At 70.7% G+C, this 57,671-nt stretch carries 44 protein-coding genes, 2 tRNA genes, 1 pseudogene and 1 riboswitch (1 of these 48 running past the window's edge); of the genes and pseudogenes, 16 read left to right on the top strand and 31 right to left on the bottom strand.

What is annotated here, in order from left to right:
• Positions 1–379, bottom strand: the beginning of a protein-coding gene (locus tag ACIO9J_RS28325) for a SpoIIE family protein phosphatase (RefSeq protein WP_402005365.1). The gene continues 1,295 nt to the left of window position 1, outside the view; only the first 379 of its 1,674 coding nucleotides appear in the window; the start codon lies at positions 377–379; the stop codon falls past the left edge of the window.
• A 166-nt stretch (positions 380–545) separates the two neighbouring features.
• Positions 546–1,940 carry an NAD(P)/FAD-dependent oxidoreductase gene (locus tag ACIO9J_RS28320; RefSeq protein WP_402005362.1) on the bottom strand — a complete coding sequence of 465 codons (1,395 nt, stop codon included), beginning with the start codon at positions 1,938–1,940 and terminating at the stop codon, positions 546–548.
• Positions 1,941–2,313: 373 nt separating this feature from the next.
• Between ACIO9J_RS28320 and ACIO9J_RS28315 the strand changes: the two genes are divergently transcribed.
• Together ACIO9J_RS28315 and ACIO9J_RS28310 are read left to right on the top strand one after the other, a co-directional pair.
• The gene (locus ACIO9J_RS28315; protein WP_402005359.1) at positions 2,314–3,090 is read left to right on the top strand and encodes a TetR/AcrR family transcriptional regulator; all 777 of its coding nucleotides are present in this window, start codon (positions 2,314–2,316) and stop codon (positions 3,088–3,090) included.
• 220 nt (positions 3,091–3,310) lie between these two features.
• Entirely contained in the window at positions 3,311–5,347 is a 2,037-nt protein-coding gene (locus ACIO9J_RS28310; RefSeq protein WP_402005356.1) for a sigma-70 family RNA polymerase sigma factor, read from the top strand.
• 82 nt (positions 5,348–5,429) lie between these two features.
• Here the strand turns inward: ACIO9J_RS28310 and ACIO9J_RS28305 are convergent, their stop codons facing one another.
• Together ACIO9J_RS28305 and ACIO9J_RS28300 are read right to left on the bottom strand one after the other, a co-directional pair.
• Complete coding sequence (locus ACIO9J_RS28305) at positions 5,430–8,810, bottom strand: AfsR/SARP family transcriptional regulator (RefSeq protein ID WP_402005353.1); 3,381 nt, start codon at positions 8,808–8,810, stop codon at positions 5,430–5,432.
• A gap of 114 nt (positions 8,811–8,924) precedes the next feature.
• Positions 8,925–11,012 (bottom strand): asparagine synthase-related protein, encoded by a 2,088-nt coding sequence (locus ACIO9J_RS28300; protein ID WP_402005350.1) that lies wholly within the window; start codon positions 11,010–11,012, stop codon positions 8,925–8,927.
• A 776-nt stretch (positions 11,013–11,788) separates the two neighbouring features.
• Here ACIO9J_RS28300 and ACIO9J_RS28295 point away from each other — a divergent pair.
• The 4 genes from ACIO9J_RS28295 to ACIO9J_RS28280 all read left to right on the top strand — a co-directional run bounded on the left by ACIO9J_RS28295 (position 11,789) and on the right by ACIO9J_RS28280 (position 17,108).
• On the top strand, positions 11,789–13,225 hold the full coding sequence (locus tag ACIO9J_RS28295; protein WP_402005347.1) for an MFS transporter: 1,437 nt from the start codon (positions 11,789–11,791) through the stop codon (positions 13,223–13,225).
• A gap of 238 nt (positions 13,226–13,463) precedes the next feature.
• The gene (lhgO, locus tag ACIO9J_RS28290) at positions 13,464–14,678 is read left to right on the top strand and encodes an L-2-hydroxyglutarate oxidase (protein WP_402005344.1); all 1,215 of its coding nucleotides are present in this window, start codon (positions 13,464–13,466) and stop codon (positions 14,676–14,678) included.
• Between the two features lie 179 nt (positions 14,679–14,857).
• Positions 14,858–15,697, top strand: a complete 840-nt coding sequence (trmB, locus tag ACIO9J_RS28285) for a tRNA (guanosine(46)-N7)-methyltransferase TrmB (RefSeq protein WP_402005341.1) — start codon at positions 14,858–14,860, stop codon at positions 15,695–15,697.
• A 43-nt stretch (positions 15,698–15,740) separates the two neighbouring features.
• On the top strand, positions 15,741–17,108 hold the full coding sequence (locus ACIO9J_RS28280; protein ID WP_402005338.1) for a PrsW family intramembrane metalloprotease: 1,368 nt from the start codon (positions 15,741–15,743) through the stop codon (positions 17,106–17,108).
• A 27-nt stretch (positions 17,109–17,135) separates the two neighbouring features.
• On the opposite strand, the gene ACIO9J_RS28275 is transcribed toward ACIO9J_RS28280, so the two are convergent.
• The 9 genes from ACIO9J_RS28275 to ACIO9J_RS28235 all read right to left on the bottom strand — a co-directional run bounded on the left by ACIO9J_RS28275 (position 17,136) and on the right by ACIO9J_RS28235 (position 27,031).
• Positions 17,136–18,080 (bottom strand): aldo/keto reductase, encoded by a 945-nt coding sequence (locus ACIO9J_RS28275; protein WP_402005336.1) that lies wholly within the window; start codon positions 18,078–18,080, stop codon positions 17,136–17,138.
• Between the two features lie 153 nt (positions 18,081–18,233).
• Positions 18,234–19,313, bottom strand: a complete 1,080-nt coding sequence (locus tag ACIO9J_RS28270; RefSeq protein WP_402005333.1) for a M23 family metallopeptidase — start codon at positions 19,311–19,313, stop codon at positions 18,234–18,236.
• An 11-nt stretch (positions 19,314–19,324) separates the two neighbouring features.
• Positions 19,325–19,472, bottom strand: a riboswitch (cyclic di-AMP (ydaO/yuaA leader).
• A 221-nt stretch (positions 19,473–19,693) separates the two neighbouring features.
• Positions 19,694–20,938 carry a PP2C family protein-serine/threonine phosphatase gene (locus ACIO9J_RS28265; RefSeq protein WP_402005330.1) on the bottom strand — a complete coding sequence of 415 codons (1,245 nt, stop codon included), beginning with the start codon at positions 20,936–20,938 and terminating at the stop codon, positions 19,694–19,696.
• 76 nt (positions 20,939–21,014) lie between these two features.
• A complete protein-coding gene (locus tag ACIO9J_RS28260) occupies positions 21,015–22,253 on the bottom strand; it encodes an MFS transporter (protein ID WP_402005327.1) in 1,239 nt (412 codons plus the stop codon).
• On the bottom strand, positions 22,250–23,308 hold the full coding sequence (locus ACIO9J_RS28255) for a PLP-dependent cysteine synthase family protein (RefSeq protein WP_402005324.1): 1,059 nt from the start codon (positions 23,306–23,308) through the stop codon (positions 22,250–22,252). The genes ACIO9J_RS28260 and ACIO9J_RS28255 overlap by 4 nt, the downstream gene beginning before the upstream one ends.
• Positions 23,309–23,372: 64 nt before the next feature.
• Positions 23,373–23,762: a hypothetical protein gene (locus tag ACIO9J_RS28250; RefSeq protein WP_402005322.1), complete on the bottom strand. Its 390-nt coding sequence runs from the start codon at positions 23,760–23,762 to the stop codon at positions 23,373–23,375.
• Between the two features lie 115 nt (positions 23,763–23,877).
• Positions 23,878–23,951 (bottom strand) — tRNA-Met (locus ACIO9J_RS28245).
• An 81-nt stretch (positions 23,952–24,032) separates the two neighbouring features.
• Positions 24,033–25,265, bottom strand: a complete 1,233-nt coding sequence (locus tag ACIO9J_RS28240; protein ID WP_402005319.1) for an alginate lyase family protein — start codon at positions 25,263–25,265, stop codon at positions 24,033–24,035.
• A 233-nt stretch (positions 25,266–25,498) separates the two neighbouring features.
• Positions 25,499–27,031 carry an MFS transporter gene (locus ACIO9J_RS28235; RefSeq protein ID WP_402005316.1) on the bottom strand — a complete coding sequence of 511 codons (1,533 nt, stop codon included), beginning with the start codon at positions 27,029–27,031 and terminating at the stop codon, positions 25,499–25,501.
• Between the two features lie 166 nt (positions 27,032–27,197).
• Here ACIO9J_RS28235 and ACIO9J_RS28230 point away from each other — a divergent pair, with 166 nt between their 5' ends.
• Positions 27,198–27,902 carry a hypothetical protein gene (locus ACIO9J_RS28230; protein ID WP_402005313.1) on the top strand — a complete coding sequence of 235 codons (705 nt, stop codon included), beginning with the start codon at positions 27,198–27,200 and terminating at the stop codon, positions 27,900–27,902.
• Between the two features lie 95 nt (positions 27,903–27,997).
• Here ACIO9J_RS28230 and ACIO9J_RS28225 read toward each other — a convergent pair whose 3' ends face one another.
• The gene (locus ACIO9J_RS28225; protein WP_402005310.1) at positions 27,998–28,738 is read right to left on the bottom strand and encodes an ANTAR domain-containing protein; all 741 of its coding nucleotides are present in this window, start codon (positions 28,736–28,738) and stop codon (positions 27,998–28,000) included.
• Positions 28,739–29,038: 300 nt separating this feature from the next.
• Between ACIO9J_RS28225 and ACIO9J_RS28220 the strand changes: the two genes are divergently transcribed.
• Positions 29,039–29,836, top strand: a complete 798-nt coding sequence (locus tag ACIO9J_RS28220; RefSeq protein WP_402005307.1) for a GAF and ANTAR domain-containing protein — start codon at positions 29,039–29,041, stop codon at positions 29,834–29,836.
• Between the two features lie 310 nt (positions 29,837–30,146).
• On the opposite strand, the gene ACIO9J_RS28215 is transcribed toward ACIO9J_RS28220, so the two are convergent.
• Entirely contained in the window at positions 30,147–30,875 is a 729-nt protein-coding gene (locus ACIO9J_RS28215) for a hypothetical protein (protein ID WP_402005304.1), read from the bottom strand.
• A 350-nt stretch (positions 30,876–31,225) separates the two neighbouring features.
• Between ACIO9J_RS28215 and ACIO9J_RS28210 the strand changes: the two genes are divergently transcribed.
• Positions 31,226–31,930 carry a PaeR7I family type II restriction endonuclease gene (locus tag ACIO9J_RS28210; RefSeq protein ID WP_402005301.1) on the top strand — a complete coding sequence of 235 codons (705 nt, stop codon included), beginning with the start codon at positions 31,226–31,228 and terminating at the stop codon, positions 31,928–31,930.
• Positions 31,931–32,013: 83 nt separating this feature from the next.
• On the opposite strand, the gene ACIO9J_RS28205 is transcribed toward ACIO9J_RS28210, so the two are convergent.
• A complete protein-coding gene (locus ACIO9J_RS28205; RefSeq protein ID WP_402005298.1) occupies positions 32,014–32,739 on the bottom strand; it encodes a PaeR7I family type II restriction endonuclease in 726 nt (241 codons plus the stop codon).
• 12 nt (positions 32,740–32,751) lie between these two features.
• Positions 32,752–34,428, bottom strand: coding sequence for an Eco57I restriction-modification methylase domain-containing protein (locus ACIO9J_RS28200; protein WP_402005295.1), 1,677 nt, complete (start codon positions 34,426–34,428; stop codon positions 32,752–32,754).
• 284 nt (positions 34,429–34,712) lie between these two features.
• Here ACIO9J_RS28200 and ACIO9J_RS28195 point away from each other — a divergent pair, with 284 nt between their 5' ends.
• Positions 34,713–36,188 (top strand): helix-turn-helix domain-containing protein, encoded by a 1,476-nt coding sequence (locus tag ACIO9J_RS28195; RefSeq protein WP_402005292.1) that lies wholly within the window; start codon positions 34,713–34,715, stop codon positions 36,186–36,188.
• A 65-nt stretch (positions 36,189–36,253) separates the two neighbouring features.
• Here the strand turns inward: ACIO9J_RS28195 and ACIO9J_RS28190 are convergent, their stop codons facing one another.
• From ACIO9J_RS28190 to ACIO9J_RS28170, 5 genes are read right to left on the bottom strand one after another with little or no spacing between them, the layout of a single operon-like run.
• Positions 36,254–36,772, bottom strand: coding sequence for an AAA family ATPase (locus tag ACIO9J_RS28190; protein ID WP_402005289.1), 519 nt, complete (start codon positions 36,770–36,772; stop codon positions 36,254–36,256).
• Positions 36,773–36,810: 38 nt separating this feature from the next.
• The gene (locus ACIO9J_RS28185) at positions 36,811–37,686 is read right to left on the bottom strand and encodes a glycosyltransferase family 2 protein (RefSeq protein WP_402005287.1); all 876 of its coding nucleotides are present in this window, start codon (positions 37,684–37,686) and stop codon (positions 36,811–36,813) included.
• A complete protein-coding gene (locus ACIO9J_RS28180; protein ID WP_402005284.1) occupies positions 37,680–38,915 on the bottom strand; it encodes a hypothetical protein in 1,236 nt (411 codons plus the stop codon). Before ACIO9J_RS28180 ends, ACIO9J_RS28185 begins: the two co-directional genes overlap by 7 nt.
• A complete protein-coding gene (locus tag ACIO9J_RS28175; RefSeq protein ID WP_402005281.1) occupies positions 38,912–39,616 on the bottom strand; it encodes a hypothetical protein in 705 nt (234 codons plus the stop codon). Before ACIO9J_RS28175 ends, ACIO9J_RS28180 begins: the two co-directional genes overlap by 4 nt.
• Positions 39,613–40,770, bottom strand: coding sequence for a glycosyltransferase family 1 protein (locus ACIO9J_RS28170; RefSeq protein ID WP_402005278.1), 1,158 nt, complete (start codon positions 40,768–40,770; stop codon positions 39,613–39,615). Before ACIO9J_RS28170 ends, ACIO9J_RS28175 begins: the two co-directional genes overlap by 4 nt.
• Positions 40,771–40,916: 146 nt before the next feature.
• Here ACIO9J_RS28170 and ACIO9J_RS28165 point away from each other — a divergent pair, with 146 nt between their 5' ends.
• Both ACIO9J_RS28165 and ACIO9J_RS28160 read left to right on the top strand, forming a co-directional pair.
• Positions 40,917–41,891 carry a multiprotein-bridging factor 1 family protein gene (locus ACIO9J_RS28165; protein ID WP_402005275.1) on the top strand — a complete coding sequence of 325 codons (975 nt, stop codon included), beginning with the start codon at positions 40,917–40,919 and terminating at the stop codon, positions 41,889–41,891.
• The gene (locus ACIO9J_RS28160; RefSeq protein WP_402005272.1) at positions 41,891–42,457 is read left to right on the top strand and encodes a peptide deformylase; all 567 of its coding nucleotides are present in this window, start codon (positions 41,891–41,893) and stop codon (positions 42,455–42,457) included. The genes ACIO9J_RS28165 and ACIO9J_RS28160 overlap by 1 nt, the downstream gene beginning before the upstream one ends.
• Before the next feature lie 15 nt (positions 42,458–42,472).
• Here ACIO9J_RS28160 and ACIO9J_RS28155 read toward each other — a convergent pair whose 3' ends face one another.
• The 5 genes from ACIO9J_RS28155 to ACIO9J_RS28135 form a co-directional block, all read right to left on the bottom strand.
• Entirely contained in the window at positions 42,473–44,149 is a 1,677-nt protein-coding gene (locus ACIO9J_RS28155; protein WP_402005269.1) for a relaxase/mobilization nuclease domain-containing protein, read from the bottom strand.
• Complete coding sequence (gene mobC, locus ACIO9J_RS28150) at positions 44,146–44,796, bottom strand: plasmid mobilization relaxosome protein MobC (RefSeq protein WP_402005266.1); 651 nt, start codon at positions 44,794–44,796, stop codon at positions 44,146–44,148. The genes ACIO9J_RS28155 and mobC overlap by 4 nt, the downstream gene beginning before the upstream one ends.
• Positions 44,797–44,913: 117 nt before the next feature.
• A complete protein-coding gene (locus tag ACIO9J_RS28145) occupies positions 44,914–45,870 on the bottom strand; it encodes a DUF2637 domain-containing protein (RefSeq protein ID WP_402005263.1) in 957 nt (318 codons plus the stop codon).
• A 351-nt stretch (positions 45,871–46,221) separates the two neighbouring features.
• Complete coding sequence (locus ACIO9J_RS28140) at positions 46,222–47,682, bottom strand: DnaB-like helicase N-terminal domain-containing protein (RefSeq protein ID WP_402005260.1); 1,461 nt, start codon at positions 47,680–47,682, stop codon at positions 46,222–46,224.
• Positions 47,683–48,025: 343 nt separating this feature from the next.
• A complete protein-coding gene (locus ACIO9J_RS28135; protein ID WP_402005446.1) occupies positions 48,026–48,256 on the bottom strand; it encodes a hypothetical protein in 231 nt (76 codons plus the stop codon).
• 93 nt (positions 48,257–48,349) lie between these two features.
• Here ACIO9J_RS28135 and ACIO9J_RS28130 point away from each other — a divergent pair, with 93 nt between their 5' ends.
• From ACIO9J_RS28130 to ACIO9J_RS28115, 4 genes are all read left to right on the top strand, one after another.
• A complete protein-coding gene (locus tag ACIO9J_RS28130; protein WP_402005257.1) occupies positions 48,350–49,039 on the top strand; it encodes a helix-turn-helix domain-containing protein in 690 nt (229 codons plus the stop codon).
• Positions 49,036–50,637: a tyrosine recombinase XerC gene (gene xerC / locus ACIO9J_RS28125; protein ID WP_402005254.1), complete on the top strand. Its 1,602-nt coding sequence runs from the start codon at positions 49,036–49,038 to the stop codon at positions 50,635–50,637. The genes ACIO9J_RS28130 and xerC overlap by 4 nt, the downstream gene beginning before the upstream one ends.
• 497 nt (positions 50,638–51,134) lie before the next feature.
• Entirely contained in the window at positions 51,135–52,055 is a 921-nt protein-coding gene (locus ACIO9J_RS28120; RefSeq protein ID WP_402005251.1) for a hypothetical protein, read from the top strand.
• Positions 52,006–52,221, top strand: a complete 216-nt coding sequence (locus ACIO9J_RS28115; protein WP_402005249.1) for a hypothetical protein — start codon at positions 52,006–52,008, stop codon at positions 52,219–52,221. Before ACIO9J_RS28120 ends, ACIO9J_RS28115 begins: the two co-directional genes overlap by 50 nt.
• 34 nt (positions 52,222–52,255) lie before the next feature.
• Here ACIO9J_RS28115 and ACIO9J_RS28110 read toward each other — a convergent pair.
• The 4 genes and pseudogenes from ACIO9J_RS28110 to ACIO9J_RS28095 form a co-directional block, all read right to left on the bottom strand.
• Positions 52,256–52,328, bottom strand: a tRNA-Lys gene (locus tag ACIO9J_RS28110).
• Between the two features lie 76 nt (positions 52,329–52,404).
• Entirely contained in the window at positions 52,405–53,961 is a 1,557-nt protein-coding gene (locus ACIO9J_RS28105; protein ID WP_402005246.1) for an amino acid permease, read from the bottom strand.
• A gap of 105 nt (positions 53,962–54,066) precedes the next feature.
• On the bottom strand, positions 54,067–57,144 hold the full coding sequence (locus ACIO9J_RS28100; protein WP_402005243.1) for an FG-GAP-like repeat-containing protein: 3,078 nt from the start codon (positions 57,142–57,144) through the stop codon (positions 54,067–54,069).
• 225 nt (positions 57,145–57,369) lie between these two features.
• Positions 57,370–57,671: pseudogene (locus ACIO9J_RS28095) on the bottom strand (RNA helicase); the annotation flags it as partial.

The following is a 57,671-nucleotide window of genomic DNA, read 5'->3' as shown; positions in this document are numbered from 1 at the left end:
GCGGCTTGGAGCTGCGCAGCACCTGGTCCAGGAGCGGCAGCAGGCCCAGTTCGTCGAGCTCGGGCAGCGCGGCGCGCGCGGGCTCGCCGACGGGGCGGGGGCCGAAGGCGGCGACGTACGCGTCGTTGACGTACGCGATGCGGTGGTCGGCGCCGTGCACGAGGGCGACGAGGGCCGGGATGTGGTCGAGGACCTCGCGTACGGGCAGTTCGTCGATCTCGCCGACGGGCAGCGGGCCCGGTCCGTGGCCGGGCCGCTCGGCGCGGGCGGCGGGGACGGAGCTCTCGCCCCGCGGTGCCGGGGAGGTCCCCTGTTCGGTCCGCGCTGCTGCGCGGCGCTGCGTTCCGGGGAGCCGGGCGCTCCAGCGCGTGAAGTTCACTGCGGTAGGCCTCGTGGTGTCGCTTCTGGATCGGAAACACAGCATGTCGAGGGGCGTACGGCCCCGGTGTCGGCCTGACGGCCCGCCCATGGTCACACGAACAGTCTGGCCGACCGGACTGACATCCGTCAGACGCCGGTCCTGTGCGGGCAGTTCCTGCCTCCGGTCAGGAGGACTCCTTCGGGCGCTTGCCCCCGGCCGCGAGTTCGAACTCCGCACGGGGGTGCTCGAGCGACCCCAGGGAGACGATCTCGCGTTTGAACAGGCCGGACAGGATCCATTCGGCGAGTACACGGGACTTGCGGTTGATGGTCGGCACTCTGCTCAAGTGGTAGACGCGGTGCATGAACCAGGCAGGGTAGCCCTTCAGCTTGCGTCCGTAGACGTGTGCGACGCCTTTGTGCAGTCCCAATGACGCCACGGAGCCGACGTATTTGTGCGTGTACTCCTGGAGGGGCTGCTCGCGCACGGCCGCGGTGATGTTGTCGCCGAGGGCCTTGGCCTGGCGTACCGCGTGCTGGGCGTTGGGCGCGCACTCCTTGCCGGGTTCGCCGGCGGTGACGTCGGGGACGGCGGCCGCGTCGCCCGCGCCCCACGCGTGCGTGGTGCCCTCGACGGTCAGCTGTGCGGTGCACTTGAGGCGGCCGCGTTCGTTCAGCGGCAGTCCGGACGCGGCGAGCACGGGGTGCGGTTTGACGCCCGCGGTCCAGACGACGGTCCTGGTGGGGAAGCGCGCGCCGTCGCTGAGCACCGCGACGCGGTCCTCGCACGAGTCAAGGCGGGTCTCCAGGCGTACGTCGATATTGCGCCGTCGCAGCTCGCGCACGGTGTACTTGCCCATCTCCGCGCCGACCTCGGGCAGGATCCGGTCCGACGCCTCGACGAGGATCCACTTCATGTCGTCGGCCTTGACGTTGTGGTAGTACCGCGCGGCGTAGCGCGCCATGTCCTCCAGCTCGCCGAGCGCCTCGACGCCCGCGTAGCCGCCGCCCACGAAGACGAAGGTCAGGGCCGCGTCGCGGACTCCGGGGTCGCGGGTCGACGAGGCGATGTCCATCTGCTCGATGACGTGGTTGCGCAGCCCGATGGCCTCTTCGACGGTCTTGAAACCGATGGCGTACTCGGCGAGTCCCGGCACCGGCAGGGTGCGGGCGATGGAGCCGGGCGCCATGACGATCTCGTCGTAGGTCATGTCGACGGGGCCCGCGCCCTCCTCCTCGGTGGCGAGCGTGGTGAAGGTCGCGGTGCGCTTGGCGTGGTCGACCGAGCGGACCTCGCCGATGACGATGCGGCACTTGTCGAGGACACGGCGCAGCGGGACGACGACGTGGCGCGGCGAGATGGATCCCGCGGCCGCCTCGGGCAGGAACGGCTGATAGGTCATGTACGGATCGGGCGTGATCATGACGATCTCGACCTCACCCCGCTTGAGCTCCGGCTTCAGCTTCCGCTGGAGGCGCAGCGCGGTGTACATGCCGACGTAGCCGCCGCCGACGACGAGAACGCGCACAGGGTCCGGGGATGCGGGGGTCGTCCCCCGGGAGATCGCAGCCTTCACCATCCCATGACGCACCCGGCTCCCGAGTTTGTCCACAGGCCCGGCAATTTGTGTGACCGGAGGCGGCGCGCGGCGGGCGGTCGCCTGCCCGCCGAGGCTCGTGAAAGGTATGCAGGTCAGCGGGTGGGGAGGGGGTACCGGGGTGGGGTGCGATACGGCCTGAAAAGGTGCGTACTCCGATCGGGGGGCGCCCCGTGCGGAACCCGCCTCTTCTGAATTGACTCTGGCTCAACTATGTTCGTGTGACGTCGGGGTGTCGGGGGATGCGCTCGTCGGGCCGAGAATCCAGGCTCGCGGAAGGGCTCGCTCCTCACACTCCGGTTGCCAATGGCGGGGAGTGTCTCCGGGGGGAGACGTCATTACCGGGGGAACGTGTATGCACATTCAGGAGACCCACTGGACTTCCGCTGCCGCATCGGCATCAGCCGTCGGCCCGAGCGGGAACGGACGTGACATGGGGGAAGGAGCGCGCACGACGCCACTGCGTGTCGACGCACAGCGCAATCTCGAACATGTACTTCGGGCGGCACGCGAGGTCTTCGGCGAGCTGGGTTACGGCGCGCCGATGGAAGACGTCGCGCGTCGCGCGCGGGTCGGCGTCGGCACGGTGTACCGACGCTTCCCGAGCAAGGACGTGCTGGTCCGGCGCATAGCCGAGGAGGAGACCTCCCGGCTGACGGACCAGGCGCGTGCGGCGCTCGGGCAGGAGGACGAGCCGTGGTCGGCGCTCTCGCGCTTCCTGCGGACGTCCGTGGCATCGGGTGCGGGCCGGCTGCTGCCGCCGCAGGTGCTGCGGGTGGGCGTCGAGGAGGGCGCCCCGCAGGAGGACGAGGCGCGGGTGCCGCAGCAGCGGCAGTCGGTCACGGACTCTCCCGAGCTGCGTCTGATCGAACAGCGCCAGGCGCCCGTCGAGGAGTCGACGGTCGCGCTCGCGGGTGACGACGCGGGGGCGGCGACGCTGCTCGACGTCGTCGGAAGGCTCGTGGACCGGGCCCGTGCCGCGGGTGAGCTGCGTCCGGACGTGACGGTGTCGGACGTGCTCCTCGTGATAGCGACGGCGGCGCCCTCGCTGCCGGACGCGGCGCAGCAGGCGGCGGCCTCTTCGCGGCTGCTCGACATCCTGCTCGAAGGGCTGCGTTCGCGGCCCGTGTAGCCGGATCGGTTCGCCTGGGCACCCATTCCATCCGGTGGAGGCTCAACTCCGGTGACAGAAGCGGTTGTTGAGCCTTCCCCGAATGGGTGAACGGTAGTGCTCGAATACGGGAAGTCGCCCCGGACGGGTGGTTGCCCGTCATCGCTGTCGGCCTGAGCGCGGCCGTGTGGCACTCTTTCCCGGTGGTCGGGTCTGAGTGTGCAACCGGGGGCGTTCCGCGATGAGTGTTGACGGTCGGGACGAGCCGTCCGCAGGTTTCGGCGAGGAGGCCCCCGCCGCGAGCGGAGGCACGGAGACCGGCGGGCTGCCCTCCCGGCAGGTGCCGAGCCAGGGCGGTCCCGGCGGCGGCACCGCGCATCCGGCCGGTGCCGGTGCCCCCGCGGACGTCACGGACCCGATGACCGGTGCCACGGAACCGACGTCCGGTGCCACCGACCCGGCGTCCGACGCCGGGGACCCGCTGTCCGGTGCCGATCCCAGCGTGCCCTCGCAGCGTGCGGGCGGCGCGGGCGCGATGCCGCCCGGGGCTGGTGAAACGCCTCTTCCCGACGCCGATCTGATCGCCGGCATGCGCGCGGGCGACGACTCCGCGTACGAGGAGCTGTACCGCAGGCACGCCGAGGCCGTCCGCCGGTACGCCCGCACCTGCTGCCGTGACGCGCACACCGCCGACGACCTCACCGCCGAAGTGTTCGCCCGCATGTTGCAGGCGGTGCGCGGCGGCAGCGGTCCCGAGCACGCCGTGCGCGCCTATCTGCTGACCACGGTCAGGCGGGTGGCGGCAGGGTGGACCAAGTCGGCCAAGCGCGAGCAACTCGTCGACGACTTCGCGGTGTTCGCCGCCCAGGCGGCCCGTGGCGCCGAGGTCTCCGACGACGACACGCTCGACCTGGGCGCGGACGTCCGCGCGATGCACGAGGCCGAGCAGTCCATGGCCATGCAGGCCTTCCGGAGCCTGCCGGAGCGCTGGCAGGCCGTGCTGTGGCACACGGAGATCGAGGACGAGTCGCCCAGCGAGGTCGCCACGCTCTTCGGCCTGGACGCGAACGGCACGCGGGTGCTCGCGAGCCGTGCCCGCGAGGGCCTCAAGCAGGCCTACCTCCAGGCGCACGTGAGCGCCACGCTGACCGAGAGCGAGGAGTGCGCGCGCTACGCGGACCGGCTCGGCGCCTACGCCCGCGGCGGCCTGCGTACCCGGGCCGAGCGCGGGCTGCGCAAGCACCTGGAGGAGTGCGCCAAGTGCCGCCTCGCGGCGGGCCAGATCAAGGAAGTCGCCAACGGCATCCCGGGGGTCGTGCCGATCGCGGTCATCGGCTGGTTCGGCGCCGCCGGGTACGCGAAGGTGGCCGCGCTCATCGGCGGCGGCACGGTGGGGGCCGGTGCCGCGGGAGCCGCGGGAGCGGCCGCCGCGGGCGGCTCGTCGTCCGGAGGTGCCGCGAGCGGTGGTGCCGCCGCCTCCGAGGGGCTCGGTGCCCCGGCGAAGGCGGGCATCGCGGCGAGTGTCGTGGTGGCGGCCGGGGTCGCCGCGGCGATCGCCCTGACCGGCGGTGGCGGCAAGCCCAAGGCGGACCCGCCGCCGAAGGCCAAGGAGCCCGCGGTCTCCGAGTCGATCGTGCCGCAGAAGCCGCCGCCCCCGAAGCCGAAGCCCAAGCCGACCCCGCCGCCGCCCGCGCCCAAGCCGACCCCGAAGCCCACCCCCACGCCGAAGCCGAAGCCTCCCGCGAAGGAGAAGCCCAAGCCGAAGCCGCCGCCCCCGCCGAAGCCGAAGCCCACCCCGACCCCGCCGCCGAAGCCCACCCCTTCGCCGACCCCGCCGCCCGCGCCGAAGATCTACCAGTGGAACGAGCTGCAGTACGGCGCGATGGGCGACGGCACCAAGCCCGAGATGCGGATCGGCGAGAGCAGCTGGGTGTGGCAGCGCTGGGGTCTTTCGATCGCGGACAAGAACTACGGGCACGGGGTGACCGTGCACGGGGAGTCCTCCGTCACGATCGACCTGAACCGCAGCTGCTCGACGTACGACGCGGTCGTCGGTGTCGACGACATGACGATGGGCCTGGGCGAGGTGCGCTTCTCCGTGTACGCGGACGGGGCGCGGCTGTGGCAGTCGCCGCTGGTCAAGGGCGGCGACCCCGCGCTGCCCGTGCAGGTGAACCTGACCGGGCGCAAGACGGTCAGGCTCGTCGTCGAGCCGCACACGCCGTTCTCCTCGGTGGCGCTCGCGGACTGGGCGCAGTCCCGGCTGCGCTGCACCTGACCCGCTGCTCGCGGGGTCGTCGTCCGCGGGGCCCGTGTCAGCCCGGCCGGTCCCTGCCGGGCCGCTGTCCGCCGGACCGGTGTCAGCCCGCGGCCGCGAGCAGTTCCGCGCGGACGTCCTCGGTGGTGAGCTCGGCGCCCGCGGTGGCCTGCGTCTCGTACCGCCCGGGGCCGAGCGTGGCGCGGGCCGCCGTCTCGATCTCCTTCGCGTCGGAAGCGACCTTGGCGGGGCGGCGGTAGCCGGCCCGCAGCCGGGTGGCGACGGCCAGCACGCGGGCGGCGCGCGCGTGGTCGTCGAGCTCGCTCAGGAGTCGGGCCGCGGTGTCCACCAGGGACGCCACGATCACCTCGGAGCACTGCGCTTCCACGGCCTCCCGCAGGGCGTCCGCCAGGATCGGCAGGCCCGCTTCGGGGCCTTCGCTCAGGGCGACCACCTGGGCTTCGAGGCCACTGATGCCCGCGGCGAACTGTGGCGGCGGGGTGCCGAGCGCGGACTCGCGGCGCGCTTCGTCGCAGAGCTCGCGGGCGAGCGTGGGGTCGCCCTCGTCGAGCGCCATCATCGCCCGCAGCAGCCGCACGAAGGCGCGGGAGTCCGCCACCCCGTAGCGATCGGCCTCGGCGGTCGCCTCGTCGAGCATCTTCGACGCCATGGCGGAGCTGCCCTCGTTGTAGGTGAGTTCGGCGAGCCGGGCCATCAGGAAGGACGTCTCCGCATAGGCACCCACTTCGTAGGCGAGCCGCAGGGCCTCCTCGAAGGCGACGCGGGCCTCCTCGTAGTGGCTGCGGGCCATCGCGGCCTCGCCCGTCGCGCTGCTGACCTGCGCGCGCAGCCAGCGGTCGCCGGCCCGGCGGCTCAGCGACCTGAGCTCTTCGAGGTCCTCGTCGACGCCCAGGAGGTTGCCCGGGGTGTCGACCGCCATGTGCGTACGGAACATCAGGACGACGCTGAGCTCCCAGTCCCCGCCGTACCGACGGCAGTTGGTGATCGAACGGCTCAGGGCCGGGCGCGCGTCCTTGGGCAGGCCGCCGGTGAAGAAGATGGTGAACGGCCAGATCAGACCGGGGAACCGGGCGGACTCGGGCCCCTCCCTGTCGAAGGCGCGGCGCACCTGTCGCACGTACTCCAGCCGCTCCTCGCCCTCCACGAGGAGCGAGCCCGACGTCCTGGACTCCTCCACCAGGAAGAGGTGCAGGAGCCGCGCCTCCATCCACGGCCAGTAGAGCGGATCGCCCTCGGGCAGGGCGGTGACCCGCGGGGCGAGGCGCAGGATGCGGTCCAGCCAGTCGGAGCCCTCCCTGCGGTAGTTGCGCAGCCACCAGAACCAGGCGGTGTTCAGGGCCACCTGGATCGCCTCGCCCGCGGCCCCGGCGTCCAGGGCGCGCTGGAGGGCCGCCCGGATGTTGTCGAGCTCGGTCTCCAGGCGCTGGATCCACGGCAGTTGGGCCGCGGAGCGGAGCAGGGCCTCGGCGCGGGCGACGAGCCCGCCGAAGTACGCGCGGTGGCGGGCCTGCGCGGCGGCGAGCAGCTCGGGGGCCTCGGCTGCGCGCTCGCTCGCGTACTCGTGGATGGTCTCCAGCATGCGGTACCGCATGCCGCCGTCCTCGGCCTCGTCGCCGGGGGTCGCGACGATCAGGGACTTGTCGACGAGCGCGCCGATCAGGTCGGTGGCCGGGCCCGTGCAGACCTCTTCGGCGGCCTCCAGGTCCCAGCCGCCGGCGAAGACGGACACCTCGCGCAGCACCGTGCGCTCGGCCTCGCCGAGCAGGTCCCAGGACCAGTCGACGACGGCGCGCAGGGTCTGCTGGCGGGGCAGCACCGTGCGGCTGCCGCTGGTGAGGAGGCGGAAGCGGTCGTCGAGGCGGTCGGCGATCTGGCGCGGGGTGAGCAACCGCAGCCGGGCGGCGGCCAGTTCGATGGCCAGCGGCAGACCGTCCAGACGGCGGCAGATCTCGGCGACGGCCTCGGCGTCCTGCGCGAGGTCGAATCCGGGCCGCACCGCGGCGGCCCGCTCGGTGAACAGCCGGTGCGCGGGGTCGGGCGGGAGCGGCTCGACGGGGCGCACGGACTCGCCCGGCACGCCCAGGGGTTCGCGGCTGGTGGCCACGACGGTGAGATCCGGGCAGCGGGTGAGCAGGGTCTCGGCGAGCTCGGCGGCGGCGTCGATCACATGTTCACAGTTGTCAAGGATCAGGAGCAGGCTGCGCGGGGCGCAGTACTCGACGAGCAGGGCGACCGGGTCGTCCTGCGGGGCGGTCAGTTCGCTGGTCATCAGCACGGTCTCGCGCAGACCGAGCGCGCTGACGACAGCGCCGGGCACCGCCTCGGGGTGGTCGAGCGGGGCGAGCTCGACCATCCAGGCCTTCGGATGCCCGGCGGCGGCTTCCTCGGCGAGGCGGGTCTTGCCGGAGCCGCCCGGTCCGGTGAGGGTGACGAGGCGGGCCCTGTGCATGTCCGAACGGATGGCGTCGAGTTCGGGTTCCCGGCCGACGAAGGACGTCAAGCGGGTGCGGATGTTCCCGTTCCACGCGGGCCGTTCGGGGCGCTCGGAACGCTCGGAGCGCTCGGAACGCCTGGGCTCGCGCGACGGCTCCGATGACTCCGATGACTCGGACAGTGGCGTGAGTTGTGACGACTGGGTCGGCTGGGACGACTGCGACGACTGCGACGACTGGGCCGGCTGGGCCGGCTGGGTCCGCTGCGACGACTCCGCCTGCCGAGACCGCCCAACACCCTCCCCCTCCGGAAACCGCAGCAACTCACCGTGCAGCACCCGCAGTTCAGGACCAGGATCCGCGCCGAGCCCGTCCGCGAGCGTGCGGCGGACGTCCTCGTAGGCGGCGAGCGCGTCGGCGCCGCGGCCCGCGTCGCGCAGGGCGCGGATCAGGAGGGCGTGCAGCGGCTCGTCGTACGGATGGACGGTGGTGAGCTCGCGCAGCTCCGGTACGACGTCGGGGGCGTGCCCGAGCAGCAGGTCCGCCTCGATCCGCGCGCGGACGGCTTCCGCGCGCCGGGCCTCGGGCCGGGTGGCCGCGGAGCGGTCGGGCAGATCGGCGAGCGCGGGGCCCCGCCACAGGGCGAGGCCCTCGCGCAGGATGCGGGCGGCGGGCTCGGGCTCCCCGCGGTCGAGCACGGCCCTGCCCTCGCGCGCGAGGCGCTCGAAACGGTGCAGGTCGACGGCGTCGGGCGGGACGGCGAGCCGGTAGCCACCCGGGTCCGACGCGACGGCGTCCCTGCCGAGGGCCCGGCGCAACCTGCCGACCAGGGCCTGGAGAGCGGCGGGGGCGTCGGCCGGCGGGTCGTCCGCGTCGGCCCAGACCTCGTCGATGAGCGCGTCCACGGCGGTCGTCCGGCCGGCCCGCAGCGCGAGGGCGGCCAGCAGGGCGCGCAACCGCGGCCCGCCCACCGACAGGGGCGTTCCGTGTTCGTCGTACGCCTCGGTGGCGCCCAGGATTCCGTACCGCACCGGCCCATTCTCCCTGGCGCGGCGCCGAAGGGCGCGGGGTTTCGGTTCGACCGGGTGGCGCGGGGTCTCCTCCGCGCGGCCTGCGCCCGGCTCCTAACGCTCGGCGCCCGGCTCCTAGCGCCCGGCCCCTAGCGCCCCTCTCTGCGGAACCACGGTCCCCGTAGGGACTGCCCGTTGTCGTGCTGGAGTCCCCGTCCAGCACGTTCCTCTTCGCGACAGGAGACGGCGCAGCCACAGTTCCGTGGAGACGAGGTCGGCGAGGCCGTCCAGGGGCAGGGGTTCGCCCTCGGCCGCCGAGCGCAGCGCCTTGCGGACGACCCGGGCCTCGACCAGGCCCGCCTGCGCCAGGAGCGGGGTGTCGAAGAGGGCGATCAGGTCGTCCACCGCCACGCGCAGGCCGGTGCGGGCCGCCGCCGCGTTCGACGCGTGGGACGGGGCGCCCCAGCCGGGCGGCAGGTCGGCGACGCCCGCGCCTTCCAGGACCGTGCGCAGGATCGCGGCGCGGGCCCCCGGCTGGACGCGCAGCGCCTCGGGCAGGGCGCGGCAGGCGCGGACCACCTGGTTGTCCAGGAAGGGCGCGTGCAGGCGCTGGAAGCGGACCTCGGCGGCCTGCTCAAGGACGCGCAGGTCGGCGGCGTGCCGGGCGAGCGCCGCCCGCGCGCGGAAGTCACCGGGTCGCTGGCCCGGGCTGCCGCCCGGCCGCATCCTGGTGTCCTGGAGGCGAACCGATACTTCAGCTAGGGCCTCACCGGTCAGCCAGCGCGCGGCGGGGCCGGGTCTGGCCCACGCGAGGGCGGCGAGCGACGCCCCCACGGCTCCCCCCGGTTCGTCGAAGCGGCGCTGCAGGAGGCGGTCGGCGAGCGACTCGACGCCCGCGCGGTGCGGCGTCCTGGCGAGCCTGCGGGCCGCGCCGTACACGCGCGCGGGGACCAGCACCGAACCGTCGGCCTTCGCCAACGCGGCCACGGGGCGCACCAGATGGCGGCGCTTGCGGTCCATCAGGAGGTCGGCGAGGCGGGCCGGATGGGCGTCGAGCACCTGTCGGGCTCCGTAGCCCGTGAAGTGGTCCGCGCTGCCCGAGGAGAGCCTGGCGCGGTGGCGCTGGGCGGTCACCAGGGTGGCGCTCGGCTCGTCCGTCAGGGGCCCCTCCAGGTCGGCGTACGGCAGGGCGTCCTCGCCCGCGGCGACCACCACGTGGTGCAGCCGGGGGTTGGCCGCGATGGCGCCCGCGCGTTCCAGTTCGGCCTCGCGGCCGTTGACGACGAGGTCGTTGAAGGTGACGGCGAGGAGCCGCTCCCCCGCGCCCGTGCCGTGGCCGAGGACCGTGCCGGGCATGCCGGGCAGACCGGCCGCAAGGAGGGCGAGGGTGCCCGAGGCGGGTCCTCCGGAGAGGTCGGCTCCGATGCCGGGCACCGGCATGCCGCGGGCCGCGCGCCGCTCGGCGGGGCCCATGCCGGGCACCGGGCCCGGGTCGACGTCCGTACCCGGCACGTGGCGCGGGGCGGTGAGCCTGGCCCGTACGGCCTCCACGAGGGCGTCGCGCACGCCGTCCACCGCGCTGTCGGCGTCGGCCGAGGGTGCGGCGACGGCGAGCGAGGCGACGGCCTCGTACCCGGCGATCTCCCGTGCGCCCGCGCGCAGGATCAACGCGTGCCCCGGGGGCACGCGCCGCACGCCCTGGTAAGGCGTCGAGTCGTGCAGCGCCTCCGGCACGTCGGGGGCGGCGAGCAGGGCCGCGAGGTGGCCGATGTCGAGGTGGGCCTCGATGAGGTCGGCGAGGGGCAGCGCGGCGGTCGCGTAGGCCGTGCCGTCCGCCCACGGGGTGTAGAACACCGGGCGGGCGCCCGCGAGATCGCCGGCGATCATCACGCGGCGGCCGACCTGGACGACCGCGGTGTAGCTGCCGGGCCACGCGGTCAGATGGCGCAGGGCGCCGCCGCGCGCGGCGAACAGGCCCACCCGGAGCTCCTCGTCGGACGCCCCGCAGGTGCCGAGCACGGCGATCCGGGTCTGTTCGTCGGCCGAGACGGTGCGCACTTCGTCGGCGCGCCAGTCACCGACCGCCCAGAGCGGATCCGGGTCGCCCCACAGGAGTTGGGAGCCCACCGGGTGGACGGTCTCGCCGTTCTCTCCGGTGGCTCCGGCCGAGCCCACCACCGAGGCCCTCGCGGCGGTACTGCTCCACCCCACCAACCACCGCATCGCTGCCTCCACAGGCTGTGGACAAACCGTCGGCGGGACCGGCGAGGCTGCCGACGGAGCTCGGGACGACCAGTGCACCAAGGAACTGGGGTCCCATGCTGCCACGAAGGAGGCGCGCGGGAGGGGCTACGGGGCCGCTCACGCGGCGATGAATACACCCTGGGCGAGCGGTGGTTGAAGGGCAGAACGATGCCCCTCTCCTTGCCCTCCACTGACAGATGGGCGAAATGCCCGCTTCCCTCGATGGGTGTTTTTCGGCCAAATCGGCCTGCGATGAGCACACTGAGGAACCGTTCGAGGGCAACACACAGTCCGGGAGGCGGTGTGCGCCCCCCGGACCGGTCCGCCGCCCGCGGGGATGGAGGCGGCGGTGTCCCCCAGCCCACTGACTCCAGCGCAGCGGGCCGACCCACGCATCGTCAATGGAAGCGCTCCCGCCATGGCCGGAGAAGAGCGCACGCACAGGCGCACGGCCACACACCGGGAGCACGCAGTGACGACGCCGCACCTCCGTACGGACAACAATCTCGCCATACGGAACTGGGCCTCTTAACGCTTGGGATGCGGCGAACTACGCTGTGTGTGCTGATGTTTTCGCGGAGGCATATACCTGGAGGATCGGCCAAACGCTCTTGCGGCCGGGATTCCGGCCACGACGACCGGGGCTCACGTCACGGTGCGCGTGGCCGCGGGTGCGGCCGCCTTCGGGGGAACGCAGCACGAATGCCGCGCGGTCCAGCCACTGCCCGGCAGCCGTCTGTGTCGAGGGGTGGCGCATGTCCAGGGAGCAACGCGGGCCGAACGAAAAGCTCGGCACCGTTCTCGCCCTCGCGGGAATCAGCAATGCGGGACTCGCCCGCCGGGTCAACGACCTCGGTGCTCAACGCGGGTTGACGCTTCGATACGACAAGACATCGGTGGCCCGCTGGGTGTCCAAGGGCATGGTGCCCCAGGGAGCCGCGCCCCATCTGATCGCCGCGGCCATCGGGCAGAAGCTCGGCCGCCCGGTGCCGCTGCACGAGATCGGTCTCGCGGACGCGGACCCCGCCCCCGAGGTGGGCCTCGCCTTCCCGCGTGACGTCGGGGCGGCGGTGAAGTCGGCGACCGAGCTCTACCGCCTCGATCTCGCGGGCCGCCGCGCGGGCAGCGGCGGCATCTGGCAGTCCCTCGCAGGCTCCTTCGCGGTGAGCGCGTACGCGACGCCCGCCTCGCGCTGGTTGATAACTCCGGCCGACAGCTCGGTCGCCCGCGACGTCTCCAGGGAACCCGTCCCCGCCGACGACAGCGGCGCGCCCATGAAGGTCGGGCACAGCGACGTACTGAAGCTGCGGGAGGCCGCGGAGGACGCGCGGCGCTGGGACTCCAAGTACGGCGGCGGCGACTGGCGTTCGTCGATGGTCCCCGAGTGCCTGCGCGTCGAGGCGGCGCCGCTGCTGCTCGGGTCGTACTCCGACGAGGTCGGCCGCGCCCTGTTCGGGGCGTCCGCCGAACTGACGCGCCTGGCCGGGTGGATGGCGTTCGACACGGGCCAGCAGGAAGCGGCCCAGCGCTACTACATCCAGGCACTGCGGCTCGCGCGCGCGGCTGCGGACGTGCCCCTCGGGGGATACGTCCTCGCCTCCATGTCCCTCCAGGCGACCTACCGCGGCTTTGGCGACGAGGGGGTCGACCTCGCGCAGGCCGCGCTCGAACGCAACCGCGGCCTGGCCACCGCGCGGACCATGAGCTTCTTCCGGCTCGTCGAGGCACGGGCACACGCGCGTGCCAACGACGCGCAGGCCGCCGGCGCCGCGCTGCGGGCCGCCGAGGGCTGGCTGGAGCGGGCCCGCGACGGCGACAACGACCCGTCCTGGCTCGGCTTCTACTCCTACGACCGCTTCGCGGCCGACGCCGCAGAGTGCTACCGCGACCTGAAGGCACCGCGCCAGGTCCGCCGCTTCACCGAGCAGGCGCTGTCCAGGCCCACGGAGGAATTCGTGCGCTCCCACGGGCTGCGCCTGGTGGTGTCGGCGGTCGCCGAGCTGGAGTCCGGGAACCTCGACGCGGCCTGCGAGCAGGGCACGCGGGCCCTTGAGGTCGCCGGGCGGATCTCCTCCGCGCGGACCACGGAGTACGTGAGGGACCTGCTGCACCGCCTGGAGCCCTACGGGGACGAGCCGCGTGTGGTGGAACTCCGCGAGCGGGCACGGCCGTTGCTGATGGCTCCCGCCTGAGGGGCCGCCGGGAGGGCTGCCGGGCGGACGGCGGCGGCGTGCACGTCCCTACGGGGTCGTGTGCGCCTCCCCTACGCCCGAAACCCTCCCGGACACCCCCGCGGGACCGGGTCCGCACGTGAACGGGCGGGTGGACCCGAGTTAACCCGCGCGGAGCGGCCGGGAATGATCCGCCCTCCCAGGTTTGAGGGCGATGTCAGTGGCGCAGGGCAATATCTGTGGTGGGAGGTGAGGCGCGGTGAAGAAGGTCGCGTACGACTGCGACGTGCTGGTGATCGGCGGCGGGATCGTCGGCCTGTCGACGGCGTATGCCCTGACGCGCTCCGCTCCCGGCACCCGGGTGACCGTCCTGGAGAAGGAGGACGCCCCGGCCAGGCACCAGACGGGGCGCAACAGCGGGGTGATCCACAGCGGCATCTACTACCGCCCCGGCTCCCTGAAGGCGAAGTACGCGGTCCGCGGTGCCGCCGAGATGATCAAGTTCTGCGCGGAGTACGGCATCGCGCACGAGGTCACCGGCAAGCTGATCGTCGCCACGGACCGCTCGGAGCTCCCCCGGCTGCACGCCCTGGTCCAGCGCGGCAGGGAGAACGGCATTCCGGTGCGCGAGCTGGGCCCCGCCCAGATCGGTGAGTACGAGCCGGAGGTGCGCGGCCTCGCCGCCATCCACGTCGGGACGACCGGCATCTGTGACTACGGGGCGGTGGCCGAGCGCCTCGCCACCGCCTCCGGCGCCGAGATCCGCTACGGGACGGGCGGCGAGGTCGTCCACATCGACCGCCGCGCCGCGCTCGGCGTCGCGGTGCGGACGGCGGACGGGGCGGTGCTGCGGGCGAAGGTCCTGGTGAACTGCGCGGGGCTGCACTGCGACGAGATCGCGCGCCGCACCGGCGACGACCCGCAGATGCGGATCGTGCCCTTCCGGGGTGAGTACTACGAACTGGCCAGGCCCGAGCTCGTGCGCGGCCTCGTCTACCCCGTGCCCGACCCGGCCTTCCCCTTCCTCGGCGTGCACCTCACCCGGGGCATCGACGGAGGCGTGCACGTGGGGCCGAACGCGGTGCCGGCGCTGGCCCGCGAGGGCTACCGGTGGCCGGTCGTGCACCCCCGCGAGCTCGCCGGGACCCTGGCGTGGCCCGGCTCCTGGCAGATAGCCCGCAGGCACTGGCGGTACGGGGCGGGTGAGCTGCGGCGCTCCCTGTCCAAGTCCGCGTTCACCGACGCGGTGCGGAGGCTGCTGCCCGCGGTCGACTCCGGTGATCTGGTGCCCTATCCCGCCGGGGTGCGGGCGCAGGCGGTGCTGCGGGACGGGACGCTGGTCGACGACTTCCTCATACGTGAGGGGCCGCGGACGGTCCACGTGCTGAACGCGCCCTCGCCCGCGGCCACGGCGTCCCTGCCCATCGGCCGGGAGGTCGCCCGGCTGACGCTTGGCGCGTTGCGGGGCGGTTGACTGTGCCCCCCTGCGGGGGCAGGGCCGGGGCGGGTTGTCGTTCGTCCGCGGGTGCGTCGTGGCTTGTCGCGCAGTTCCCCGCGCCCCTGACGGGGCACGACCCGCAGCGCCCCGCGCCCCCCGCACCCTCGACAGGTCGGGCGCGCCCCCTCCTCCCGGGACAGTAAAATCGGGGCACTGTGTCTGACTCATCCCATGCCTCCGAAGCCCCCAGGACGACCGGTCGTCCGCAGGCCGCGCCGCGGTTCCCCGGTGGTCCTTCGCCCGATCCCGCGGGGTCGCACCACGAGCGGCGGATCCGTAGCTTCCAGCCCCGGCGCAGCCGGGTGACCACCAGCCAGGGCGATGCCCTGCAACGGCTCTGGCCCAAGTGGGGCCTTGACATCGACGGCCTGCGCACGCTGGACCTCGCCGAGCTGTTCGCGGCGGAGGACGGGAAGCCTTCCGAGCTGCCCGTCGTCCTGGAGATCGGCTTCGGCATGGGCGAGGCGACCGCCCAGATGGCCGGCGACGACCCGGACACCGGCATCCTCGCCGTCGACGTGCACACCCCGGGCCAGGGCAACCTCCTCGGCCTCGCCGAGCGCAACGGACTGACCAACGTCCGGGTGGCCAACGGCGACGCGATCATCCTGCTCCGCGAGATGCTCCCGCCCGCCTCCCTCGACGGACTGCGCGTCTATTTCCCCGACCCCTGGCCCAAGGCCCGCCACCACAAGCGCCGCCTGATCCAGCCGGAGTTCCTGACGCTGGCCGCGCCCGCCCTCAAGCCGGGCGCGATCCTGCACTGCGCGACGGACTGGGAGGAGTACGCCGAGCAGATGCTGGAGGTGCTCACCGAGCACCCCGACTTCGAGAACACCCTGGCCGACGGCGGATACGCGCCACGTCCCGCCTTCCGGCCCCTCACCCGCTTCGAGGGCCAGGGCCTCGACAAGGGCCACGTCGTCCATGACCTGCTCTTCCGCCGCACCGCGGAGCCCCGTACGGAGACCACGGAGACCGGCACCGGAGACTGAGGCACCGTCGCGGCCGCCCCCATCCCTCGTTAGGGTCAACGACGTGGCCATCAGTCCTCCGTATCCGATACCCCTCCCACCCGGGGCGCCCGCTCCGGGGGAGCTCCGTCGCGCGCACTGGTGGCAGCGGCGCGCGATACGCGTGGCCGCGCTCGTCACGCTGCTCGCCCTCTCCGGTCTGGTGATCCTGGCCCTGGTCAGGGAGCAGACCGGCACCGAGGGCTTCCTGGTGGGGCTCGGCCTCGCAGTCGTGCCGGTGCCGCTGCTCGTCGCCGCGTTCCGCTGGCTGGACCGGGTGGCGCCGGGCCCCTGGCGGAACCTCCTCTTCGCCTTCTCCTGGGGGGCCTGCGCGGCCGCGCTCATCGCGATCGTCGCGAACAGCTTCGCGATCCGCTGGATAGCCACCGCCACCGCCGACCCGACCAGCGCGGACACCCTGGGCGCGACCGTCATCGCGCCGATCGTCGAGGAGAGCGCGAAGGCGGCGGCCGTGCTGCTCGTCTTCCTGTTCCGCAGAAGGGACTTCACCGGCATCGTCGACGGCGTCGTCATCGCCGGGGTGACCGCGACCGGCTTCGCGTTCACCGAGAACATCCTCTACCTGGGCAACGCCTTCGTCACCGACCAGCTCAGCCGCGAGAGCGGCCTCGCCTCGGTGACCGCGGCGACCTTCTTCGTACGGGTCGTCATGTCGCCGTTCGCGCATCCGCTGTTCACCGTCTTCACCGGCATCGGCTTTGGCATCGCGGCGCTCAGCGCCGACCGTCAGCGGCTGCGCAGGGTGCTGCTGCCGCCCGCCGGGCTGCTGCTCGCGATGGGCATGCACGCGCTGTGGAACGGCTCGGCGGTCTTCGGGCAGTACGGCTTCTTCACCGTGTACGCGGTCTTCATGCTGCCCTCGTTCGGGCTGCTGACCTGGCTGGCGATCTGGACGCGGCAGCGCGAACTGCGCACGATCCGCACCGAGCTCCCCCTCTACGTGGCGGCGGGCTGGCTCACTCCGCCCGAGCCGTTCGCCCTCGGCTCGATGCGCGCCCGCGGCCTGGCCCGCGACTACGCCTCGTACACCTGGGGCAAGGCCGCGGCGCGCACGGTCGTGGAGTACGAGGCGTACGCGACGTCGCTGGCGCTGCTGCGGTACCGGGGGCGCCGGGGCCGGGCAGGGGCCGACTTCGTCGTACGGGAGCGGGAGTTGCTCGAACAGCTCTGGGAGCGCCGCGAGCTCGCCAGGCCCTCGCTGGGGTACGCGGCGCGGGCCACGGCGCCGGTCGTCCTGCCGATGCGCCCGCCGCACCCCTACGCCGCCTACGGGTACCCGTACGGGCAGCCGGGGCCGTACCCGGCGTACGGCTACCCGACACCGGCCACGAGCCCGGCCGCGACCCCGACGTACAACCCCTACCTCTCCTAGGGCACCTCTCCTAGGGCCCCGCGAGCGTCAGGCGGAGGCCGCGGTCAGCGCCGCGAGCTCGGTCTCCGTCAGCTCCAGGTCCGCCACCGCGAGCAGCGCGGGCAGCTGTTCGACCGTGCGCGCGGAGGCGATCGGCGCGGCCACGGTGGGCCGGGCGGCGAGCCAGGCGAGCGCGACCGTCGCGACCTGGGCGCCGCGCGCCGTGGCGATCTCGTCGAGCGCGGCGATGACGCGGTCGCCCCGCTCGGTGCCCGCGTACGCCGCGGCGTTGCCGCTGCGCGCGCTCTCGACCCGCGTACCCGGGCGGTACTTGCCGGTGAGGAAGCCGGAGGCGAGCGCGTAGTAGGGGACGGCCGCGAGGCCGGAGCGCGAGGCGACCTCCTGGAGCGGGCCCTCGTAGGTGTCGCGGGAGACGAGGTTGTAGTGCGGCTGGAGCGCGACGTAGCGGGCGAGGCCCTCGCGGTCGGAGAAGTCGAGGGACTCCTGGAGCCGCTCGGGCGTGATGTTGGAGGCGGCGACGGCCCGCACCTTGCCCGCCCGCACCAGCTCGTCGAGGGTGCCGATGATCTCTTCCACGGGGACCGAGGGGTCGTCGTAGTGCGTGTAGTAGAGGTCGATGTAGTCGGTGCCGAGGCGCTTCAGGGAGGCGTCGGCCGCGCCCTTGATGGTGCTCGCGGAGAGGCCCTTGTACTCGGGCAGGGCGCCGACCTTCGTGGCGATGACGACGTCGGAGCGGTTGCCGCGCTCGGCGAGCCACTCGCCGATGACGGTCTCGGACTCGCCGCCCTTGTTGCCCTCCACCCAGACCGAGTAGGCGTCGGCGGTGTCGATGAAGTTGCCGCCCGCCGCGGTGTAGGCGTCGAGCACGGCGAAGGACGCGGCACGGTCGGCGGTCCAGCCGAAGACGTTGCCGCCGAGGGCGAGGGGGAAGACCTCGAGGTCGGATGAGCCAAGGGTGCGAAGAGAAGTCATGTGCTGCTCAACGCGCCCGCCGGAAGCGGAATTCCATGCATGCCTCACCGAACCGGCAGCCCTGACGTCGGGGGGTTGTCGCCAGGACCGCCGGGGTCTTCGGGGTCTGCGGAGCCGGCGGGCTCTTCGCGGGCTCCGCGCCCACGGGTTCCGTCAGGGGTTGAGGCCCTTGCCCTGGAGCCAGCCGAGCGGGTCGATGCCGGTGCCGTCGGGCGTGTGGACCTCCAGGTGGAGGTGCGGGCCCGTCACGTTGCCGGTCGCGCCGACGCGGCCGATGACGTCGCCGGTGCTGACCTTCTGGCCCGCGCTGACGTTGAGCGAGGACTGGTGGCAGTACCAGATCTCCGTGCCGTCCTCGAGCTCCAGGACGGTGCGGTAGCCGTACGACCCCGCCCAGCCGGCTTCCTTCACGGTGCCGGTGTGCACGGCCTTGAGCGGCGTGCCGGTCGGGGCGGCGAAGTCGAGGCCGGTGTGGTGGCCGGAGGACCACATCGAGCCGGAGTCGCCGAAGTGCGAGGTCAGCGTGTACGAGGAGGTGGGGATGACGTAGCTCTTGGCGAGCTTCGCGAGGCGCTCGGCCTCCGCCTTGGCCTTGCGGGCCTCCTCCTCCTTCTTCTTCTTGGCGGCGGCCTTGGCCTCCGCCTTCTCCTCGGCCGCCTTCTGCTGCGCGGCGGCCTCGTCCGCGGCCTTCTTGACGGCGGCCTGCTCGGCAGCGGTCCGCACCGCCTCGTCGGCCTGGTCCTGCTGGTTCTCGGCCTGCCGCATGATGCGCGAGCGCAGTGCCTCGCCCGCGTCGGTGGTGCCCTGCTCGGCGTCGTCGGTGCTGACACCGGCGGCGGTGAGCGGCGCGGCCGCGTGGGTGACGGTGTCGGCGGAGTCCGCGTCGTCGGACATCAACGAGCCGACGCCCGGCAGGGACTTGGCGTCCGGCAGCGAGTCGGCGACGGCCCCGACGCCCGGCAGGTCGGGTATGGATATGGAGACCGGCGGCTTGCCGCCCTGCGCGGTGGCGATGCCGCCCGCGCCGACCGCGGCGATGACGCCGACGCCGAGAACGGTGGAGCTGCGGGCGAGTCCGCCGCCGCTCTTCTTGTGCACACGGTGCCTGCCGCGGACGGGACGGACGGACTCCTCGGTGGGATTCCATTCCTCCCAGGACTCCTGGTCGTATCCACCGAAGTCGTCGTCATTCGGCACATACGGGGCTTGGGGGGCAGGCCGGTTGGACGCCACTGGGGCGCACTCCTTTCCTTCCTTCTCGCCTACCGGGTTAGCTGACGGGTTCGGAGCAGGAAGGTCTCCTACGGACGACCGGCACGGATGCACGGAGGCCCGATTCACCCCAAGTTGGTGGTTCCCCGGCTCCCTTGCGGGATTAGGCGCGTGCGCACGGAGCCGCCTCTAGTGACGGCTGGGACGACCGCGCTGCGTTATCGAACGTTAATAGACAGCGGGGGCGGATTCCAAGCCGTTCCGACTGATCGTTAACGCCCTTGGCCTGTACTTAACGGGACACGGGGGTGAGGAACGGGGCGAGTTGACCCCGGTGCGCCGCACACCGGAGCTTCACATTCCCTTGACAGTACGTCAGTTGTTATGCGGAGGGGTGTTCCTCACTCACCGTCGGTGACATCCCGCTCCCGCGCGATCGGCCGCCGCACCGCGAGCAGCGCCATGTCGTCCGTCGCCCCGCCCCCGGTGTGCCGCCGCACCTCCTGCACGAGCGTGCCGAGCAGCACGTGCGGGCCGTCGGTACCGGGGAAGATCCGGCCGCCCAGCCGGGCCGCCGGGTCGTAGAAGACGCCCGAGGCGTCGCGCGCCTCCGACAGGCCGTCCGTGTAGAAGAGCAGCGTCGCGCCGGGCGGGAACTCCGACTCGTCCGCGCGGTCCGGCCAGGTCCCCAGGTCGCCCATGCCGAGCGGCAGCGCGGGCTCGCTCGCCGAGAGCACGCAGAGCCGCCCGTCCCCGCGCAGCAGCAGCGGTGGCGGGTGCCCGCGGTTGATGAGCCGTACGACGCTCTCGCTGTGCCGGATCTCGCCGAGGACCGCGGTGGTGAACCCCTCGAACGCGTCGAGCCCGTCGCGCCGGGTGCCCTCGCGCGCGAGCGCCCGCTCCAGGCGCTGCGCCACCGCCTCCAGCGTGGCCTCCTGCTCGGCGGCCTCCCGGAAGGCGCCGATGACCACGGCGACGGCGGCGACCGCGCCCATGCCCTTGCCCCGCACGTCGCCGACGATGAGCCGTACGCCGTGCGGGGTGTCCTGCACCGCGTAGAGGTCCCCGCCGATGAACGCGTCGGCCTGCGCCGCCTCGTACCGCGCCGCGATGTCCAGGCCCCCGATGCGCGGATCGGGTTCGGGCAGCACGGCGCGCTGGGTGGCCTCCGCGATGGAGCGCGCGGTGGCGAGCCTGGCGTTGCCGCGGCGCACCACGCGGTTGATGACGACGGCGAGGGCCGCCACGGTCATCACGGTGATCAGCTCGGTGACGGTCTCGACGTTGCTGTCGAACGAGTTGCCGTAGTGCAGCAGCAGGACGGCGACCGATGCCGCCGCGCCGGTCAGCACGGTGTTGAGCAGCGAGTAGAAGGGGGCGGCGATCAGCGGGGCCGCGGTGAACAGGGGCGCCGCGGTGAATTCGGGCGGTGTCGTCGCGTCGTACACGACTCCGACGACCAGGAGCAGGACGGGCAGCGCCCTGACGAAGGTCCCCTCGTGCGCGGCGGTGCCGCTGTCGTCGGCCCGTCCGCCCCGCTCGCCCCGTGCGTCACGGGCACGCGCTGGGTCACCGTCGCGTCCTCCTCGCTGCCCCACCGCTCGCTCTCCCGCCGACTCCGCGCCCAAGACCTCACCGCGCTGCATTCAGGCTTCCCGCAGCGCGGTGAGGGTGCGACCTGGTGTGGGCCGACCGGGTTAAGGCCCCCCGGGCGCGACGGCCCTAGGAGGCGGTCACCGCGGGCACCGGCGCGAGCCGTCCCGACCTGGCGAGGCCGCGCAGCGCCAGCGCGCAGCAGCCGCCGAGCGCGGCGAGGACCGTCCAGGGCAGCGCGGGCAGGTCACGGCTGGCGTCGAGCAGCACGCCCATGCCGAGGTTCCCCACGGTGATGCCGATGCCGCAGACGGTGTTGTAGAGGCCGTAGTGCGTGGCCACCCAGCGGTCCCCCGCCAGCGAGACGACGGTGTCCATCTCGAAGGGGTAGAGCACGGCCGTCGCCGCGGCGAGCGCCGCCGCGCACAGCAGCAGGCCCGCCACCCCGACGTACCGGGAGCCGCCGAGCGCGGGCGGCAGGAAGGCGGCGCCCATCAGGCCGAGCCCGGCGACCAGGCACTGCTCGCGGGTCCAGGTGCGCCGGCACCAGTCGGTGATCCGCAGCTGCCCGAGCAGCGCGACGAGACCGGACACCACGAAGAGCGAGCTGGTCGCGACCGTCGCCGCGGTGCCCTCGCCGAGCAGCCGCTCCACGGACAGCGGCAGCGCCAGGTAGACCTGGAAGGACAGGACGTACGACCCGGTCATCGCCAGCGAGAACAGCCAGAAGGTCCGGTTGCCGAGGACCACCCGCCACTGGCCGCCCTCCTGCGCCGCCGCCTCGGTGCGCCGGCGCGCGGGCAGCCTGAGCACCTGGACCACCGAGAGCCCCGCGAAGAGCACGGCGGCCACCGCGCAGGTCAGCCGGAAGTCGAAGCCGGTCAGGGCGAGCCCGACGAGCGGTCCGAGCAGGATGCCCGTCTGGTAGAAGACGTTGAACAGGGCGAACGCCTCCACGCGGCGCTCGGGCGGCCCGGCCTCCGCGGCGACGTACGCCCGTACCGCCGGGTTGAAGAGCGCCCCCGCGAGCCCGGTCGCCACCGACGCGGCGATCAGCACGGGCAGCGTGTCGGCGAAGGCGAGCGCCCCGAAGCCGACGGTCCTCAGCGCGCACCCCGCGACGATCATCGGCTTGAAGCCGATCCGGTCGGCGAGCGCCCCGCCCACCAGGAACATGCCCTGCTGGGAGAGGTTCCTGACGCCGAGCACCAGGCCCACCGCCCAGGCGGCGAGCCCGAGTTGGCCCGACAGATGCGCCGCCAGGTACGGCATCAGCATGTAGAAGCCGAGGTTGATCGTGAACTGGTTGACGAAGAGCAGTTGCACCGCGGGCTCGAACATCCGGGCCCTGCGCCAGATCCCGGTCACAGCACCGCGCCCTTGCTGCTGCGGTCCCACTTGGACCACTCGGTGATGCCCCGCTCGGGCCCGGTCACCTCGCGCGGCTTGTCCGGCACGGCGCCGCCGGTCAGGCCCTGCGCCGCGCAGTACTCGTCGCTGAAGACGGTGTCGAAGTAGCGCTGCGGACCGTCGGGGAAGACCGCGGCGATCCGGGTGCCGCGCGGCCGCGTCCTGGCCAGCCAGCCCGCCACCAGCGCCACGGCGCCCACGCTCCAGCCGCCGGTGGCGAACTGCCGCTCCGCGAGCCGCCGCGCGCACCGCACCGCCTCGGCGGGCCCGACCCAGTGCACCTCGTCGAAGGCGTCGTGGTCGACGTTGCCGGGGTGGATCGAGGAGCCGAGGCCGCGCATCAGGCGCGGGCCCGCGTCCAGGCCGAAGATGGTCGACGCGACGCTGTCCACGCCGACCAGTTCGAGCCCCGGCAGCGCCCCGCCGCGCAGCGTCCGCGCGATCCCCGCCGAGTGCCCGCCGGTGCCCACCGCGCAGACCAGCACGTCGAACTGGCCGAGCTGCCCGACGAGTTCGGCCGCGAGCGTGCCGTAGGCGGCCGGGTTGTCGGGGTTGTGGTACTGGTTCGGGCACCACGCGGCGCCGCCGAGCTCGCGCCCCGTCATCAGCTCGGCGACCCGGTCGACCCGCGCCTGCTGCCAGCCGCCGAGCCCGCTCGGTTCGCGGACGAGGTGGATGCGCGCGCCGTGCGCGGTGAGCATGCGCTCCACGATGGGTTCCAGGCCCGGGTCGGTCACGATGTGCACGGGGTGGCCGTACTGCACGCCGGCGAGCGCGAGGCCGAGCCCGAGGGTGCCCGACGTCGACTCGACGATGGGCGCGCCGGGCCTCAACTCGCCTCGCTTGCGGGCCTGTTCGACCATGTAGAGGGCGGCGCGGTCCTTGATGCCGCCGAAGTTGAAGCCTTCGAGTTTGGCCCAGAAGCCCCGGCCGCCGTCGTCCGACGGTTCGTCGATCCAGAGCACGGGGGTGTTCCCCACGGCGGCCGCCGCGGGCTGCAGGTTGCTGATCATCTAGGTGCTGTCCTTCGGGTACGAGGATGAGGGCACTGACGGAGTGGTCGGGCTCCGTGCGCGCTCAGTTCCTGTCGATCCCGATGGCGATCAGCAGCGGGTGCCCCGCGGCGGGCGGCCCGGCCCGCGCCGGCGCGCACTCCGCGCGCCCCGCCTCGCGCACCTCGGGCCGCTGGGCGTGCCGCCCGGCTCCCGCGCCGTCCGGAATCAGCCGGTCCGCGGGTTGGGCCGCGGCTGGCTGGGCGGCCTCGGCGTGCGCGCCGTGCTCGGGGGTGGGGCATTCGTGCTGCTCCACGGCGGACGCCGTACTGGCGGCGGTGGCGGGGGCGAAGCTCTGGTGGCCGTGGCAGACGCCGAGGAAGAGCGCGCAGACGGCGAACAGCAGCGCGAGGACGGACCTGCGCCCCGGCCTCAGCCTCAGCCCCACCGCTCCCACGCGACTCATAGTGAACATGACGCTACTCACCGCACACGTGTCAGCGCAAAGGCGACAACGCGCCAAAATCACCCCATGCGAAAACGCCGAAGGCCCGGAACCATTCTCATGGTTCCGGGCCTTCGGTCTTCAGTAGCGGGGACAGGATTTGAACCTGCGACCTCTGGGTTATGAGCCCAGCGAGCTACCGAGCTGCTCCACCCCGCGCCGCTGAACACAACTCTACGCCATCCGGAGGGGTGGTTCGAACCACTTACCCGTCACCCCCACGACGACATGCCCGCCCCGCTAGGCGTTCTCCGCGTGCGTGAGCGTCTCCCAGGCCACGAAGAGGTCGTCCGTCCCCTCGGGCCGCCGCTGCTCCGTGTACTTCTCGGTCTGCGGCATCGCCAGCTTCAGCCGCCCCCGCAGGGCGTTCAGGCCCACCTCGGTGTCGGGCCCCATGTCGCGCTGCACCCTGCCGCCGCACAGCCAGCCCGGCGCCTCGGCGCCCAGCTGGTACTTGGAGTGGAACTCGAACGCCGCCCGCAGCCGGTCCTTGACCTCCCCGTACAGATCGACGCCCTGGTGGTGGGCGGTCTCCGCCATGTGCGCGGTCGCGGCGAGCGAGTAGCTGGCGTGCTTGAAGTTGCGGCAGGTCTCCTGGGAGAGCCCGTCGGCGAAGGTGTCCTGCCCGAACCAGTACTTCTTCAGCTCGGCGGCGGTGTCGATGCCGCTGCCCTCCGGGGAGACGGGCAGCTTCCCGTCGGACTCCAGATAGAAGTACGCGGGCACGCGCGTCCTGAAGTGGTGCACGGCCTTCTCGAACGTGGCGTGGTCGTCGAGGAAGACGGCCATGCCCATCGTCGCGTCGGCCATCACCAGGTCCCAGTTGCCGTTGAAGTCGGCTGATCCGTCGCGCACTTGGGGCAGATAGGCGTTGCGCAGCATCCGCTCGAAGCGCAGCAGTTGCCCGTCGCTCCAGCCGTCGTACGTGTACCGCACGGCCTCCGCGGCCCGCGCCCACGACGAGGCGGCCCAGGCGGTCTGGAGCCCGGCGTTGGCCTCCGTGTGCCGGGTGATCACCTTCGCCCAGGCATCCATGATCTCCACGGCCTTCTCGGCATGCGCGCGCTTGCCCGTGAGGTTCCAGAGCAGCGCCTGGGTGTACGCGGCGAGCGCGTCCTCCCGCTCCTCCACGCAGCCACGTCCCGGCCGGGTGTCGGGCGGACACTCCACCACGGCGTACGGGGTGGCCCGGTAGTCAGCCGCCGCGTACTTGCTGCCCCGCATCTGCTCGAACGCCGCGCGCCACGGCTGCTCCCCGGCCGCCACGTGCTTGCGCACCCGCTCCAGCTGCGCCTTGCTGACCAGCACGCCGGGGTGCTGGAAGGCCTGGTCGCGGGGGCGCGCCGCGGCGGTACGGGTGTCCGCCCCACCGGAATCGCCGGATCCGCCACCACAGGCGACGGCGAGGACAAGAAGGGGCGCGACGAGCAGCCCCAGAACGCGCCGCCCGCGCCGGTGAGCCACCGCTGCCATTGCCGCACCTCCCACTGAACCGCCGAAGGCCCGCCGCCCACCGACAGTCCAGCGTCACCCGCCCCCACCCCCGACGCCCCACCGGGCTGCGCCGTTCGGGCGAGCGGGCGCGCCCCTCAGGGGCGCGGGGAACTGCGCGCCCAGCCACGACGCCCCCGCGGCCGGAGCACGAGACGAGCACACGACGGCGCCCCGCCAGGCCGAAGCCGGACGGGGCGAGGCGTGTCCGTGGATCAGGCCGCCGTGGCGAGATCCTCCTCACGGACCGGCCCGGCCTGCTCGGCCAGTTCCGCCTCGGGGGACTCCCCGTCCCGGATGAGGACGAGCGCAAGCACCGCCGCCGCGAGAACCCCCGCCGCCCCGGCCCAGAACGCCGCGGACATCGCATCGGTAAACGCCTCCCGCGCCGCCGCAACAAGCGCGCCGTCACCCGTGGACGCGGCCAGGGCGAGCGCGTCGGAGACGGAGTGGCTCGCGGCGGCGGGCGCCGAGCCGGGCATCGCGCCGGAGTAGGTGCTGGAGAGGACCGTGCCGAGGACGGCGACGCCGAGGGCCGCGCCGGCCTGCTGGACGGTGTCGTTGAGCGCGGAGCCGACCCCGGCATGCTCCGCGGGGACCGCGCTCATCAGGGCGGCGGTCGCCGCGGGCATCGCAAGGCCGCCGCCGACGCCGATCAGCGCCATGGCCGAGGCGAGCAGCCCGAACCCCGCGTCCGAGGGCAGCGAGGCGAGGGCGCCGAACCCGGCGGCGATGACGCTCAGGCCGACCGCGGTCATGGCCCGGTTGCCGATGCGGTTGCCGAGACCGGCGCCGATCCCGTTGAAGACCAGCGTGGCGACGGCCATCGGGGCGAAGGCGATGCCGGTCTTGGAGGGCGAGTAGCCGAGCACGAACTGCAGGTACTGGGTGAGGACCAGCATCAGGCCGCCGTTGGCGAAGGTCAGCAGGACGAGCGAGAAGCTGGCGCCGCTGAAGACGCGGTTGCGGAAGAGGGCGAGCGGGACCATCGGGGAGTCGGTGCGCAGCTCCCAGACGACGAACGCGGCCAGCGCGAGGACGGCGACACCGAGCGAGACCCGCGTACTCAGGTGACCGAGACCCGCCTCGGCCGACTCGATGATCGTCCACACCAGCGCGGTCATGCCGATCACCGAGAGGACCATGCCGAGCGGGTCGGCCTTGCGGGCGGGGCCCTTGGACTCGGGCATCAGGACGAGCGCGGCGATGATGGCGACGACGGCGATCGGCACGTTCATCAGGAAGACCGAGCCCCACCAGAAGCGGGCGATGAGCACCCCGCCGAGCACGGGCCCGCCGACCAGGCCGACCGCGGCCACCGCGCTCCACGCGCCGATCGCCTTGCGGCGCTCGCCGTCGTCGAAGACGGTGATGAGGATCGACAGGGTGCTCGGCATGATCAGCGCACCGCCGACACCCATCAACACCCGTCCCGCGATGAGCTGTTCGGGACTTCCGGCGACCGTGGCGAGCAGAGAGGCGGCGCCGAAGAGCGCCAGGCCGACGACCATCACCCGGCGCCGCCCGAACCGGTCGGACAGGCTGCCCGCGGTGAGCAGCAGCCCCGCGAAGACCAGGATGTACGAGTCGATGATCCACTGGATGTCCTGCGCGTCCGCGCCCAGGTCCGCGGCGATCGGCGGGACCGAGACGGTCAGGACCATGTTGTCGACGACCAGGACCAGCGTGCTCAGGCAGAGCACGATCAGGATGAGCCAGCGGCGCGGATGGCGACGCCCTTCCGACATGGCTTCCATCGTGGGACCCCTCAAGACCTAGGCGGCACATCCGCTGAGTACGGCGCGCTCTCGTTGCGCACACTGTACGCACAGCGCACGGTGTGCGCAATACGCGAACGCCATACGCGCCGAGATCCCGCCCGGGGGCCGCCCACCGCCGGGCAGAGTGGTCGCCGTGGCAGACACGAACGCCCTCTACGGAGTGGCCGGCGCCATCGGCGGCGCCCTCATAGCCGGCGGCGCCGCGGTCGTCGGCCCGCTGCTCCTGCACCGCCGCGGCGCACGTCAGACCGGCGCGGCGGACACTCGCGCCCGGATCGAGGCGGAGGTGTCCCGGATGATCCGCATGCGCTCGTCGAGCCGCGGCTGGCTGATCCTCCTGGAGGACACGGCGCGCGAACTGACGGAGGGCCGCGCGGTGGACGCCGCGCACTTCGCCGCCGCCGTGTCGACGGCACGCGCGGAACTCAGCGGCGCCCTGGACGAGGGCATGCACGACGGGATCTGGGTGGTCGGCGGCTCCGCCAGCCAGAACCCGTACTTCGCGTCCCGCGCCGGGGACCCGGGGCTGCCACACCCGGACCCGCCACGGCGGTCGCCCCTGCGGCCCTCACGACGCCGGTGGAGACCCTCCGCACCCCCCGCTCCACGCGCATCGACCGAACCCCCGGAGCTCCAAGTCGGCCACCTGGTCGAGGTGTTCGCCAGGTCGAGCCGTACGATCGGCTCCCACCTGACCGACCGGCAGCCGCTCCCCGCCGAGACCCTGACCGAGCTCCGCACGGCCTGCGCCCAGGCGGCCGAGGCCCGCTCCCGCCTCTCCACCCACCTGGTGAACCGCCTGGAGGAGATCATGGGCGAGCGGCCGCGCAGGCTCTGAACCGCGCCCCGGGATTGGCCGGGATCAGCGCTCCGGCGCCTGACGGAATCAGCACCCCGGGACCGAACGGAACCAGCACCCCGGACCGTCCGGGATCAGCGCTCCGGGCGCGGAAAAGGCCCCCCGGTCGCGGGGTTGTTGACGACCTCGGCCGCGACCTGGACCAGCTTGAGCCGGTTGCGGCGGGCGTGATGGCGCAGCAGGTCGAAGGCGTCGCCGACGGTGCAGTCGAGGCGCTCGGCGAGCACCCCCTTGGCCTGCTCGATCAACACCCTGCTGTCCAGGGCGTTCTGGAGCTGCTCCTCGCGGACCCCCGCCTGCCGCAGGGCGTCGCGGTGACCGAGCCCGGTGGCGGTGGCGTCGGCGAACAGCTCGCTCCAGCGCAGGTGTTCGCGGGGCAGGGTGCCCTGCCGGTAGTAGAGGTTGAGCGAGCCGATGGCGCGGTCGTGATGGTTCAGCGGAAGCGTGGTCAGCACCGGGAAACCGGCCTGGAGGACCCGCGGCGCGAAGTGCGGCCAGCGCAGCCGGCTGTGCGGATGGTCCATCTCCACGTTGGCCAGGACCTTGCGGATGCGCCGGCTGTCCAGACCAGGCCCCTCCACCAACTCCCTCTGTACTTCTTCGAGTTCACCCGCGATGTCGTTGGAGGCGGCCAGCAGCACGGGCCGGCCGGTGTCGTCGGTGATGCTGCAGCCCGCCGCGTCCACCCCGGGTATACGGGCGGCCGCCGCGGCGAGGCGCCGCAGGATCTGTTCGTCGTTCTCACCACGGGCCGGCGCGTTGGCCAGGGCGACCAGGGCCGGTGCCATGGTGAGGTCGTGCGCGGCAAGGGCCATGGCCACAATCCTCGGAGATCTCGGTCGAACTGGGTCCTCTTCTGGAGCTCACCTGCTGCTGCGCCGACCCGTGCGAACGGACACGGACCGGCAGCGAGCGAAGCACATCCTGCTACTGCTCCGCTACCCCGGGTTCTCCCTCAACGACGCGATGACACCTGCTGATTTCACGTACCGATGCAGTGGGGTGACGCGCTCGGGCAACGCGCGCCGGGCGCGCTCCCCCTGCATCCGTCGCGCCGGGGACCGTACGATGCCGGGATCGGGCACCGGTCCTCGTGACCAGCGGAGGTGACAGCGATGCGGTCGGAGCAGCACGGCGCCGAGGCCGACGGTGGCGCCGAGGCCGAGGACGGCGCCCCGCTGGACCAGGACCGTCGGCGGATCACGGAGGTCCTGGCCGCGGCCGTGACCGGCCTCGACCGCTACCGCGCGCCCGAGGCCCTCTGCCGCGCGTGCGCGGGTCTGCTGCCCGTCACCGGCGCGTCGATCTCGCTGACCGCGAGCAGCACCGTACGGACCATCTGGTGCGCCAGCGACGACACCGCGGCCCGTCTCGCCGAGACCCAGTACACCCTCGGCGACGGGCCCTGCCGCAGCGCGCTCGAACTGGCCTCCCCCGTCCTCGCCGCGGACCTCACCCAGGGCTCCGACGTCCGGCGCTGGCCGGTCTTCGCCCAGCAGGCCCTGGACCTGGGCGTACGGGCGGCCTTCTCGCTGCCCCTGGGCACCAGCGCCCTGGCGATCGGCACCCTCGACCTGTACCGGGACAGCCCGGGTGCCCTCTCCGGCCGGGACCTGCGGATCGCCCTCCTGGTGCGGGACGCCGTCACGTTCGCCGTGCTCAATCTGCACCAGGACCCTTCGGAGGACCCCGATCCCGGGCCCGACGGCGGAGTGGCGTCGTGGGTGGCGGCCGCCGAGGCCGACCACGCGGAGGCGCATCAGGCCATCGGCATGATCATGGCGAGCCTCGGCGTCGACCCGGACCAGGCCCTCGACCGGTTACGGGCCCACGCCTTCGCCCACGGGCGGACCGTGAGCGAGGTGGCCCGGGACGTCATCGCCCGGAGGATCCGCTTCACCTCGCCGGGCTGAAGCGGGGCCGGCGCGGCCGCGCGGCCGACCCGCCCCTGAACGCGAACCGGCCCCTGACGTGCGGCTTCCGCCACAGGCCAGGGGCCGTTCCTGCCGGTAGACCGTGTGGGACTCGAACCCACAACCAATGGATTAAAAGACCCCGCGATCTTGTGATGGATGATCGCGGGGTCTGATCCGCCGTCCGGAACCACCAGGTCAGGAAGCTAGAGCTGAATGGTTGGGTCCGTCGCAGGACGGGCTGTGGGGCTACGTCCGCTCACGCATCGCTCACGTGGGGCAGCGGACTCCCGGGCGGGTCCAATCAGCACTAGGCGGTGTCGGTGTCCGCTGCACGACGTCGAAGAGTGTTGATGTAGTCGGCCCGAAGGATCGGGCGACAGCGCGGACGCTTCCCCTGGTTGATGTCCTCCACGTACTTGGCCAGCCGCCCGGGGTTGTCGCCCGACCACCCATGTGCCAGTGACCACCCCTGCATTGCCTCGCCGTCCATGTGGAAGCCTGAGTCGTGCAGCGCCAGCAGGGTGCTCACGACCAAGTCCTTTTCGTGACCGGCCGAGATGGTGTTGTTGTGGTTCACGGACAGCGTCAGGCCCTTCAGAGCCTCGATCACGACTGGATCCAGGGCGGGCGTCAGCTCCTCCCAATCCGAACCGTCGCCAAGGATCGTCGGGTTCACCGCGGTCACCCACGGCCGCAGCTCATCGTCGTTCCAAGTGATGACACAGAGCGCTCGGACGCGATGGCCGCCGTACTGCGTCAACTTGCTGATGTCTGCCATGTCCGGCCAGGCCATGAGCACTGGACCATTTCCGCGGATGTAACCCCCGCCTCTGCCGGTTACGTGCTCCACGTTGGAGTGCCGAGCAACGAGTTGGTCTAGCTCTGAGGAGTTTTCCAAGTTGGACTTGAGGCTGGTCCAGACACTGAGCGTATCGCCGTCCTCCATGTGCTCACAGCACCAATCGATTGCCGCGCTCACACCTTCGGCGTCGTGACTGGCGACAGCACACGGGTAGTTCACGTCACGGTCGAACATCCCTGCTCCCTGCTCTTGGGTCGGACAGTGCTCACGGTATGCCGGGGCACTGACAACGCCGCTCCCCTGCACCACCACTCCTACGAGTCATTGCGCGTTCGCGAGGCAATCGGTGCTCTGGATCCGTGCATCGATGGCCCCCCCTTGGACGACGGCAGCAGGCCCTCCTCCGTCGGCTCGCTGATGGCGATAGACCGTGCGACGACGAGCTCCCGTCCGCCCCTAGGGTCGACGCAAGGCGCAGTAGGCTCGACGTACTCAGGACCGACTGTCAGTGCCACCCGTCAGACTTGGGGGATTCAGGCTCGTGAGTTCGAGCCGGTGCCGTATCCCGAGCAAGGATGGGTGACGTGAAGCCCGAGGTGATTCAGCAAGCAGTCGAGGACTTCTGGACCAAGCGGGGCGAGCAGAGGGAAGGCCAGGAGGACGGCGGGAAAGCTGGCGGAGAGGCTCGCGCCAATGGGCACATTAAGGGCTTCGAGGAGTCCGTGAAGGGGATCTTCCTCAACTGCGGTATCCCTGCGGAAGGAATCCGAACAGGGAAGCCCTACCTGCCGGGCTATTACCGTGTCCGCAAGCAGTGGGACCTGGTCGTTGTCTACAGGGAGGTTCTCGTTGCCGCCCTTGAGTTCAAGTCACAAGTAGGAAGCGTCGGCAAGAACTTCAACAACCGCTTCGAGGAGGCGTTGGGTACTGCCACTGACCTGGCAACCGCCCAGAAGAAGAACGGCCCCTTCGGCGCTGTACCGCCGTGGCTCGGCTACGTCTTCGTGCTGGAAGAGACGGAAGAGACCGAGAAGCCGAACAGACAGTCTCACGCGTTGTTCGAGATCGATCCGGCCTTCAAGGGGATGTCGTACACCCAGCGCTACCAGGAGATGATCAGCCGCTTCGTCGGCGAGAACGTCTATGACATTGGGTGGTTCATCACCACCCAGAGGGCAGATGGCGGGGACATCACCTACAAGGAGCCCCTGCCGACGGCAACCGCGCGCACCCTGCAGGTGGCCATCGAAGGCAGAGTCAACCTGGTCAAGGCCATGCTGGGTGAGTAAGCCGGTAGGCCCCTTACGCGCCAGAGGACAAGCTGGGGAGTAAGGGGCCAGCGCGCCACGCTGCCGGAGGACTGCCAGCTGTCCTAGCCGGGAAGTCCGAGGTCCTTCAAATACGTGAGGCGTGCATTAATCGCCGCTGAGAAGTGCCTCCAGTCGAGGCTCTCTACAAGCTCGATGGGCTTGGGGTCCTCGGCCGAGGACGTGACGTAGCACGCGGCGTCGTAGAGCTGCTCGGCCATGAGGCGCTCGCAGAAGATCCCGAACCGGTCCTGGTACGAAGTGCCGTGCCAGATCTCGTCGACGGGCAGGGCGCCCTTCGCAGTCTTGACCGGCCGCCGGGAGCCTTCTCCGTCCTGCATGATGAAGAAGTAGCCGAGCCAGGGTTTCTCCTTCGGGTACAGCTCGGCGAGTGCTGCGCGGCGAAGGTCCACTGCGCTACCGAGCGCTTCCTCGACCCGGTTGTTGTAGTTGTTGCCGTACGACGGCCCGCCGAGTGCTTTCATCTCGAAGGCCGCGACGAGTACGCCCTCGTGCACAACTACGAGGTCCCACTGCTTCTGCGGCCTGTAGTAGCCAGGCAGCTCCAGCCCCTGGGATTTACTGACGCGGATGCTTTCGGCCGGGTATCCGGCTTCCAGGAAGAACTTCGCCAAAAGGGCTGCGATCACGTCGAAGTGCTTGCCACCGCGGACTGACCCGGCCGTGCCGGCCCCAACCGCAGCCTTGATCGCGGACTGCTCGCTCTGCAGCTGCTTGGCACCCCAGTACGCAGCTATTGCGTCCTCGAAGTCTTGGCGGGTGACCGTCAAGATCCGTTCCTCCTAGTCAGGCAGCTCGGCCAGCCCGTAGACGCGCAGGGCAGCCTCCGTGGCGGCCTTCACGTCGCGCTTGTCAAAAGCTTCCGTGAGGGCGGCTCGGTCACTCTCGCTGATCGCTGCCGGGTCCGGCACGCGGATCTTGCGAAGGTACTGCGCCTGGAATCGGAGGGTTCCACCTCGCATCTTGACCGCGTACGCCTCCACGAACGCTTCCGCGACCTTGGACAGCAGCAGACCACCAAGTACGCGCATGTCCCAGGCATCCGAGACGATGAAGTACAGGTTGTGGTGAGGGTACAGTCCGCCCTCGTCGAGGACCGGATGGATCGTCAACTTCATGTCTGGAAACAGCAGCTTGGGGCGCCACGTCAAACGGTGGTCAACCTTGTCAATCGTCTTGTACCAGCGCTGGGGCTGCTTGACAGCGACGTACCGCTTCCGCAGGGCGGCCCCGTGCTCCTCGAAGTACGCAGCGAGCTTCGGGTAGGCAGTGAGGTCGACCAGGTCACCTTCGGCTGTCCACGGGTTGACCAGATAGGTGCCGTTCCAGTTCAAGGTGCCGCTGGTGGTGTCACGCACCATAGCCATGCGCAGAAGCCGGTCGCTCTCGACCAAGCCGTCATCGTCGGTGAGGAAGACCTTGTCGGCGCCGGTGGCAATGCCGATGCCGACGCGGGTCCCGGTCTGGTCGTCCTGCAGGAGCCGGAAGCGCTCGGTGAGCTCTTCGAGGAAAGCCAGCCTGGCTGGCGAGGCAGCTGGCCACGAGTCCTCGTCGGGGAACCAGTGCGGCATGCGGGCGGCCTGAAACGCTGAGGTGGTGATCGACTCCGCCGTGGCGTTCGCATACCAGGTGGCGAAGTCGTCGGCTTGGACACTGCCGAATGCCCGAGTGGTGTCCGCTGCCACTGCTCCGCCCTGAGGCCGGTTCGAGATAATCGTGATCGCCGGATAGGCCGAAACCTGATCCTCGAAGGCGTCCACGTCGTGCATGACCAGGGCCAGGTCCATGCTGAAGCGGCTGGTTACCAGCTGTCGGAGCCGACGGCCGTACTGATTTCGCATCCAGCGGTCGGCGCAGATGAAGCCGAGTCGCCCGTCGGGGTTCAGGTTTCGCAGCGCGATCTCGTAGAAACCGATGTAAATGTCTGCCCTGCCGCCCATCGTGGAGCAGGCGCCGCGGTAGGCCGCCATCCGATCGTCGGGGACATCTTCGAGTCGGATGTACGGAGGATTGCCGACCACGTAGTCGGCTCGGTGGCCTGCGTCGGGTTGGAGCAGGTAGTCACCCTGTTCCACCCAGGCGGCTGCCACCTGACGGGCTTCCTTGGCCTGCCATCCTTCGTCCCGCAGTTGCTTCTCGACCACTGCCCGGCTCTGCTCTACGTTTTTGTCCAGAAGATCCAGCGCGTGGACGGCCGAGAGCGCGTCTCCGATAGAGCGATTATGAGCGCGGCAGGAGGCGCTGATCCGCGATGCGACGGCTGTCAGGAAGGCGCCTGAGCCGCAGGCCGGCTCGACGAGCTTCACGTCGCAGAGGTCCTTATCTGCCGTGTACCCGAGGAGGTCGAGGATCAGGTCGACCACCCAGCGCCGCGTGAAGACCTCGCCGTGCTCCACAGCCTCCGTGGGAAGGGAGGGAAGCGCGTGCAGGTCGGTATCGGAGAGCAGAGGAGTGGCCACGCCCCGACCCTACTAGGGAGAAATCCGGCCACGGACTCTGTCCACGAACGAGTGGCATTGACGTCGAGCCACTTTCAGACAGCTCTTTCGATGATCTTCCACTGCTCTGCAAGCTGTCGCACGCATGCCCTCGATCAGCTATGCATCAAGGGCTGATCAACTCGACAAGAGTTCGCCGAAGAACGCTCTGAGTCCAGTGGTTCTCCTAGGATGATTCCCCTTACGTGCGGCGGTTGGACTGTGCGGATGGGGGCTGGCGCGTGGCTGCGGTCGTAGAACCTGTGGTGACTGAGGAGAAGCTGCGAGAGCTGCTGGCGGAGGCATCGGAGCAGGAACCTCTCGACTACAAAGAGGCACTCGACCTGTCCGAGCGGCGTGACCTGGTCGAGATCGCCAAGGACGTTGCGGCTATGCAGGCCGAGCCCAGTGGTGGATACGTCGTCATCGGCGCTGACGATCACGGCAACCCCACAGGTCGACTCTCTGCAGACCAGACTCGTGGTTTCGACGAGGCGACGCTGCGGCCTAAGTTGCAGAAGTACATCCCGATGCTCACGATCCACACAGCTGCCCACTGTCTCGACGGGAAGTGGCTCGTTCTGCTCTACGTCGCCCCCAGCGCGGATGGATGTTGTGTCTTCCAGGTCGAAGGCACCTACCAGGACGGCAAGAAGCAAGTCACCGTCTTTCGTGCGGGTGACGTCTTCGTGCGACACGGCACTTCCAGTGAGCGATGGAAGCAGAGTGACGTGGTCAACGTGTGGCAGCGGGCCATTGCATCTCGTAAGGAGACGTGGCGGCGGGAGCTGCGCCAGGAACTCGAAGCCCAGGGAGCCGTCGGAGCGGCTGCCCAGCACGTACGTCAACGATCGACTTCGGCTCTCACCTGGCAGCTGGACCAGGAGGTGTTCGACGCCGCGGTACTGGAGTACCTACGTGCCGAGGACGACATCCCGCTTCGGCAGTTCTTGCTGTCCGCCCCGGCACAGGCCCGCGAGCTTCTCACCACCATGCCTGAAGACTTGCCCACCTTGCTGAACCGCGTGGCAAGCCTTACTGCCTTGAGCCTCGTCCATGAGCGAACCCAGTGGGTCGCCAAGGGCACGGACTCCTTGCTCTCCATCTACAACCTTGGCAACGACCTTTCCGGGTCCGCCCAAGAATCCCTCACCGGGCCGCGACTGTGGTTGTCCGTGCTGGAGCGGGCCTACGGGCTTGGCGGACTTGCCGTTCGGCTTCAAGACTGGTCAGCGGTCCGCATACTCGCCGACCGACGGGGAACCGATCGCGGCTTCGACTGGTTCGGCAGTTGGCTTCGCCACGGGCTGACGACGGCTTCCCGCGCCGGTCTGCTTGCCTCCGGTGCTTCGCACAGCTCGGGACTGATCGCGGCAGCCCACAACACGGTCCGGGAAGTGCCAGCCCTTCATCCCGACGCCTCACCTGACGACGACGCCGTGCTCAACAGTCTGTGCCAGTTCGATGCGCTCGGCGCGCTGGTCACTATGGGGGCAGCGGGTAAGGCGGCAACCCGCAACTTCTATACCAACTTTGCTCGGTACATGACGCAGCGCACCGAGCCTGCACTGGTCGCCATCACCCGCGACGCTGGAATGCGCCAGACTCTCTTCGATGGCAGCCCTGAACTGCTGGAGGAGAGCCTGAAGCTCCTGGTTCACATGGCTGACAAGGAAGGCTTCGGCTACAACGGGTGGACTGGTGTCAGCGACCCGCGTCTACGAGAACTCGTGTATGACTGAGCAGGCCAGCGGAGACGCTCGGGTCCAGATATCAGCAGATTGGCAGGACTCAAGCCAACTCAGCGTTACCGGGATGCGGATAGCGTGCTGATGAGCTTGCGCAGGTTACCGGTGTAGACGATCACTTCTTCGTCATCGGCTGGAGGGTCGAAGCGAGCGAAGAAGTCGTCAAGGGCCTCGGGAGTGACAGCCAGAGCATTGGCATCCTCGCGCTGGTTGCGTTCGGCCAGCCGCCGCAGCAGCTCGTCACGGTCGGCAGGGAGATAGACCAGAACGGGGTGGCCGCCCGCTTCCTGGGCAGCCTGCTTCCAGGTGCCACGCTCCTCACGACGCCAGAGCCCATGATCCAGTACGACGTCATTGCCGGACTCCAGCTCCTTTTCGAAGCGGCCACGGACCGCTTCGACGACGGGGCGTTCGCGCTCGAAGTAGGTGTGCTCCGGGTAGTCCACGCCGTAGCGGCCGTGGAGGCGGTGGACCTCCTCGTCCACGGAGAGCCGGACGTAGCCGTGGTCGGCCAGGGCCTGGGCGACGGTGGTCTTGCCGGAGCCGGTGATGCCGGCCAGGAGAACGGCGAGGGGCACGTGGTCATCCCTTCAGCGTCGAGCGTGCGTGAGCACGGTCATTGTTTTGGGCCCAGGCCAGTGCGTTGGTGTGGACGCCAGGTAGTGACGACGCCCCGGGCCTCGGCCGACCAGCCCAGGGGCATCTGGTCCAGGCTCACATGACGGAAGGCGAACTGCGGATCGCTGGTGTTGATCGCGCCGCTGTGTCGGCCGACGTGCTCCAGGAGGCGGCTGGCCTCGTCTCTGACGGCCGGGGTCTGCTCCTGCCACGTGCCGGTCGAGAAGTGCCGGATCCGGCGGCGCAGGTCGTCCAGTACACCCGAGCGCCATTTGAAGTGGTGGACCGCACAGAGGCGGTCCACGTCCGGGCGGTGACCGGGGGCCCGGTGGTTTCCAGAGGCCACGGTCACGTCGCGACGGGCCAGGACGATCTTTCTGGGGTCGCCGTGCAGAAGTCGGTGGGTGAGGTGGCCGCCGAGTGGATAGGCGAGGTCCAGGCCGCCTTCGGAGCGCCAGTTGGTGAGGCGTCCGCATGCGGATACACGGTCGAGCATGAGTCCGCCCACCACGCGGTGCCGGGACTTCTCGGCCTGGGTGATCACCTCGTGCAGCGGGGCGGGGTACTGCTGGAACTCATCAACGTCGGCGAGCAGGTGCCAGCCGGCCTCGGCCCGATGGCGCAGCGCGTCTCTGAGCTGGGCATTGGTGTGCTCGTGCCACGGGCCGTGGCTGGTGCCGGTGGGGAGGACCCCCAGCTCGCGGCTGGTGTCCTGGAGCTCGTGTCGCAAGTGGGCGGGCACGTGCTCGGGGAAGTGGAAGGCGATGAGGAACCGCTCGATGCCCAGCCGACGGTAGTGGCGGATCCAGGCTGCCAGCAGCGGAGGTTCGACGGGGCCGATGACCGCGATCAGTGCCGGAGCGGTGCTCAGCATCGGAACTCCTTCGTACGCAGTGAGGCGAAGGTGTGGGCGAGGAAGTCGGCCTGCTCGGTGGCAGGTCGCATCCCCAGCAGACGGGGTGCCTGAGGGCCGGGGAGTTTGGGTGGCTGACGGATGACGCTGTGCAAAGCATCGGCGAGGTCGACAGAGTCGCCAGCTGCGAAGGTCAAGGCCCATGGCTGGCCCTTCAGGCGGGCGCAGAGCTCGGGATCATGGTCGGAGACGATCAGGGGGACGCCGAGGCGGGCAGCGTCCATCACAAGGCCGGATTCCTTGCCGACCCCCGGCTTCCGGGCAACCAGAGCGGCGTCGGCCGCGGCGTACACCAGCCGGAGCACGCCTTCCCCTACAGGACCGGGCACGATGTGCAGGTGGAGATTGGGCAGGCTCTGCCATCTCCGCAGTACGGCTCCGTCAAGTGGGTCCCCGGTGACCAGCAGGTGCAGCGGTTCTTTGAGGCGGGTCAGGGCCTCGTCGACGACGGTGATGTCCTTGTAGGACCACCATCCGCCCACCAGGCAGATCGCAGCCTCGACGGCAGGGATGTCGAAGGCCATGCGCCCGCCGGCGCGCTCGGCGCCGGTCAGACGGTGGCCGTCGTCGACCGCGAACACCCTTACTGTCGCGGGTAGTTCTGGGAAGCCCCCGGCGAATTGGTCCCCTACCGCTTGCGTCGGACAAACCGCCATCGCGCGTTGCTCGCCTCGACGCGCAAGTCGGCTGAACAGCCGCACAACAGTGTCCTCGGTGGTCACCGCCTCGTGCACGAACCGCAGATGCGGCTGACCGCCAAGGAGGGCGGCGGCCCCATGCAGCGCCTCGCTCGCCGTCAGGATCACCACTGCCTCGGCGCCGGGTTCCAGTCGGCGGGCGGTGCGCAACGCCGCTGCCTCAGCCAGGCAGCGGGCGATGAGAGTGATCTGGTGCGGTAGCCGCCGCAGGGAGCGGTGCCAGCGACGTGAGTGGAACACCCGCTGTCCGACGGACGAGATCGCAGCTGCGAGGCAAGATCCAGCCCACAGGGCTCCGGCCCGGTGTCCGGCCGGAGCGGTGACCAGTCGGGCCTCTGCGACGCGCAGGGCGCTCACTGTCTCCCGGGGTATGGCGGGCGGGGCGATGACCAGGCTGCCAGGACGGGCATGCGCAAGAGCCGCCAGGGTGCGCTGGTGGTGTCCGCCCAGACGGTTGGCGTAGGGCTCGATGAGGACGAGCGGGCCGGTCATCCGGAGACCGCCTGATCTCCATGAGCGGCGGTGAACCTCTCGCGGAGCCAGGAGGGGTCGTTGAGGTGGTCGAACTGCTCGGGGTCGCGGGCGGCTTCGCGGGCGAACCCAATGCCCTCCCGGGCCCCGGCAGCGGCGTAGGCGGCGAACTCTCCGCTGTGGATCACCGTCCACGCCTTCAACTTGCGGCTGGTGTCGTCGCCGGCCATGCCGTACTCGCTGCCGCGGGAGAGCATCGCGCACTCCCGGAAACCGGCTTTCCAGGCGTGGAAGGGGCTCTGGTTGAACCGGGTGATCCCTGCTGTCTCCTGGACGAACTCGATGCGGCCGGGCAGGGCAGCGAGTACGTCCACCGCTTCGCCCATCTCACGCAGCGCGCTACGGCGGATCAGCTTCAGTCCGCCGTAGCCGTAGGAGAGGCCGGTGACCGGGTTGGTGGCCCTCCACACTCGCATGGAGACGCCCTCCTCCAGCGGTTCGACCGCGGCTGGGGCGAAGCTCGGGTCGATGGCGAAGTCGCCGTCGGCGAGGAAGAACTGTTCCCGGTCGACGACTTCGGCGCACAGCCGGTAGGCCCGGCGCATCCCGTGCACTCCGTGCAGGCGCTTGACCGTGCCGCCGAGGGTTCGCTGCAGACGGGCATGGAGGGCGTTGGCCAGGGGCTCGTCGTAGGAGAGGACTACCGCGTCGAACTCGGTCACGAGAGCGCCTCCAGGTAGCGGGCGGCGACGAGGGCGGGTGCGAAGTCGGTGGTGGAGGTGTGGGCCCGCTTGGCGTGCACGGCATGGAACTCGTCGTCCGTGGCGAGGCGCTCTGCCAGGGCAACGGCCTCGGCCGAGCTGCTGAAGCACAGCTCGGGATCGATGTGTTCGGCGAGCCAGCCCAGTCGAGGTGCGATGACCGGCAGGCCCATGCCCTGGCAGTCGATCACGCTCATCGACCAGGGGCAGCCGGGGCGGAAGGGGGCGATGCCGAAGCGGGCACTGGCCAGCAGGTTCTTGTAGCGCACACGGTCGCCGCGATCGGAGACGATCTGGACGTGCGGCAGAGCGGCGAGCTGGTCGCGCATGTCTTCCGGGCTGTCGTCCAGGCTCGTGCGTTCGGCCCGTCGCTGGCCGAACAGGTCCATGACCCGCAGCCGCACGGTGCCGGAGGCCGCTAGCTCTCGGGCCAGCTCCACGAACTGGCCGGTGCCGTAGTGCGCGTAGAGCCGGTGGTTGTAGATGCCGATCGCACCGGCACCGGACGCGGGCCGGGCGGTCGCGGGGGCGCGGACCAGACGCTCGTCACGCGGCGCAGGCACCACCCGCAGCCTCGCCCCGAGATCCACGGTCATGCGAGTGGCGGCGGCCGATACCCACGAGGCAGCCGTCGAGGAGTGGACCATCACCCGGTCACAGGCCGCAAGCCCGGCGGCGAACGACAGCAGCACCGGCCGACCCAGCCCCGCGTCATCCAGGGAGGGATCGAGCACGAGCCGGCCGCCGCCGGTGAAAGAGAACGGAAGGTAATGGCAGTACCCGGCCAGCACCGCGTCCGATCCCACCTCCAGCAGGGCGGTGCGGATCGCCGGGGCCTCCTCGATCTGGTTGGCCACCACCGCGTCGGGCCTTTCCGTCCGGATGAGCGTCACCAGCTCGTCGATGTCCGCGGAGAAGCGGGCCCGGTACTTCGTCCCCGGCGCCTTCGTCCGATGAAAACCGCAGCGGACGTCACCGGCAGCCGCCGGGGCAGCGACGGTCACCTCCGCTCCCGCGTCGGCCAGGGCCGGGGCGAGCAGGTCCGCGAAGATCCACCCGGAGTCGGCCGAAAGCCGGTCGGGATTGGAGATGTTGAGCAGGTACAGCACGCGCATGGCGCTCCGCCTCCCTCGTCTGCCCGGAGGGTCGATCCGGGCCGGTAAGGGAAGGAAACCCGCGACGCGGGCCGTGACGGGATGATGAACTTGGATCACTCACGGTTCACTCATGCTCACCAACGACGGCGCAGGGCGGGGCTTCGATGGACGCGCACGGCGAGGAGATCACCGTCGAGCAGGCGGCCGAGAACTACGCGGCCGAGGTGGCGCGCTGGCGGGAAGTGCGCGGCATGTCCAAACGGGCGTTGGCTCGGGCCATGGGCTTCGACCCGTCCTACGTGAGCCACGTGGAGTCGGGCCGCCACAAACCCAGCGAGGAGTTCTCACGCCTCGCCGACGAAGCCCTCAACGCCGGGAAGGCCATCTGGCGACGCTGGTGCGACTACGAGCAGGCCAGGGCACGCGCCAGGCGGCCGACTGCGACGCCTCCAGCCCAGCGCAGGCCCGAGCAGCCGTACGCCACCGGCTCCGCGCTGGTCGTCGAACACGACGCGGCACGGCTCCAGTACGACGGCAGCTCCTACCGGCTCACCATGCGCAGGCGGCTGCGGAACACCGGCGACGAACCGGTCACCCGCTACCTGATCCGCATCTCCGTCGACCGCTACCCCGGCGACCCGGAGCAGTCCAACGCCCACTACCGCGCCAACCCCCTGACCTGGAGCGAACTCGACCTCACCGCCACCTGCCGGGGAGAGTCGATGCGGTGGGAGGCCAAGCATGACCGCGACGCCTTCAAGGAAGTCTGGCTGCTGTTCGACAACGAACAGGGCCGCTTCCCGCTCTATCCCGGCGAGTCGGTCTGGATCGAGTACGCCTACACCGTCGGCGACGACAAATGGGGCCACTGGTTCCAGCGGGCCGTCCGACTCCCCACCGAACAGCTGGAAGTCCAACTCGCCTTCCCCGCCGCCCTCGACCCCGTCGTCTGGGGCACCGAGACCTCCATGACCGCCGAAGCCTCCCCGCTGCGCACCCCGCCCGTCCGCAGCGAAGACGGTGAACTACGGCAATTCACGTGGATCACGACCACACCCGCCCTGCACGCTCGGTACCGTCTGGAATGGCGGTTCCGGGCCCGGCCCGAACGTGACACGGATCAAGGGGAGTTCAGGTGATGGACGTGCGGCCCAGCCAGCAGATGCGGGACCTCGGAGTCGTCCAGCGCGGCGCCGGTATCCTCGCCGAACCGGCCCGCGGCTTTGAGCTGCCCGCCGAGCGAGACCAGGCCGAGCGCATCGTGGACGAACTGTTCGCAGCCATGGAACGCATCGCCCAGGTCCACCCTTTCGCCAAGGGCATGGGCATCGCGGCTCCGCAGATCGGCATCGGCCGCGCCGCCGCCGTCGTCCAGCCGCCGGACGGCGCACCCGCCGTCATCCTCCTCAACCCGCGGATCACCGCCCAGGCGGACGAGGCCGACGAACAGTACGAAGGCTGCTTGAGCTTCTTCGACGTGCGCGGACTCGTCCCCCGCCCCCTCAGGATCACCGTGGAGACCACGGCCCTGACCGGCGACGTGGTGGTCACCGAGTACGAGCGTGGCCTCGCCCGCCTCATTCACCACGAGATCGACCACCTCGACGGGCTGCTGTACACCGCCCGCATGGCGGCCGAGGTCCAGCCGATCCCCGTCGAGGAGTACCGCCAGACCGGCCGCGCGTGGGTCTACGACGGGGCTTAGCCACGAATTCCGGGCTCAGCGTCGCCGAGCCCGCTGCTGTGGCTGAGCATCCGGAGGCGACTGCGCCAGCATGCTCGGGCCTTGTGTCGCGCTGTGCGCCTGCGCCGCTCGGACGCTGGGCGCGGGGCCCGCGCTGAGGCGTTCGACGCGCCAGGTCAGGACACGCGCGGGGCGGCGGGCGTCGTCCAGGACGCGCTGGTCGGCGGCTTGGCGGAGGAGCTGTTCGGGGTCGTGGCCTGCGTTCTCGGCGTGCGCGAGCACGGCGGTGAGTGCGTCGAAGGCCGGGTCTTCCAGGACCTGTTCCGCGTGGTCGGGCACGGACTGCCGGATGATGACGACGTGCCGCTCCATCACCCGCTGGGGAGGCCGGTGACGGGCACGAACGGCGAGCGGCTGGACAACGGCCTTGTCATAGGCGGCCTGGAGGTGGAGCAGACTCTGGTGCGCGGCGGCCACCTGCTGTTCGTGGTGGCGGAGCCGGTGCCAGCGGGTTGCTGCGATGACGACGAGGATCGCGGCGTCGAGGAACATCGCCACCGCCGCGCCGTCCTTGGGTATGGGCTCACGGAGCATGTTCCGTACGGCGCCACGCAGGGCGCGGGCATGCCAGTGGTCGGCCCGCATGCGGGACCGAGTGGCGCGCTCGAACTCCACTGCTGCCTGTCGCAGTTGGGGTCGGATGTGCTCAGGTGCGAGCAGAGGCAGAGCGTCGAGGGCTTCACCGAGGGCAGCGAGGTGCGCCTGCGCGGCCGCGTCGTCCTCGCCATCGAGCTCGTGGGGAATGCGTTCCGTGGCAGCGGTGGCCTGGTGCCAGGGGTTTGACCGGTGCTGACCCTGCTGCTGTTCGGCCGCTTCGAGCCGCTCCCGGACCTTGGGGAACGACAGATCCGGAGAGAGCCCGGAGCCGGAGTACCAGATGGGCTCGTTCTTGCCGTTGATGTCCCCCACGAGGGCGACGGTGTAGCCGCGTACATCGCCGGACGGGAAGCGCTTGACGTCGACGAGCACGCCGTCGGTGTGATGGAGCAGGTTGATGAACTCCTCCGTGCTGGCGGCGGCGGCCACAGCGGTGCGGACCGTGGTGCGCAACCGTTCACGGGCGGTGCGGGTCCGTCCGGCGCGCTTGGGCTTCTCCTGCTCGGCCCGAGTGGGCCGTTTGGCGGCTGTTCGGTCCCCACGTACGACCTGGAAGAGGCCGTACTCCTTCTCGATGGCTGCCAGTTCGCGGTCGGCGGTGAGGTAGTCGTTCCAGTGGCGGGCGGCGCGCAGATCGGAGCGGACCTTGGTGGCGGCGATGTGGATGTGGTCCTGCGCGTGCCGTACTGCGACCCAGCGACAGCCATCCGGATCACCTTCCGGAGCGACGCCGGTGGCTGCCACGACACGGCGGGCAATGTCACCCCACTCCTCGTCGCTGAGGTGACGGTCGCTCTCGGCGGCACGGATCGAGCAGTGCCACACATGCTGCTCGGGGGCACGGCCGAGCCGCTCGGCCTGCTTGACGTGCAGGTCGAGGTCGGCCACGAGGAGCTTCTTGGCGTCGGCGAAGTCGTCCGCTCGACCTGGGTCGGGCGCGAAGCCATCCCAGGAAGCGACCAGGTGCGGGTCGGTGTGGTCCTTGGCCTTCTTCGTGTCGTACAGGTAGCGGATCAGGCCGGCGGTGCTCTTGCCGCTACTGATCTTCGCGATCATCGGCCCGCCTTGTGGCCGACGGCCTGGTTAGCGGCTGCCGCGATGTGGCCCACCGCTGCACTGACGGCGCTTAGGGACTGAGCGGTCTGGGCCAGCAGGACGCTGTCACCAGGGTGCGGGTGGCCGCCGGAATTGAGCTTCTTGGCGATCTGGTTGATGTTGTCGCCCATCTTGGCCACTTGCCAGCGCAGGGCGTTGAGTTCGTCGATGTAGTCGTCAAGCTCGGTGCGCTGGCCGGGCAGAGCAAGGTCACCGTGGACGTGAGCCATGACGACGGCGCCGACGTAGTGGGCGCCGCTGACGTTCAAGGACCGGGCCTCGGCCAGGATCTCGGCCTTCTCGTTGGCGCTGTAGCGGGCGTCGACGCGCTCTTTGCGCTGGCCGTTCGGGTCCGCCTTGCGGCGGCGGGCGACACGGTGGAAGGCGGCTTCGTCGGCAGCGCGCGGCAGCGGCGGCTCGATGGTGGCGTCGGGCTGCTCCTGCTCGGGCACCCCCTGGTGCCCGCCTGCCTCCGCCACCCCCGGGGCGGAGGCTTCCCCGCGAGACCGGCCCGTGGACGGTCCAGCGGGATACCTTGCTGACGCGGTGGCCGAGGTGGTGCCCATCTGCTCATGGGCCGTAAGGGTTTCGTGTTGCGGATCGGGCATGGGGCTCTTCTCCGTAGGTGGCGGTCACCGGGAATCGCTGTGCTCGGCATCTGCGGCCTCGCGCTGTGCCATGAGTGGGCGCGGGGCACGCCACGAGGGCGAGTTGGGTGCCGGGAATCAGGCGACACCAGTGGAGGCATCAACTCCGTCTCGGTGCCGAGGGGCGGCTGCGTCGCGTCCGCCCGAAGGCTCGTCCCCCAAGCCGTCGTCCGCGTCGAGCTCCGCCTGGCCGGTGCGCTCGGCCTGCAACTGGTTACGCACGAGGCGGGCGCGCTTCTGGCCGATCCGTAGTTCATGGCGCAGGCGCTCGGCGGTCAGCTGCGCATCGCTCCAGTCGGAGGCCAGGTTCCGGGCCTCTTTGAGGACTTCGGCGTCGGTGCGGATGCGGTTGGCTAGCGGCTTGGAGGCGGCGGTGAGCCGACCGGTCGCCCGACTCGGCGCTGCACCGGTCGGCTCCGCCACGGCGGCCGACTGGGATGGTCGGGCACCAGAAGAAGAAGTCGGGGCAGCCTCGCTGGACTCGGGTAGGCCCGACGCGGGCGCTTCGTCGACCATCCCAGAGGCCGACTCGGTCATCTGCTTGGAGGCCGGTTTGCCCTGGTCAGACACCGACCGGGCGGAGGCAGGTTCGGCCGAGTCGGCCGACTCGGGGCTGTGGTGCAGCACCTTCGCCACGAGGTCCGACCCGAAGTAGATCGATCCGACCGGGAGTGAGGTCGCCAACAGCACGAGGGCCCAGTTCGCCAGGGTCTGGTCGGTGAGTCGGCCCCACTGGATCGACGTGGTGTGCAGGGCCGGGATGAGGCCGTGGACGTAGTTCAGCAGGAGGCTGGCGATCGTGTAGGCCGCCAGGACTCGTAGCGCGAACTTCCGGTCGGGGCCGGTGAGCACGAGCGTGGCGACCAAGGCGAGGGCCATCAGCCCGTCGACCACGATCGGGTACAGTACCGCGGCCGTGGAATCGGCACCGATGGCGCGGGCCACGTCGGACAACGCGTTCCATGAGACGCGGAAGGCCATGATGATGACGGCCACCAAGCCGATGACGAGGGCGATGCGCCCCTTCTGGTTCACGCGAGGACCCCCGCCAGACGAAAGTGCTCGGCGAGCATCGCCGGGACCCTCGAAGACTGCCGGGGCGTGCGGTGCAGGGGAATGCAAGGCAGAGAGCTCCAGGAGGATCGGGGTTCGAGAGCCGAGCGGTTCGGCTTCGGGAGGTGTGTGAAATCGGGCCGCTTACGCTGCTCCCTCTCTAAAGAGGGGGCAGCGCGTAGGCGCTGGGGCGCGTAGCGGCCGTACAGCCGCACGTAGGCGCCTGACCTGCGATTTCCCGGATTTCGTACGCGGTGTAGGCGCCGCGTAGGCGGTTTCTGCGGCGTGGGGCGCGTACGGGACCGCGTACGCGTCCAAGGAGGCCGAAGGAGGTCAGGAGACGACGCTCATCGGGCGTGCGGTGGCCCTCCACACGGTGGCCTTGCCGCCACCCGTGCCACCTCCAGCGCCCTTGTCTTGCGCGGCGTGTCCGGCCTTGACCAGGGCGTCCAGACGGCGCCTGGCCTTCGCGATGTCCGCTGCGTCAGGGGCAGCCTCGCCCGTGACCTCTCCGGCAAGGTCGCGGGCTGTCATGCCCCTCGTCCCGGCCTGACGCAGCAGGGCAAGGGGATCCAGGGTGTCCTCGACTCGGGACAGGCCACGGACGTGGTCGTGTACGACGGGCAAGGGCCCGATCTCCTCGTTGAGTGTCTTGAGGTGATGGAGCTTGACGATCGGATCGCCCGCCGCCCCGGCAAGGAAGAGCACGCTGCCCGCACCTGCGGTGAACCAGGCCGAACCGTAGACCTGGTCCAGGACGGGGCGCTGGTTGCGCGAGGCGTCCGCCCCCTGTTTGCGCTGGTGGTGCAGCTCCAACAACTGGACGCCGTCACGGATCAGTTGCTGGCGGGCGTTGTTGTAGGCAATGCCCGCCTCATCGTCGGTGAGCTTGCCGACGACGTCCTTGAGGCTGTCTATCACCACCGTGTCCGCGCTGTGCTCGGCGGCCAGGTCGGCCAGGAGCTGTGGCTCGGCGGTCAGGGAGGCGGGCAGCGGGCCGGACCAGAACACCAGCCTCCGCTCCAGGGTCTCCCTGTCGTGCTCGTTCACGACGCGGGTGAAGGCGCGGGCGAGCTGGCTCGGCCGGTCCGCCGCTATGTAGAGCACCTTCTCGCCCTCCCTGACCGGCATCTCCAGCACATGCGAGAGCAGGCCGATACGTGCCAGGACGAGCTGATGGGCAATGGTCGACTTGCCCACACCGGGCGGCCCGACCAGCATCAGGCTCTCTCCTGCCTCCCAGGCGGCCTTGCCCGGGTGGCCCCAGACGGGGTCGGCCTCGTCCGGGGCGGAGGTCACGAAGCTCCAACCGTCCTCGGCGTATTGCTGCAGACGCCCACCCGCGCTGTGACGAGAGCGAACCGCGAGCTCCTGCACCGACGCGTTCATGAGCGCGCGCACCTCTTCAGGGTCCGCGCCCTCCGCGGTGACGCCCTGCAGCACCCGTACTGCCATGCTGTGGATGGCCCGCAGATCCGCGAGCTGCCGCACGATGCCCGCGTAGTACTCGGCTCCGCCACCGATGGAGGCGCTGCTCGCGAGGGCGTGCAGATACTCGGGACCGCCGATCCGCTTCAGGTCGCCAGCGCGCCGCAATTCGTGAGTGAGCGCGATGGGGCCGGTGGGCGCGTTTTGGCGCCGCAGCTCCAACAGGGCATGCCAGATGGTGGTGTGCGCGGGTTCATAGAAGTCCGACGGCTCGATGAGCTGGTGGACCTCGTCGATGGTCTCCACGCGGAACATGCACGCGCCGAGCACAGCCTTCTCGGCTTCCGGGTTGCGAGGCATGTTCATCGGAATGCCGCCTGCTGCCGTTCCCACGCTGGCCTCCGAAACTGCGGAGCGGGGAAGGTGCGTCGAGGAGAGCGCGGCGGTTGGTGGGGTGCCCGTAGGCTTGGGCATAGGGGTTCCTCCCCGAGGTGCATCAGGCCCTGCCAGGCCGCACTTCGGTTGGTCGCTGCTGGGTGGTCATACGAGGAGCCCTCTGCGGCCTCCGGCGTGCCATCGCCGGAGGCTCGTTCGCTGTTCGCGACGGCTCCGCTCCCGCGAGGGACCACGGACAGTACGTCCACACCTGTCCACAGTCCAGCGATTCTGTGTCAGCTCAGCGCAGAAATGCCTGCTAGGAGCTCACCCCTCAAGCGGCCAGCCCTAGCAAGGCCAGCAAGTCCGCCGTCACCACCCGATAGGCATTGCCCAGCCGGAGCACCCTGCACGGATACTGGCCCCGCTTGGCCAGCTCGTAGCCCTTGCTCCGCCCAAGACCCAACGCTCGGTTGCCCGTCTCCAGGTCAACAGCCACTGGCAGAGCCAGAAGCTCCTCCCGGCTCATGCCGGTCGTCTGCCCGGCAAGACAGCCCTCGCTCATACGCGCTCCATCCGTGACTGAGCCCTCGGCGAACGCGATGACCACGATCGGCTCCAGGCACAACATCAACGCTAGGCGAGTTAATGTGTCTACATGACACAACGCGATTCCGATCATGGGTATGACGAGGACGACGTCCCGGAGTGGGTGGACCACATCAAGATCACCGTGGCCGCCGAGGTCCGACGCAGAAGGAAGGAGTTGCGAATGAGCGCCCAGGACCTGGCCGACGCCTGCGCGGAGCTCGGCCATCCGATCCCGCGCAACGTGATCGCGAACATGGAGTCCGGCCGCCGCGCCAACCTTCCCCTGGTCGACGTCATGGTCCTGGCCAAGGCGCTGAACACGCCGCCGATCTGCCTCATCTACCCCGTGGGCTACGTCGAGGAGGTGCAGCAGCTCCCCTTCACGGACGCCACATCCACCCTGAGAGCCCTGAGCTGGTTCACCGGCGAAGGCCGCGAACTCGGGGCTGACGACGACATGCTGCGCTACTTCCGCGCCCACCACGCTGCTGAGCAGACGGTCATGACCGCACGACAAGACGAAGAGTTGGCGCGCTATCACGCCAAGACCGCTCCGAACGCCACGAGGAAGGCCCAGGCCCTACTCAATCAGGCACACGCCGCTCAAAAGGGCGAGGCAGGCAAGGAGCAACTGCGCAGGGTTCGAGCCTTCATCCGGCAAGCAGGCGCCGCACCCCCCTTGCTGTGGCCCGATCTCGCTGCCGAGGTCGACCCGCCCGGAACCGACCCCGACACCACTGAGGAGATCGATCTTTGAAGGGTTCCACCCACCGTCGCTGCTACTGCCGCGACCCCAAGACCGGCAAGCCGCTCGGCGAGAACTGCCCCAAGCGCTCCAGCCGCAAGCACGGCACGTACTCCATACGTCAGGAGCTACCGCCCCGAGAGGACGGCACCCGCCGTTCCTTCAACCGCAGCGGCTACGCGACCCTCAAGGAAGCCCAGGCCGAGCTCGACCACGTCCGCTCGCTGCTCGGCCTCGCCGACTCGGACGACGCGGACAGCGTCTCCCGCCTCGTCACGATGCTGGAGGAGGTCGTCACCGAGAAGGCTCCACTGCCCAGCGTCGAGGACACGAGGCGGCGCCTCAACGCCGGCATAGCCCTGCGCGGCAGCCTCACCGTCGGCGAGTGGCTCGACACCTGGTTCGCCGCGAAGAAGCGCCGCAAGACCACGCTCAACGGCTACGCCTCACACATCCGCGTGCACCTGAAGCCGCGCATCGGGCACATACGCCTCGACCGGCTCAACGTCGGCCACCTCGTCGAGATGTTCGACGCCATCGCCGACGAGAACGAAAATATCGCCGCCGAGAACCAGGCCCGGCACGAGCAGATCGCTCACACCAAGCCGAGCAAGCCGGGCCGCCCCGTCGCAGCCGAGCGTGAACGCCTTGCCGTTGAGCGCGCCAAGCTGGCGGAAATGAAGCCGTTCCGGAAGCTGAACGGCCCCAGCACCTGGCAGGCCATCCGCCGCACCCTGCGCGCCGCCCTGAACTCCGCGATCTCGCAGCAGCTCATCACCTTCAACCCGGCGTCCCACGTCGAGTTGGCATCCGGCAGGCGCCCCAAGCCGCTGCTGTGGACCGAGGAGCGAGTCCGGCGCTGGCGGGAGACCGGTGAGATTCCCGGCCCGGTCATGGTGTGGACGCCCGCCCAGTTCGGCCAGTACCTCGATGCCGCCGACGGCGACCGGCTCTACCCCGCCTTCCACCTCATGGGCACCCGCGGCCTCCGGCGCGGTGAGACGACGGGCCAGGAGTGGGTCGACACCGATCTCGACAGCGGGCAGATCACGCCCGCCAAGGAGATCGTGGTCGACGGCTGGGATCCGTACGAGTCCGAGCCCAAGACCGACGGCAGCGCGGACACCATCGCGCTCGACACCCTGAACGTCCTCGTCCTGCGCGAGCACAAGGCCCGGCAGGACAAAGAGCGCGCGGCATGGGGCCCGGCCTGGCAGAACAGCGGCAAGGTCTTCACCCAGGAAGACGGCTCCGCACTGCACCCCGAGACGCTCTCGGAATCCTTCCGCCGCATCCTGGCCACCACCGACCTGCCGCCCATCACCCTGCGCGATCTGCGCCACGTCGCGGCCACGCTCACGCACGGAGGCGGCGGCGACATCCACACCGTGAAGGCGACGCTGCGGCACTCCACCATCACGCTGACCTCGGACACGTACACGAGCCTGCTCCCCGAGCTGGACCAAGAGGTCGCCGAGAAAGCTGCGAACTTGATTCCCAGGGCTCGGAAGTCCTCTGATGGGGGTGCGCCTGCTACCCGTCCGCTCTTGGAGACCTCGACGAACGAAGCAGCGTCCGAACCGACCGAAGCAGACCCGAACGCTGGGTAGCAGGTCAGAGGGGAGCGCGCTCTCCGCTCTCAGGAGATCGTGTGGGACTCGGGCAAATCCTTTGCAACTTCAGCGAGAACAGGGACCTGAGCTTGTGGCCCTTGTTTGGGCAGTCTCACCGGACGCCAACGTGGTGCCCTGATGGCGTCGCCGATCCCGCGCATTGGATCTATCGTCATCGCCTTCCAGATCCGAGAACCCAGAGTGGGCGCAGCGTCACGGTGCCATGCTGGATTGTTGTGATCACACAGATACTCGATCGCTTCACGCAGATTCGAGCTGAGCTACGGGCGTCCCAGGACGGCCTCCGGCAAACGTTCGAGAATGCGCGAGAGCAGCATTGCCAAGACATGCTGTCTGGGGTGCAGCGATCGCTGAATGCGATGCAGTCAGGCTGGGAGATACCGAGATCCGTCGCAGAAGGTGTATGCGCGTGGACACATAGCGCTGCACTGTGGCGCCCCTTTCGGAAGTGGTGCTGGAGAGCCTCGTTGGCCGTGTGGATTCTCGTCCTCATCGTGATCACCGACCCTCCGTCCGAAAAATCGCCCCCTCCCCCACTGTCTTCGCCGCCTGAGCCAATGTCTCTGGAGCGGGCGGCCGAAGCTGCCTCGTGGCTGAAAGCCAAGTCGGCCTCGCTCTGGGAGCATCCTGCCGCTGGGCTCCACCTAGTGCAGAACCTGGCCGTACGGTGGATCTTCATCATCCTGATCATGTGGTGGCTATTCCGATGGCTCCCCAACGCTCGGGTCCGCCCCCTGCAGCCGCCCAGGTGGACGCACCCGCTACAGCGGAAGGTCAACTCGCTCGCATGGGCCGCAACGCTCGAGCGCAGGTTCCGAGCCACCGCAGTGCTCGCTTCTACCGCTAACCGTTGTGGAATCGCCTATCGCAGCCCGAAAAAACCGTGGGGGTCGTCACCAGCCAGCCTGGTGGAGCGGCACCTTCTATCAGCTGAACATGTCGTGCTGACCGCTTGGAAGCGCTGGCCAACGCTGAAGGAACGTGCCGTGAAGCACCGGAAGCTCGCCTTGCAAGAGCATGCCGGCCTGGTGGCGGCTGCGCTCAGGAAGGAAGCGCTTCGCCTCGATGGTCCCGAAAGCGAGGAAGCGCTGAAGCGCCTGGCAGAGATGCTGCTCACCATCGCCGAGCGCTATTCGGAAGGCCACTTGGGTGCTCTGCTGCCAGCACACGAGTTAGAGGGGCTGACAGCCGTTCGACACCGTGAGGGATGGCAGTTGACTCTGGCAGTGGGCGGCATCGTCGCCGTCACAACAGGCGCAGCGATGGCAGGCTTGCCCGACAGCGCTGCCGCCGTAGCTGGGCCCGCCCTCGCAGGATTGGTGATGTGGGGGACCAACAAGCACCGTGGTGGTCGAGAAGCTGGGGCTGCCTTCGACCTGTTCCGGCCGCGATGACACGACGAAGGTGATCGCCCAGTCTCGTCCGGAAGCCACCGAACCGTCCGCGCAAGCCGCAACCAATCCGCAGGCCGAGGACGAGTCCGCTCACGCATCGCTCACGCAAGAGCCGGAAAACGAAGCAGCGTCCGAGCCGACCGAAGTCGGCCCGGACGCTGCGTAGCAGGTCAGAGGGGGTTTCCCTCTCCCGCTCCCGGTAGACCGTGTGGGACTCGAACCCACAACCAATGGATTAAAAGTCCACTGCTCTGCCAATTGAGCTAACGGTCCTCGTCGGTGCACCCCCGAGCATAGCGGGAGGGACCCCGCCGTCCGATCGGGTATCGCCGTCGAGGGCCGTCGCGGGTCATGGATCCCGTGGTTCGGGCAGGCCCGCGCGGGCCGCCTCGCGGGCCAGGGTGCGCTCGTGCTCCGGGTTGAGGAACCAGTGTCTGGCCGACGCCCACCACCAGGTCGCCGCGAAGCCGAGGACGACGAGCACCGCGATCGGGGCGTAGTTGAAGGTCTCCCAGGTGACCGGCGAGACCTGCGGCAGCATGAACAGGACGGTGATCACGGCGACCCAGCCCACCGCGACGATGCCGACCGGGCGTGAGAAGCGGCCCAGGTGCCAGGGCCCGCGCTCGAACGCGTCGCCCTTGCGCAGCCGCAGCAGGGTCGGCACGACGTAGGCGATGTAGAGCCCGATGACGGCGATCGAGGTCACCGCCGCGTACGCCGTCACGTTGATCAGGTACGGCAGCCCGAGCACCAGCGCGCCGAGCGCGGCGAGCCAGACCGCGGCGACGGGGGTGCGGGTGCGCGGGCTCACCGTGTGCCAGAGGTGCGAGAAGGGCAGCGCGCCGTCCCGCGAGAAGGCGTAGATCATGCGGGAGTTGGCGGTCACGGAGGCCATGCCGCAGAAGAGCTGAGCGCCGATCACGACGAGCAGGAGCAGCTTGCCCGCGCTCGCGCCGAGCGCGTCGAGCAGGATCTGCGCGGGCGGCGCGCCCGTCGGGGACTCGCGCGCGCCGTCGTACGACTGGATGGCGAAGGTGAAGCCGAGGAGGAGGACGAAGCCCGCGATCCAGGAGGTCCAGATGGAGCGGACGATCCCCTTGGGACCGGCGGTCGACGCGTCGTGCGTCTCCTCGGTCATGTGGGCGGAGGCGTCGTACCCGGTGAAGGTGTACTGCGCCATGAGCAGCCCGATGAGCACGACGTACAGGCCGCTGCCCCAGCCGGTGTTGTTCACGAACTCGGTGAACACGAAGGACGCCGACTGGTGCCGGTCCGGCGAGAACGCGAGCGCGCCCACGATGACGGCGACCCCGGCCACGTGCCACCAGACGCTGATGCTGTTGAGCAGCCCCACGATGCGTACGCCGAAGGTGTTGAGCAGTCCGTGCAGCACGAGGATCGCCGCGAAGAGCAGGATCGTGCGCCCCTCGGTGACGGTGAAGTCGAACTGGAGATTGAGGTAGGCGCCCAGGAAGGACGCGGCGCCGAAGTCGATCCCCGCGGTCACGGCGACCTGCCCGAGCACGTTGAACCATCCGGTGAACCACGCCCACGCGGCCGCGGAGCGCGCGGGCGCGAGCCGGTGCGCCCAGAAGTAGAGCCCGGCGGACGTCGGATAGGCGGAACAGATCTCCGCCATCGCGAGCCCCACGAACAGCGTCATCAGTCCGACCCCGACCCACCCCCAGGTGATCAGGGCGGGGCCGCCGGTGTTCATGCCGAACAGATACATCGTGAGGCACCCGGAGAGCACCGAGATGATCGTGAACGAGACGGCGTAGTTGGAGAACGCGGACATCCGCCGCGCCAGAACCTGGGTGTAGCCGAGCTGGGCCAGGCGTTCCTCGTCCGAACCCGCCTCGGGCGGCGGCGAGTTGGGCCCTCCACGCGATTCTTTTGTCATGCCCCCAGCGATTCCCTCGCAGGGGGCATGACATGCGCCACCGCTGGCCGGAAAATACCCTCACCGGCAGGTCGTGGGCCCTCACCCCGAGGGCCGCCCCACGGGCTAGAAGACGCCCTTGTAGATGCCCCACCCTGAGGCGATCTTCGTCCGCCCGGTGAACGAGCCGTTCCCCTTGCCGTCGTTGCGGTAGAGGTTCCCCGTCTTGTCGCGCACGACCAGGTCGGCCTTGCCGTCACCGGTGATGTCCCCGGCCCCGACGATCGTGTCGTACGACGCGCCCCAGCCGGTGAAGACCGTGGCCCGGTCCTTCAGGGTGCCGTCCCCCTTGCCGTCGTACCGGTACAACGTCCCGTTCCTGTGCCGGGCGAGCACGTCCCCGATCCCGTCACCGTTCAGGTCACCGGCCCCCACGACATGCGTGTACGACGTCCAGGCCGACCGGATCTTCTTCCCCGCGGCGAGCGTTCCGTCGCTCTTGGCCGCGAAGACGTAGAGGTCACCGGTCGCCTTCTTGCGCGCGACGAGATCGGCGCGGCCGTCCCGGGTCAGGTCACCGGGCGAGGTGAGGACGTCGTACGCGTTCCAGCCCGTGCCGAGCTTGACGTACGGGGTCGACGGGGTCAGCGGCTGCCCGCACTTCGGCCGGTAGCCGCGCAGGGAACCGTCGGTCATCCGGACCAGGACGTCGTTGCAGCGGTCCTTGTCCAGGTCGCCGAAGGGCACCGCGAGTGCCTTCGTGGACCAGCCGCTCGCCGACACCTTCCCCGAGAACCCGCCCTTGCCGTCGCCCTGCTGGAAGGTCAGTCCGCCCGAGGAGTTGAGGGTGAGCAGGTCGCCCCTGCCATCGGGTTCGGCGCCCGCGCCCACGTGGTCGCGGCGCACGGCGCCCGCGCCGGTCAGCGCGACCGTGCCGCGCGTCTCCAGCGGTGCGCCCGCCCCGTCCTGGGGCCGCACGGACAGCGACCAGTCGTAGGCACCGTTGGGCAGGAACGCGTCACCCGTCGCCCCGGGGACGGTCCCGTGCCACCCCACGGTCAGCGCGCCGCGCGTGACACCGCCCTCGTCCGTCGCCACGACCTTCCCGGTGTTCCTGGCGCGGACGGTCAGCCGCCAGCCCGCGGCGGGCTTGGACAGGAGCAGCCGGGTGACCGTGCCCGGCACGGCGTCCCGCCCGGACGCACGGACCGACGCGGCGTTCTCGGCCGGCGCCATCGGCGTGAGCGGCTGCGCGGGCTCGCCGGACGACACGAGGTGCACACGCTCCCGCGCGTCGACGTAGGCGACGGTGGAGCCGGACTTGTCGACGGTCCAGCGCACCTGACGCTGCGAGACCCCCGTGTCGGGCAGGTCACCGATCTCCCGGGTGGCCGCCGTGCCGCCCGAGACCGTGGTCAGCACCAGCTTCCCGGCCTTCTTGTCGTGCGTGACCACGTACCCGTCGCCGAGCAGGGCCTCCCCCGCGGGGACGGGAACCGCCTTCTTCTCCGTACGGTCGTACACCCCCGCCGGTCCCTCTTCGCCGCAGCTCCAGTACAGCCAACGCCCCAGCGCCTGAAGGTCGGTGGGCGCGCAGTCGGCTCCGGTGGCGACCTCGTCCACCGTCTTCTTCGCCGTCAGGTCGTAGCCGGTGACCGTGCCCCGCGCGGTGCCCGGCGTCCACAGCACGCTCCCCCACAGGGCCGCGGCTCCCGGGGCCCTGGTCAGCGTCGGGGACGCGTAGTCGTCGAGGCGGTAGACGTCCTGCTCGTCGTCCGTCGTGTGGATCACGTACGCGCCGGAGACGTCGGTGAGGACGCCGCCCGCCGCGACGGACTTCTCGAAGAAGGACGCGCCCGGCCCGTTCACCCGGAGCCGGTCCTTGTCCTGATCGTGCTCCAGCCAGGCGATGCGGCCGTCGGTGGTGCCGTGGAGCTGTGCGCAGCCGATCTCCCGCGCCGCGCAGGAACCGCCGATGAACTGACCAGACCCGGGGGTGAACGAGGCGCGCTCGCCGAAGCGCGGGGCGTCGGCCGGTGCCGTGACGTCGACCGTGCGGACGTAGTCGTCGCGGCGGCCGCTCGACGTGTCGGTGACCAGCAGCCTGCCCTGGGAGAGCGCGATGCCGCGGATCTCGGACTTCGGCCGGGGCAGCGGCTTGACCACGGTGACGGCGGGCTTGCCCGCCCCGTCGGCGGTGATGCGCTGGACGGCCTGCTGCCCGCCGGACGGGCCGATGACGACGGCCGTACCGCCGGGGCCCACGGAGATGGCGGGCCGCTTCATCTTCCCCACCAGCGTCACCGGGTCGCCGCCCGCGATCGGCGCGGCCTTCACCGTGCCCGCCGCGCTGCCGGTGCGCGGGCGGTAGACCAGCCAGTCGCCGACCACCGCGAGGGCGTCGCCCGGCTGGGAGGCCGCGCTTTCGAGGGAGACGGTCACGGGAGCGGCCGACAGGTCCGAGCGGTCGAGGACGAGGACCTGGGGCGAGGACCTGCTGTACACCGCGACGCGGCCGGGTGAGAGGGAGGCGAGCATGTGCCCGGACGGCAGGGCGGCGGACCAGCCCTTGACCTGTCCGGTCCGCATGTCCGCCTCGACGACCCGGTTGGTCCCCGCCACCTTGCCGAGGAAGAACAGGGACGAGGCGTCACCGCCGAGCGGCTGGCCGACCACCCCGTCCTCGGGCAGCCCGCGCACCGTCACGTCGCGCGTCGAGCCGTCCGCCTCCGGGGAGAGCAGGTGCAGCGTGTCGGGCTCGGGCCGCGGGTCGTCGGCCGTCTTGGTGTGCGTGATGACCGTGGAGCCGTACGTCGCCACGGAGATCTGACCTTCGGGGACGCGCAGCGTGCGGGTCCCCCGGTCCACCGCGTCCCACAGCTCGACGTCCCTGCCGTCGCCGGACCGCCTGGTCAGCAGGTCGCTCCCGGTGGGGGCCACCCCGAACGCCGCCACGTCCGCGGGCACGGGGAACGTCTGCCCGTCCGCGTACCGCGTCCAGACCAGGCCGTCGAAGCCCTCCATGCGGTGGAAGACGCCCTCGGCGCCCGCCCCGTCCGCGCCCCTCAGCTGCTCGGGGGAGAACAGCGATGCCGCGAGGTCCGTGGTCCGCTCGGTCGCGGGGACCACCGCTTCGGACACCGCGGGTGCGGCGGACGCCGGTGACACCAGTGGGCCGGTCCCCGCCACGACGGCGGCGGACACGGCCACGGAGATACCAAGGCGTCTCGCTCGACGGAGACGTGCAAGGGCATGACGAGCCACGGAATTCCCTCCCCAGGGTGTGGGAGGAATCAGCAGCAGACGGCGATCGGACCCCCCGGCCGTCGCGTCCCTCCCCACAGTGCGCCGATCTTATCGTCGGCGCCGGAAACGCCGGTGGCCCCCACCCGAATCGGATGGGGGCCACCGGCTCATGCCTCAGTGCTGTCAGCCGTTGCGCTTCCAGCGCGGCTTGTCGTCACGGCGACCGAAGGAACCCGTGCCCGTACCCGTGCCCGAACCGGAGCGGTCGTCGCGGCGGTTGTAGGACGGACGGTCGTGGCCGCCGGAGCGGAAGCCGCCGGAGGGGCGGTCGTCGCGGCGGTCGCGGTTGAACGGACGGTCGCTGCCACGGTGGCCGCCGGACGGGCGGTCGTCACGGCGGAAGCCGCCGCCGCGGTTGTCGTCACGACGGTCACGGTTGAAGCCACCGCCACGGTTGTCGTCACGACGCTCGAAAGAACGGCCAC

Origin of the sequence: Streptomyces sp. NPDC087300 (assembly GCF_044744425.1) — a bacterium.
Taxonomy (GTDB): domain Bacteria; phylum Actinomycetota; class Actinomycetes; order Streptomycetales; family Streptomycetaceae; genus Streptomyces.
The sequence above is the reverse complement of the archived record's forward strand: the minus strand, read 5'-3'. Positions and strand labels throughout refer to the sequence as shown.

What these genes read in the sequence shown, in the direction of transcription:
- ACIO9J_RS28255 (WP_402005324.1), bottom strand. Translation starts at nt 23,308, where the DNA reads ATGATCAGCAACCTGCAGCCCGCGGCGGCCGCCGTGGGGAACACCCCC.
- ACIO9J_RS28235 (WP_402005316.1), bottom strand. Translation starts at nt 27,031, where the DNA reads ATGTCGGAAGGGCGTCGCCATCCGCGCCGCTGGCTCATCCTGATCGTG.
- ACIO9J_RS28265 (WP_402005330.1), bottom strand. Translation starts at nt 20,938, where the DNA reads ATGCAGCGCGGTGAGGTCTTGGGCGCGGAGTCGGCGGGAGAGCGAGCG.
- ACIO9J_RS28140 (WP_402005260.1), bottom strand. Translation starts at nt 47,682, where the DNA reads ATGAACATGCCTCGCAACCCGGAAGCCGAGAAGGCTGTGCTCGGCGCG.
- ACIO9J_RS28105 (WP_402005246.1), bottom strand. Translation starts at nt 53,961, where the DNA reads ATGACAAAAGAATCGCGTGGAGGGCCCAACTCGCCGCCGCCCGAGGCG.
- mobC (WP_402005266.1), bottom strand. Translation starts at nt 44,796, where the DNA reads ATGCCCGATCCGCAACACGAAACCCTTACGGCCCATGAGCAGATGGGC.
- ACIO9J_RS28310 (WP_402005356.1), top strand. Translation starts at nt 3,311, where the DNA reads ATGAGTGTTGACGGTCGGGACGAGCCGTCCGCAGGTTTCGGCGAGGAG.
- ACIO9J_RS28225 (WP_402005310.1), bottom strand. Translation starts at nt 28,738, where the DNA reads ATGGCCCTTGCCGCGCACGACCTCACCATGGCACCGGCCCTGGTCGCC.
- ACIO9J_RS28185 (WP_402005287.1), bottom strand. Translation starts at nt 37,686, where the DNA reads ATGCTGAGCACCGCTCCGGCACTGATCGCGGTCATCGGCCCCGTCGAA.
- ACIO9J_RS28155 (WP_402005269.1), bottom strand. Translation starts at nt 44,149, where the DNA reads ATGATCGCGAAGATCAGTAGCGGCAAGAGCACCGCCGGCCTGATCCGC.
- ACIO9J_RS28170 (WP_402005278.1), bottom strand. Translation starts at nt 40,770, where the DNA reads ATGCGCGTGCTGTACCTGCTCAACATCTCCAATCCCGACCGGCTTTCG.
- ACIO9J_RS28315 (WP_402005359.1), top strand. Translation starts at nt 2,314, where the DNA reads ATGCACATTCAGGAGACCCACTGGACTTCCGCTGCCGCATCGGCATCA.
- ACIO9J_RS28135 (WP_402005446.1), bottom strand. Translation starts at nt 48,256, where the DNA reads ATGAGCGAGGGCTGTCTTGCCGGGCAGACGACCGGCATGAGCCGGGAG.
- ACIO9J_RS28240 (WP_402005319.1), bottom strand. Translation starts at nt 25,265, where the DNA reads ATGGCAGCGGTGGCTCACCGGCGCGGGCGGCGCGTTCTGGGGCTGCTC.
- ACIO9J_RS28250 (WP_402005322.1), bottom strand. Translation starts at nt 23,762, where the DNA reads ATGTTCACTATGAGTCGCGTGGGAGCGGTGGGGCTGAGGCTGAGGCCG.
- ACIO9J_RS28215 (WP_402005304.1), bottom strand. Translation starts at nt 30,875, where the DNA reads ATGTTCGACCGTGACGTGAACTACCCGTGTGCTGTCGCCAGTCACGAC.
- ACIO9J_RS28295 (WP_402005347.1), top strand. Translation starts at nt 11,789, where the DNA reads ATGTCCAGGGAGCAACGCGGGCCGAACGAAAAGCTCGGCACCGTTCTC.
- ACIO9J_RS28160 (WP_402005272.1), top strand. Translation starts at nt 41,891, where the DNA reads ATGGACGTGCGGCCCAGCCAGCAGATGCGGGACCTCGGAGTCGTCCAG.
- ACIO9J_RS28275 (WP_402005336.1), bottom strand. Translation starts at nt 18,080, where the DNA reads ATGACTTCTCTTCGCACCCTTGGCTCATCCGACCTCGAGGTCTTCCCC.
- ACIO9J_RS28320 (WP_402005362.1), bottom strand. Translation starts at nt 1,940, where the DNA reads ATGGTGAAGGCTGCGATCTCCCGGGGGACGACCCCCGCATCCCCGGAC.
- ACIO9J_RS28130 (WP_402005257.1), top strand. Translation starts at nt 48,350, where the DNA reads ATGACACAACGCGATTCCGATCATGGGTATGACGAGGACGACGTCCCG.
- ACIO9J_RS28220 (WP_402005307.1), top strand. Translation starts at nt 29,039, where the DNA reads ATGCGGTCGGAGCAGCACGGCGCCGAGGCCGACGGTGGCGCCGAGGCC.
- ACIO9J_RS28300 (WP_402005350.1), bottom strand. Translation starts at nt 11,012, where the DNA reads ATGCGGTGGTTGGTGGGGTGGAGCAGTACCGCCGCGAGGGCCTCGGTG.
- ACIO9J_RS28165 (WP_402005275.1), top strand. Translation starts at nt 40,917, where the DNA reads ATGGACGCGCACGGCGAGGAGATCACCGTCGAGCAGGCGGCCGAGAAC.
- ACIO9J_RS28180 (WP_402005284.1), bottom strand. Translation starts at nt 38,915, where the DNA reads ATGACCGGCCCGCTCGTCCTCATCGAGCCCTACGCCAACCGTCTGGGC.